Source organism: Rhodosalinus sp. 5P4, assembly GCF_041365695.1.
Lineage (GTDB): Bacteria > Pseudomonadota > Alphaproteobacteria > Rhodobacterales > Rhodobacteraceae > Rhodosalinus.
In genome coordinates this window covers 1-51,114 of sequence record NZ_JBGFSJ010000010.1, presented here as the reverse complement: position 1 = coordinate 51,114, position 51,114 = coordinate 1, and the positions used below count along the sequence as shown (strand labels likewise).

Sequence of the window (51,114 nt, the reverse complement as noted above, 5' to 3'; positions counted from 1 at the left end):
CTTCTGGGGCATTCCTTCGTCCTCCATCTGGCTCGAAAGCCTACTTCAGGGAGGACCACTTTTCAGGGGGCAGGCCACTGTACTTCGGGATCCTCACCTCTGCGATGCACATGGGCTGGATGCGAACGGTCGGCGGGCGTCTGAAAAGCGACTACAGCTACTCGCCATCGATCTACAACTCGTTCCCTTGGCCGGAAATGACGCCCGCGAAGGTGCAGCAGATCGAGAGCCTGGCACAGGCGGTTCTCGATGCCCGAGCAGGTTTCCCGAACCTGACGCTCGAGGACCTTTACGATCGCGACTCGATGCCACCTTTGCTGCGCCGGGCGCACGAAGCCCTCGATCGCGCGGTTGATCGTCTCTACCGTCGATCCGGCTTCCGGTTCGAGCGAGAACGCGTGGAGCACCTGTTCCAGATCTTCGAAAAGGACGCTGCGCCGCTCGATGCCACACTGGCAGCGCGGCCGCGGCGGCGGCGCCAGGCGGCGGCCGAGTGAGGCTCGGCCAGAATCTTGAGTCATGCTTGAATCAAACAAAAAGGCCCCGGCGAAGCGCGCGGGGCCTTTTCGTAAGTCTTTGGACTTGAGTCAGAATTTGGTTGCGGGGGCTCGATCTGGACAGGATTTGCCCGCCGAAGATGACTCCGGCGGGCAAATGAAGCTGGTTGCGGGAGGGCGCCTTGGACTTTGTTTGCCGTTTGCAGCCTATTTTCTAAGCCCGACCCTCACCGAGCCGCCGGGCTCTGCCGCTGGCTGAATAGCCACGCCCAAGGCTCTGCGTCGGCGTAAACGGACTTCCAGATTGTATAGCCAGCGCCCTTCCTTAGAACAAACGCCGCGTAAAGACCGCGGGAAACTAAGGTTCGGTTTCTGGATTGAGAATGACTGCCAGGTTGCCGAGGGGAAGGGCGTAAGACTCGCCTGGATATATCCGCGAAATTTCTTCGGCTTCAGTTCTCAGTAGCGACGCGATATCGGCAATCGTGGCGCGCGGATTCTCGTAGCGTACCCGCATCAGATGGTTCCAGTCGGCCCACACGGCGCGATCGTCGCGAGACGAGAACCCGCTAAAGAACGCATTGTAGCGGGCCACAACGAATAGATCGGCTTTGGTATCGGCACCGATCGGGAGGCCTGCTCTTCGACCGAATTCCGCCAACCCGTTGCGATCCAGCCAACCTGTCACGCGCTCTACCCAGTCATTTCCCTGGGAAACGAGGTTCTTGCCCGCACTACGGCGTGCGCGATTGTCCATACCGACGGGATGTTGCCACTTGAGCTGAAAGATCGCGAGCTGGTCGTGTTCCCTATCGTAGGCGATATAGTCGATGTCGGTAACGGTCTTCCCGCCCTCGCGGAGTTTGAGGTTCTGGTCATTGATCTGCCATCTGTTTCCCGCGAATAGATGATTCAGGTCCGTTAGCCATCGCTGCTCCCTGTTGTTCGCGGCCCGAAACCAGTCCTTTTGGAAGCGGGCCTGCAAGTCCCTCAGCAAGAACAGGAAAGGATTGATTTCAAGCCCGTACAGCGGAAGAATGTAATGGCGGTCAGAAGAACGGATGATCGGTGCCCACGTCATATCACCCGAAACTGTGTGAACGTCGCGATTGTCGGGACCGAGCACGAGAGGACGAAGCAATTTTTCGATCTGCGAGGTTTCGGCGTCCAGGTGTGCGGCAAGCCCTTCTACAAGGTCGGTACACGGCGCAAATGTCGTCAGCAAATTCCGAAGCTTAAGGTCCGGATGTCGCCTTTTCAGGATTGAGGCATAGCAAAGGTGTTTCTGCGCGCGCCCCGCGACTGCCGCGAGCACACCGAGATAGTTGCCGAACGGTTCACCGCCGATTTGGTCGTCGGTCCCGAGGAGGTCTTGGCTCCACATGCGCCTGAGATACAGTCGACCGATATCCAGAAAATGATTGTCGATCTCGTCGGTCGTCGTGTAGCCGATCCCCCAGCCACCGAAACAGCTGACCGAACGTTCGAGTTGGCTCTCCAACGCTGTATGGCGTTGCTGAAGTTCTCGTTCTAACGGTCCGTCATGTTCTACCGTCAGATCGCTTATCCAGCTCCGGTGCGTCCGAGCAACGACCTCGCCAAACATGGATGGGTGTTCGGACTTCAGAACGAGGATTTTTTCCGTCCCTGAAGGTAACGCGTCACGAAGATGGTCGATACGAGCGCCAAGCAACCCCTCGCGCAACCATCCTTCAAGAGTTTCGGCCCGCTGGAGGATACCGGCTTGAAGCAGGAATTCATCGGCTTGAGCCTGCGGTTGTCCGGACCCGTCGAAAAGGCGGAACGGCCCGTCGGGCAGCGCTTCGGGAACCATCAGGGAAAGGGCCATGTTCACTCCCCATGTAGACAGAGTGTATTGCGGTTTGGGCGTTCGTTCCGGCGCCCCCTCTTCATAAAACAATTCTTCACAAAACAGATTGTCCAGCGTGCGAACCGTTTGGAAGAGGAGCGGCTCGGCGGGCTGGCGCCAGTGTTCGAGATAGCGCCTTTGTTCCTCGATTTTCTCCCCGAGTAGCGACAGTGCCTCTTCACTCATCGATAAGCGGCGTCCAGCCCAATGCCCTCTCGATTTCACGCCGATAGGCAGTTGCGATCTGGATCGGCGTCCTGCGAATATATTCTTTGGCGCGTCTCTCTTGATCGCCCGTCAACCCTTCGAGATACTCAATGACCTGAGCGGCTGTCGGCGCGATGTATTCTGACCCGAACTTGGGTTTCAAAGCCGTCCAGACGACTCCGCGATGCCCGTATCCGTCTGCCCATTCGCCGATCAAATCCGTGTCACGATGGTCGCTCGCCGCGTCCGGAGACCAAAAACCGATCGAGCGATGGGCGAACTTGTCCGGCACACCCTCCCTTTTGGCGAGCCGATCCTTGGCGTCTTCGACCGACGAAACGTCGAGTTTTGCCCAACGCACTTGGATCGGAGTGGCGCCTTGCGTGAGCACGAGCGTAATGCGGCCATCGTTCGATTGCCGCGCGAATTCCACCGGCAGCGAGGGCCCGTCTGTCCTCCACTCCGAACTAACAGGCAATGCGCGCGGGTCCCAGATCAATGAGCCCCAACCGAGGCAGACGATCGTCATGAATTCCCCGTTTTCTTCGGAAATGAACCCGGTAAATGTCCTTCGATCACTCCGACTTCATTCTCGGAGTGAAGCCAATGGAAGACAGACGCGACGACATCTTCGAGCGGCCATGCGGTCTTACCTTTGAGCGCGCACTCCCAAACGGTCATAACGCGCCAATGGCGTTCTCTCAATTCCGCTTCGTTGCGGGCATCACGTGCGCGATTGGCAGCGAATTTGTCCCGCCAGAAGTCCTCGCGCGTTTTTGGAACGGTCGAGCGGTAGCATCCGTGGCTATGCCAATAGCATCCATGGACAAAGATCACCGCCCCGAATTTGGGAAGGACGAGGTCAGGTCGTCCCGGAAGCTCTCTTCCATGAAGGCGATAGCGAATTCCGGCCCGATGCAGAGCGCATCGTAGGGTCAGTTCGGCGCCGGTGTTCTTCTGGCCAACACTGGCCATGATGCGTGAACGGGTTTCGGAACCGACGCGATCCATGTCACACCCTTTCGATAACGCCGGTTACCGCTAGTGCGTCGAGGTGGCGGTGCAGATTTTGCGGAACGGTGCCTCCTGAAACGAGAATTCCGGCCTCCATGTTCTTTTCCATGGCATGGCCGGTGAGGTTGGCACTGGAAATGAAGCAACGTCGTTCGTCCGCAACCGCAACCTTCGCGTGGACTTTTCCACCCACAAAAGCGTCCGGTCGCTCACGCCATGAATACACACGTACCTCGGGGAGTGCCTTCTTCATCGCAGCGATTCCATCGATCGAAACGCCCCCACCGTGATCTTCGCTGGCTTCGAGGAGAATGGAGACGGCCACACCACACGCAAGGGCGGCTTCCAGAGCTTCTATGATCGAGTTCAGTTTGTACGCGACGAAACTCGTCATGAAGAGCTTTGTTTCGGCTGCACGAATGACTTCCAGTAGCGCCTGCTCCGTTTTCCGCGTCGCGATCATTTCGCTTGACGGTCCGGTCCACACGAGTTCGACGGTCTCTTCGGCTTTCGCCTCGCCGTAGGCGTATGCCGCCCCGGCGAGCATCCCCGCCAGCTCTGGCGCCGGGATATCTGTGCGGTTCCAGGCATCGATCAGCGCGGCAGCACGGCGTTTGCCGGCAGGTGTTACGGCCCACGCATCGAGCTTGCGCCGATCTAGGGGCTTCGGTTCGCTTTTGATCAATTCGGCAAGATGCGTCACCCTTTTGGGCGGCGTATTGGAAACGATATCGGTGATGGCGTTCAAAAGCTCGTTCATGCCGCTCCTCAATCGAAGAAGGCGGCACCGGTCTCGTCCAGGGTCGGGACGACCAGAGCGCGGTCGATATATCGGTTGCCGAACTCGCAAGAGGTCTCGGCGACAAAGGAGCAGGCATGGCAAGCGGCGGCGTGCAGAGACCTGTCTTTCTCCGGCCTGTGCTCCGCACAGAGCGGATCGGACGAACAGACCTGGGACCGCGCGAGGGCCTGCCTTAGAAGGCGACCCAGATTTTCAGGGTGACCGAGATCCACCAGTCCGCCGAGCGTGCCGTCGGAATCTGCGGCGGCCGTGTAGATCAGGATGCCGGCCTGGTCTTCCTTGCCGGATGTGTCGGCGTAGATGCGTTCCCGGATGCTGGCGGCATTGTAACCGCATTCCAGGGCGAGTTCTCGGATCAACAGATGGGCGACGGTATGGAGCATAGCGTAGCGGATTCCGGGATAGTGCTCCTCCGGATCGAGCCGTCGGGCGGCGCGCCATCCACGATGTCCGCCGGTCAGGTGACGGTCGCGAGTGATCACGGCGTCACGCTTCTCCCAGTCTTCTATGGCCGCCAAGTCGAAACGGATGAAAATACCTTCGCCATGCACTTCCGACGCCGGCACCCATTCCGGCGCGCCTTTACACAAGGCGGCGCGCGCCGGTCTTTCTTCCGGCGCCCCACCTTCCTCCGGCGCTTCGACACGAGTGAAGCCGAGAAGCGCGTTCACTTCACGCAAGCGTTCGAGAAGCAGCACTGACGAGATGCCCTTCTCGAAGCTCTTCGGTGCCGCGACGGGCTTACTCAGGAAATGTGGCCAATCGGTCGGCGGATGTGGATTTGTCAGAACCTTCCATTCCGGCCCCTTGATATCCGCGGCATCGACAGCGGATTCACCTTCGCCGGACCTTTTCGCTTTGATAGCGCTCCAGATTTCGTCGAGCGTGAAGTCGTCGAGGCCGGGTATCGCTTCCCTCTTTTTCAAGGCCTTGAGAATACCCTTGAGTTCCGCCTTGTCCTCGACGTCTTCGAAGTCGTCCCAGAGCGCGTCGACAATGTCACGCGCCGAGCCGACGGCGACCGGAATGGCGAGCGCCGAGAGCGTAATCGGAAACCAGCTGTTTGTCGCCCCGAGCAGGACGGCGCGCGCCTGCTCCTCGCAACGTTCGCCGTATTCGTCGAGATGGGGGTGACGACCGCGACACGCCGGAAGATTGTCTTTGCCGGCTTTGCCGAACGCATGAGCCATGCTGCGAGATGCCCCGCAAGTATCGCATTTTACCCAGAGGTTTTCGGTCTGTAGCGAAGCCCCGCTTTCGAAGAAGCGCAGTGTCCCTTTGCAGCCCGACGGTCCGCTATGCACGAAGTAGTGCCACGGAAAGTCATCGAGATGTCCGTCGCGACATGCCAGCAAGAAACGGGCGGGAACGGCATCGGCGTCTTTGGCCTTCTGGTCGCCCTTCGAGCCAGTACAGTCCTTATGGACAAAACGTGTGCGTTCGGGTTTGAAATGCTCTTTGCATTCGAAAAGTCCAAGATCGTACTCGGACAGGAGTCCGCATTTCACGCAGCGTAGCCAGCGTGGAAACGGGCGAACAGGGACGCCGATGAGCGATTCCGCCGAATATCGTTCGACATTCTCTTCCCGTGTGAAGGGTGGCACACGAAGCGACTCCACTTGAGGACCGAGTACGCGCTTGACAGCCGCGAGCAGTCTTTGTTCGTCGATCGGTTGGCAACGGCTCTTTTCCCAACGATCCGTCCCAAGCGTCACGACCGAGAGGTTTGGGAGATCGACGAGTGCTCCGGGGCCGTAAGTCCACAAAAGCTGTGAAGGCCGGACCTGGCCGACCGGTGTGCGATCACCGCTCATGAGCCCTCCTCCCCGTCATCGTCGCTTCCGGCAGCCGGCGGCGCCCATTCGGGACCGGCCCCGCCGCGTACCTTGCTCATCACGAGCCGCACGCCGGGCTCGACCTCACGCATGGACATCGGAACTGTAAAATCGTCCCAGGCTCTGATGCCGGGCGTTTTCAGGAGCGCGACCATGGTATCCTTGCCGGACCCTTTCTTTTCATATGCGAGTGTGCGTCCGCCCTTTTTCGCTTCGCTGCACCATTCGTCGATCCGCGATTTGATCTCGGTGTTGGCGAGACTCTTGATCTTGCTTTCCTGCGTGACGTTCCAAGCCCTTTCTACGAGAACGCTTGCGGCATGACCGATTGCGTCATTGTCGGTCCGATCGAGCGCGCCGGCTCCCGTATTCGGGTTGAATTCTTCGTTCGCGAGGCGGGCCACACTGATAAGTGCGCCGGTCAATCCACGATCCATCGCCCGAGGCGAAAATGGCGTTACGGACTGGGCTTCCACATGTTTGTAGAACGTCGAGTGATAGTGCTCGAAGGTTTCATAGTGCGATAGATCGCGAGGGCGCGCCCATGTCAGGACCGTACAAACGAGACCGGGTGAAGCACGTCCGACGCGGCTCGTGGCCTGGATATATTCGGCGGTACCCTTCGGTTGACCGTTGACCACCATCAGCCCGAGACGGTTTACATCGACCCCGACGGACAACATGTTCGTCGCGAGCACGACATCGACAGACCGGTCGTCGTTTTCATCCCATTCGGTAACGTATTTTCCGGCAGCCGGATCGAAACGGGCTTTGAACTTCACTTCCAGTTGGTCGAGCCGCTTCGGGATGTCACGACTGGAAACCCTCGAAGTGAGTTCGCCGATGTTGCTCACACTGCGTTGCGCAAGCCCGGGCCGGTCGACCATGCTCATCTGGACCCTGTAAGATCGGGTCTGCACATCGTCCTCGGCAAGACGCTTCATGCCGCCGAGTTCCCTTAAAGAATTGAAGTATCCGACAGTTGTCATGTACGGGTCGGCGGCTTGCCCGAAGCGGTCGAATAATGCCTGAGAAGCGGTCAAGAAAGCCGTGTAGACACGGATCAGCATAGCTGGACGCGAGCTTCCGGGGGAGCAAATTCCGAGATAGCGGCGGCCGGGTATCTGGTCGATCGGTCTCTGTATCGAGAAAAAATTGTCGCTGATGTCGAGACCGTGCGGCGGGAATACCGCGACCCTACGCATGAAAACGTTGTTGACCTGTTCCGGTGCCTTCCGGACGGTTGCCGTAGAAGCGACGATCTTGGGCCGGACGACGTGATCGCCCGATTTCCAGCCGGATAGTTCGTCTATGGCGGTTTCATAGAGGCCGACCATCGTTCCGAGCGGACCACTGATGAGATGGAATTCGTCCTGAATGATAAGATCGGGGGGCCGGAGCGGTGAGATGGTCTGAACACTTGTCTTCGGAAGTCCCTTGTAAGCTCGGTGGTTTCCTGTGCAATCCGCCTCAGGCCAAAGGAGCCCGTGACGGGGACAGGCCGTTGTCGCCCGACCGAACAAGGTCCGCGCCTCACCACGCCAAGCCATCAATGCGAACTTGTCGACGGTCGCGATCATCATCGACGGCGGCCTGTGATAGATTTCCTCGTCGACCACCACCACCGGAAGTCCGGGATGGACTTCCTGACTGGATTGTCCTTTCGAAAAGGCGCAGCGGCCCTTCTTGTCGCCGCAATACAGGATTGTCCTTTTGCGGGCTTTGTCGACCTCGATATCACGCTTGTCGAAGATTTCGGTTCCGCACCAAGGGCAGCTCGTCAGCTGTGCGGGAGAGCTATTGCCTTCATCGTACTTGTCCGGATCGCGGATATCCTGAATGGCACGGTGGCTATCCTCGGTCGTACCGGGCGTCACTTTGTTTCCGACCCACAAACCGATCGTAAAGGGCGAACGTCCGAGACGCGCATCGCCATTCGCGAGTGCGTCACGCCGGATGACTTCCATGGCGCAAATCAGAGTCGATGCCCGCTGGAATTGCTGCAAGGTCAGAAGGCGCAGAGTGTAGCGCATGATGACTCCGAGCCCCCGCGTGCCGTCATACCCATCGATTTTTCCTTGCAGGCGCCTGATCGCCATCGCGAAGGCGGCGACCCCGAGATAGGCTTCGGTCTTTCCGCCCCCGGTCGGGAACCAGAGCAAGTCAGCAAGCGCTTGATGCGGCTCTGTCCGGTCACGATGTAGTGGATCGGCAAGAGACGGCAGCGATAGCAATACGAACGCGAGTTGGAAGGGGCGCCACGAACGGTTTTTCCGAATCTCGAACTCCGAGAGCGGCTTGTTCTCCCCGCGACGTCGCGACAACGCGAACATGCTGTGAATGCGTTGCCGGGCCATAGCGCGGTTGGCGAACCGGAAAGCTTCCAAAGGTCTGTCGTCACCAGTGTCCGCCAGTACGGCGATTCCTTCCTCAAGCCTTTGCTTGATATCCTTACAGCGGTCGAGCGCCTGAACGGCTTGTGCGTCGTGACCGGTGATTTCTTCACCGATGCGGGCATTCTGTTCGTCGATCCATGCCCCGTAGTCGTCCGCGAGCTTCTGTAGTGCCGCCGTCAGATCGACGCGCTCCATGTCCGCGAGGACTTCCATGTCGAGATGGCCGTCGGCGATCATCTCCTGCATCGCGGAACGGTCTTCCGGCCTGAGGCCCGGCGTTTCGGTCACAGGGACTTCGTATTGCGGCATGACCTCGGTGCGGACGAGCGTGGCCCGTTCGGAATCGCCCGCGCGCGTGTCGGCATGAACAGCAACGCCGTGCCCGACGGCAAACTCGACCTGGCGCCGATAGACCATCTCCAGTGCGTCACGTTCCGGATCGTCGCCGTCGGTCGGCACCGCCAAACGGCGCCGGAATATCGCGTTGTCCTGCGCAGCCTCATGTGCGGTCGCGATCACCTCGGGCTGGAAGAGCCAAGCGCTGTCCCTGTTTTCTTCGGGCTCCTCCTGTCCGTTGACCAGAAACAGCGTCACGAGACGATCGCCGTTGGCGTTCTTGCCACGGACGGTTCCCTGCAAGCGCACATCGGGATTCTCGTCGTCGGGCTTGCGCGAACTCAACGGGCCTTCGGTCAGCGGGAGGGTGATAGTGCCTCCGCATGGGACACGCTGCCAGACCCGAGCCTTTACCTCCTCCTGCCGCGTTTCGAGGACGTTGCCCTCTCCGTCACGGATTTTCCGGTTCACGGATTTGGTATGGTCATGGTCGTGGACCCGGACATACTTGCCCCACCGGGCCTCGACATCGATGGACTCGACATCGCCGTCGACACAGAACGTGAAGCCGATACTCGACGGTACGAGGGACTGGTTGCTGGCGGCGTCGATGTCTTCCGTAGCCTCTGCCTCGGCATCAACACGCCCTGTCGTGGTTTCGAACTCGGCGCCCGTTTCGTGTCGCCCCGTATGGACCTGAAGGTCCTCGGGCTCCTCTTCGTCGCCCTCTACATCAAGAGGGCCTTCGAGGCCTTCCAGCCCGCCAGTCGCAGCACTTCCGGGCTGTCTCGGCGCGAGCTTGCCGACCAGATAGCGGTCCCGGACACCCATATCGACGATCTGCTCGTGAGGTCCGTTCGCGGGGCCTAGCAAGTCGTCGGTGACGGCGAGTTGCAAGAGATCACGAATGTATTCTTGTGCTTCGATTTGAGGCAGGTCTTCAAACGGCAAACCGGTGAGGACGGGCACTGCGGCCGCGAAGTCGTCCCATTGGAGGCGTGTGATCGCTCCCTTCGACGGAATTGAAAGCCCGGCTTTTTCGAGGTCCGCCCCATCAGCACAAGCAGCCTGCCGATCGAAAAACACTGTAGTCGCATCGGCGCCTTCGCGTATTCGCAACACCGTACCGATGCGCAATGGCTTGCCGGAATCGTCGACAACTAAGATACTGTCTTTCTCGGCTACACCCTTCTTCAGCGTACCGACCCGCGCCAAAGCTACAGAATATTCGTCGTATGCGTGCGCGCCGGTCTTCGCTTCAGACCCGATCACCAACCATGCATTCGAAGTGTTCGTCATGGCCCGCCCCTACAATCTCTCGACAATTTTTTCGAGCCGGTCGAGTTCCTTGCTCTTTTTCAGATAGCCGTCGTAGGACGTTTGTGCGCCGGCAATGAGAGAGTCGTAGTGAACGATCCGGCTCCCCGGCGAAATCGCCTCCATCGAGGACTTCACACGGTTTGGATTGTTCGTTTCCTCATCGACGGGTTTGCCGACAACGAAGATCACTTCGATGTTCGGTGAAGCGTCGCCTTGGGCGGCAAGTATTTTTCGCAATTTGTCGACATAAGTCTGCCCTTGCTCCTGTAGCTCCAGAAGCTTCATTTTCCTCCCGGCTTTCTTGAGTTCGACGATGATGTGCTTTCCGGCATTCGTCCGGTAGGCGATATCGACACGGCCGAGTTTCTCCTTCTCTGTCAGGTCATCGACGATCACGCCTTCAGTGGCGAGACGCGACTCCATGATCTGGCTATCGGTGGCGCGTTCCCACGCAGGATCGAGAAGCCACAGGTGATCGAACAAGTACTGTTGAAGCACTTTTTCCTTCGCGTCTTCGTCGACGATCTCCTGAAAATCCTTGATCGCGTCGAGACGCGATTTGACGATATCGCGGTAGAGGGAAGCTTCGAGTGCGTCGCGGTCGGCCAGTACCGAAAGAAGCTTGTCTACATCATGGACACTCTCGACGAACTCGTCCGCCGATCCCCGGATTCTCATGCGTTCGAATGCGAGGATTCCATGCCGGTACAATAGCTTACGGTCGTCATCCTCATCGACCGGCAGCGCACTCAGCTTTGCGATCAGCGTCTCCGCGCTTTTTCTGAAACCCTCGGGCAGGCTATCGAACCACTCCTTGAGCGCGGGCGATGTCTCTTGCGCATCCTGGACTTCGTGCTTGCGGCGCCATTCGGTCCAGCGCCGTTCGACTTGACTCAGGCGCGATCGCAGGAACGCGATCAGCTGGGCGTACCGCGGATCGTCCTCCTGCACACGTTGGCGGTCGCTGGTCGCGATATCGGGTTCGTCGTCGTCATCAAGGAAATCCGCCTCGATCTGACCGGTGAGATACTTGGTGTAGAGGCGGCCGTCATTGACTTTGTCGAGTATGTTCTCGTGAAACAGGCGACCGCGGGCGAAGACAACGATGCCGTTTAAGTTGCCCGTATCCTCGCTGTCGAGCTGTTTCGGCTTGCGGGCCGTCCCGATCCACCCTTTGACGTTCCAGTCCTCATCCCAACCGTCAAATCGACTGGGTAGCTTCTCATGTTCCTTGACCTGGGGGATCGATCCAGGTTCGGGCTCGAAATCACCCATGGTCCATAGGAACTGGACGATCGGCAAATCGCCCCGCTCTTCCGTCGTGACAGGCTGCCCGTCGATCATGATTTTGAAGTCATACAGCTCGCCGATCACCGAGAAGCGGCGGGCCAGCCGTTTCCGAAGGGCCGCTGCACCGCGACCGAGCCGCTGCCGCTTGATATCGCGTAAAACGATCTTCGTCCCTTTGGTGACATCGATCTCTTCGGCAGGAAGCGCATCTGGAGCGTAGTGGCGCTCTTTACGGTTCACGGACTCCTTGATGCCGTCGACACTCATTCTGAGCCCGTGTGCCTCGCCATCCTTGGAGGATTGTACATCGATCCGGTCCGCGATCGAGAACAGCGACAGCTTCCCGAGGCCTTTACGGCCCATGACCTGACGCCCTTTGGCCGTCGTCCTGCCGTGCGCGGCATCTTCTTCCCGCCTGCGATAGCCGACACGCAGATACTTGTCGTTCATGTCGGCAACGTTCATGCCGATGCCGTCATCGATAATTTCGATCCAGTCGCCGTTCGGGTCGATCGAAATCACAACGTTCTCGGCGTCTGCATCCCAGGCGTTCGCCACCGCCTCTGTAAGCACGGCAGCGATATTGCTGTAGAGATTGATCCCGAGATGATCGAGGACGTTCAGATCGACCGTCATCCGGTAGATGTCGTCGTAACCGGCCTGCCCGTCGCCACTCACGACCTGGTTTTCATTCAAGTCGGTCATCGTCCACCTCCTTGTGCCGAAAACAGATCGTCCGACTGCCCCGTATTGGATGTGGCCGAAGATGCGCGCTTCGCTGCCGGTTTCGGTTTCTTCTCGGCCTCGTGACGCTCTTTGTTCAGCTGCGCTAGGCGGTTGAGAATTTCGATCCTTGCATCTTCTGAAATCGTAAATCTGATGTTGTCAGTCTCTGGGAGATAGGAAACTGCGTGAAACCCATGTCCAAGATCAAGATCGGTCCATCCGTAGGCCGCGAGGACATCATTATCGAGTGTCGCCTGCAGAGTGCGCAATGATAGGTACTCGGGTTCTTCGTTGGCCTTGTTATGGAATCGGCCATAGAACTTAGTTAACCCAAGCGCCTCATCTCTCATGAGGCGTGAGCGTCGCTCATGAAAATCTTCTCCCCGTCTCTTCGCGTCTGTGGTTATTTCCCCCCGATCTGGAAGCGGAAAAGTCTCATATACATCAGTAGGTGTATATCTCATGTCGGATTTAAGCTGAGATGAATGCTTCCAAGCGTAGACGTTGTGAATCGCGGATTGCAGAACCACAAATTCCGAAGCCTCATCAGTTGGAAATACAATCACTTGATCTGAAAACACAGAGTTGTTCTCTACGAAAGCGAAAGCTCCTGTCTTGCTCACTCTCGCGCAGACAAGAACCCTATTTAATGGGACCGTTGAATTCGAAGATGAAGCGCCGAAACACTTACCCCTACCAATGGCCTTGTAAAGGCCGGGCCTATTGTTCCAATGAAGCCACCACATCTTCATAATATTGCGATAGGAGTTCTGCTTCGATTTTTCCAATCTCTCATCATAAACATGTTCTTTCAAATGGAGGTATGGCTCGGGATATTTTCTTGCTCGCTCCTTTGTCCAGTTCCAAAAATTTATCACCCAACGACTGGCTTTTTGCGTTGGGTGCGAGTTTAAGTCTTTGCCGTTTAGATAAGGAAGGACAACGTCAGCATTCGCACTACTTTTGGAGATCATAGAGAGCGCATCATCCTCCGACAAAACAAAGCCCATGCCGAGGACGTATGACCCAATAAACGCACCGCCTGAATTTTCCTTTAGGCGCTTTGGCGTCCATTCGATTTGATCCGACAAGAATGATGATATGCTCGGCACCGACCTGCCCGAAAGCTGGCATTGTGCGAGCCAGTCGCCTTTCTTGACATGTATTCGTGTTGTGATCACAGCAGCCTTGCCGGGCCAAACTTCGTTGGGGAACGCCTTGTAAATGCAGCTTCCGGTATCGTCGGCTATCCTCTCCAGAGACGCTTGCCGTGTTTCACCTTCTGCGATTGAATTTGTGGCGAGTAGACCAAAACATCCACCTTTGCGGAGAAGCATATGCGCTGAATTGAAGAAGTGTGCTACAAGATCGGTTCGACCCTCTGCACCGGGACTCACATTGTTGACAAGGTACTCACGAAAAGCCGCACCCATTGCCGTAGAGATTCTCGTACCGCCAAGAAACGGTGGGTTCCCTACGAAGGCATCAAATCCACCATTATCGCGCCCAAATACTTCCGGGAATTCCAAGGGCCAATGAAAGGGTCTTCTTGCAGGTTTGCCGGTGGCGAGGTCCGTTTTCAATCCATTGGTAGCTCGCTGCCTCAGGAGACCTTCGGCGTCGCTGTCTCCACCAAGAGCTTTGCCCGCTTCGATCGACAATGAGGTCGTGTCGACTGCCTTTTTTCCTGCAGTTAGAGCTTCGGCAACCAATCCGTCCGCCACGAGTTCAGGTAGCCGAAGCTTCCGCCGGGCCGACTTGTCGATGCCCGCCATCGCCTCGACATCACGAATGTCACGGATCGGCCGACTGCGCAGTTCGGTTCGAAGCGCAACGGCTTCAGAAACCGCCTTGTCGATGCCGGCCGCGAACAGCTTGCGCGCGCTGTTCTTTGACGGCTCCATCTCCAGACAGAGCAACTGTTCGAGCCGTCTTATGCCGAGCAGACTGTCTCCCGCCCGAAGATTGTGGTCGAGGAAGCCGAAGGGCCTCCCCTTTGCCAGCGTCACCAGCCAAATCGAAAGCTTGGCCAATTCGACCGCCAGCGGATTGACGTCCACGCCATACAGGCAGCGTTCCGCAATGAGGCGACGAGCAGTCAGTAGCCGTTCTTCCGGATCGTTCCGGAGCGGTTCGTAGCCGTTTTGTCTTTCGACAACGATCCCGTCAGCCGTAACGGCCTGCCCCGCCCCTTCGGCGTCCACCCACGCTTCGACCAACCGTTCGGCGAGCCAACGACAAACCTGCACGAGGAAGGCACCGGAACCCATTGCCGGATCGCAAATCTTCAGATCGAGCAACTCGGCAGGCGATTTCAGTTGCCACTCGTCACGCGACTTTCCCTCCGAAGGCCCCACATAAACGATCGGTTCGAGCGTTTCCTTGACGATCGCCTCGGTCAAGGACTTCGGGGTGTAGTGCGTGCCTGTCTCCCGTCTATCGCTGCCGCTCGTTACCATGAAAGTCCCGACCGGGTAGGCTAGTGGGTATCCCCATCGGTCAGTACGGAGGAAATGGAAATAAGGCTTGATCCTATCCCTTAGGTCAGTGCTTCCGTGACAGGCCGTGAGCAACTTGTCCGCGTCCGATGCATCCACCGCTTTCGAGAGATCGTTTTTGACACGACTGGCCGAACTTCCTGTGCGCTCCTTGAGCAAGCCGGCAACCGCATCGTCACCCTTGGCCGCGGCTTCCTCGACTTCGTCCAATGTCACCCAGGGCTTTTTGGCATTTTTCGTCGCATCGAGATCGAGCGTCACGTGGTCCGCGCGCACGACGGTGCGTTCCAGCAAGCCCTCATAAACATACCCGATTTGCTCTACATCCAGCGCGCGGTACGACAGAGCGCGCCCTTGGAAAAGTTGTACGGCGTCGAGCAGCAGAAGGACCGTTCTATTGTCGATCGGTAGCGGGGTCGCCGCATCCTTCCGCCAATCGGTTCCGCGCGCACGCCCTTCGAGGAATGGATAGCGGTCGGGGTCGAAAAGCGAGCCACCAAGCGCAGGCATCCTCAGGGCTTCGTGCTCTATGCCGCCATAAACGGCACGAAAGATCGCCAGTAATCGTGACCACGCGTCGTTCCGCCGTTCCAATATCTCTTCGGATTCGGCGCGCAATTGCAGGCGAAGAGTCGAAACGGCATAATTGGCCTCGTATCGCTCGTCACCGAGCAACAATAGGCCACGCTCTTCTGCTGAGAGAAGAAACACGATGCGCATCATCACGGTCAGGCCGGCTTCGTAGAGAGCTGATGGTTCGATGCCGGCCAAAAGCTCCCGATTTCTGTCAACGTCGGCGCGATCCAGCGACTGTATCAAAACTTCGACGGCACGTCGGACCTGTTCGCCGAGCGCGTCAGTCACCTCATCCTGTAGCTTAAGAGAAGCGTCCAGCAACGCCGGTAATTGGTCGCCTTTCCCTACAAAGAACCGGCGAACACCGAGCAAATTGACGAAAGCCTGGAGGGTTTTCGGTTCCTGGCTCCAGAGGCGAGCGTACCAGCTCGCGAATGTCGTCACGGCTCCAACCGGCGCGTCAACGAGCATCCAGCGCTCACCGTTCGTGACTAGACCCAACCGCGTTCCCGTCGCCCGGCATAACTCTACCATGCGTTCGGCCGGTGAGGTCGCCCACCCGTCTCCCCGAACGGGTTCGTCCAGAGGACGATCGGGGTCCCAAACCGAGATAAGCATAAGTGGCTCGTTCGCCTCACGGTCATCGACGACCGCATAGTCCGGCACTAGTGTGAGATCATGCTCCGGTACGCGATGGCACAGACCATCAGCGAGTTCACCCCTGGATTTGAGGATATCTCCGGCACCGTCTTCGTCGAGTTCGAGGCCTTGGCGTAATACGAGGTCGATCCAGGCTTGGTGCAACTCGGAAAGGTCCGCGTCTTCCAGTTCTTTCGCTTCCCGCCATTCGTCATAGGCTTGTCGGAGTAATCTTCGTTTGTCTGACGCAACGTCTTCCAGACCTTGGGGGAACGCATCTTTCAGGACCGGTTCGGCCAGAAAAGGCCCGGATATTTCGAGAAGTGCCAGCCACTCTCCGTGCATGCTCATTTCGGTCATAGCGCGCCTCCATGAGCCATCGATTCAGGCATCAGCAATATAACGGCAACGGGAAATGTCCGGGCGGTGAACCCGTCATAACGAGCTTCGATCGCAGCGATCTCTCTTTCTTTTTCTTCTGGTATGCCCGCAAGTCGGGCCTTTAGGGCATCGATGTCGCGGCGTACTTGAGTGCGTTCGTCTTCATGAAGCTGGCTGATCCAGTCCAGCTGTTCAGGGCGGGAATCTTTCGATATCTCGTTCTCGATCGCTGAACTCAGATCGTCGAGTACCGCTCCTATGTTTCTGATCTCCTGGTCTTTACGGGTGCCAAGAGTGTTCTCCAGGTTTCGCAGCCTATCACGTGAACGTGCCTCGACAGTCTGCATGATCGATTCCTTGAACTTCGTGAAGCGCTCGGCCAATGCCTCGAAGGTATCGGTTGGTGGCTTCGCGGACGAGGCTCTCTCCAGCCACTCGTTCACCTGTGTGACCCGTTGCTCCCGCGCGAACGTTTCCTTGCGGAGATAGCCCCCCGCTACAGTGAGTTCTTCATGAAGCCTGTGATGATTACCTCCCGTAATGACGAGCCGGGAGACGACAGCGGCAGCGGGGGTTTCCAACAATTCGTCTGGGATCACGCGGACATCGACGCGATGGAGTCTCTTCACGTCGTCTTGCGCCCAAATCTCGGCGCGCATCAGCCGCAAGCACATCTGCACGAGCCGATGGTTGAGATGAACGAGAACGACGTCGTCCCGTCCCTTCGCCACCTCATGATCGAACGTGATCGGTCTTATCGTTCCAGTATGCGGGTGGCGAAGCCCCTCCATGCATCGAGACCACGATCCCGTCAAAGCCGGCATATTGAAGACAGTCCCGGCCGGCGCACCGTCTAGGTGCACTGGTTCGAGAGCGGGCCTCTCCGCGAGGGCCAAACCGGTTTTCACCGCCGCGCAAATCCTGTCTGGCGTGAGATGAAAGTCCTTTCTGGTTTCCATTAGGCGGTCGTGCAGTTTCGCGATCCTGTCTTTGAGTTCACGCTCGGCACGCACGAATTTTTTCGCTTTTGCCGCGCGTGCCTCAGCGACGCGGGTATCAAGCTCCTTGCGCGTCCCTTCGATCAGCCCCGCCATCTGTGGCGCGATGACCGGATTGACGCTACCCATGTCTTCGCGCATCGACTCCAGCTTGGTCAGTGCACGAATGATGTCTTGCTCGTGACCGCCAAGAGTGTCTCCTTCGGCTGCACCGCCATCGACGGGATGCCAAATCAGTACCTCCCCGTACTTCTGGCCGTGCCGATCTATCCGGCCGTTTCTCTGCTCCATGACGTTGGGGTTGTAGGGAATCTCTACATGGATCAGGCAGTTACAGTAATTCTGCAGGTCGATTCCTTCTGCAGCGGCGTCGGTCGCCAGCAAGATGCGGACGTCCGAGTCCTTGGGATTGGTCTGGAACGCGGCCTTGACCTTCTCGCGCTCTTCCTGGTCCATTCCGCCATGTATTATCGCGAGACGGTCACCTCCAAAGTCATGCGACGCCAGAATACGCTGGAGCCATTGATGTGTTGACCGGTACTCCGTGAAGAGAATGACGCGCCGCTCGTTCCACTCCCCGTTTTCTCTAAGATTTTCTTCGATCCACGACAGAATTGCCTTGGACTTCGAATCTGGCTTGTTCGCGGCCCTCTGGGCCCAATCGCGCATCCTGTCTACCAGCGCGTGCTGTTCGTCCGTTAGCGGCGCACTGCGTTTGCTGGCCTCTTGTACGGCCTCATCTTGCGCTGCTTCTGCTTGCCGATCGTCTGCATAATCCTCCTCGGCTTTCATGATCGCTCTTCGCAGAATGCGGTCGCCGAGCACATTGGCGTCCCGTGAGCGGGCACCGGATGTCACCGTTTGGATATGCTTCTCCAAGGTCGACGCAAAAGCCGCTGGTGAAGAGAACAATCTCTTCTTCAGCAACGTGTTTACGAACTTGGTGCCGGTATGGCTTTTCTCGTCAGTCGAACTCTCTCGACTCTTGCAGTATCGGTCCAACGTCGCGTGTATCGAACGCTCGTCGTCCGTGAACGGCACCGACAGCGCCTTGAGGCACCTCCGAGGGTACAGAGGATTGCCGTCGCTATCGATCAGATCGGTTTTTAGCCGTCTGATCATCACCTGCGAAAGCTGCCTCCCGTCGGGCATGATGTTGCGAGAGAAGCGCTGGTTATCGAGCAGCTCAAGCAATGAAGTGAATGACTCGGTATACCCGTTGTGGGGGGTGGCTGTCAGGAAAAGCCGATGCTGAAAATGAGGGGCGATCCTTCTGATCAAGCGCGTTCTCTGGCTTTCGACAACGTAGTTTGCCGAACCCGCAGGAGCGACATTGTGAGCTTCGTCGACAACGAGAATATCGAATTTACGCGGATATGTCGGATGAACTGGCAAGACATCCCGCATCATTCGTAGAGGATCACCCGCCTTTAGCCAGTCGACCGAGGTGATCAAGCGAGGATAGGATGTCCAGGGGTTCGCGTGGATTCCCCGGTCCCGCCGAAGTTGTTTGATGTAGTCGGTATTGACGATCCGGAACTCGAGACCGAATTTCTCCAGCATCTCGACACGCCACTTCTCTTGAAGAGATGCAGGACATACGACGAGTGCCGTCCGCGCACGATGGCGCAGCAACAGCTCTTGTATGACGAGCCCGGCCTCTATGGTCTTGCCCAAACCGACATCGTCCGCGATCAAAAGATTGGCCCTCGCCATTTCGATCGCACGAACCATCGGGTCGAGCTGAAAATCTTCGATGCTCACGCCGCTTCTGAATGGGGCCTGCAGGAAGCCACGGTCAGCATTAGTGGCCGCGCCCCATCGCACCGCATCCAGAAATGCTTCCAGTTCGGCAGTGTCGTCCTGCCCGGTGATCGATGGCAGACCTGCCTTTTCAATGACGTGCGCGCCGGGTTCGAGCTCCCACACGACTTCGATCTCTTCACCGAGATTGTCATCGTCAATCGAGGAAAGAGTCAGCAAATGCTGTGGTATTGTCCCGCCGCCTGTCAGGGTCGAGCCGATAACATCCGCGACGACCCATTGGCGCCGACGAACCTCGACCAACTGGCCAGGTTCGGGAACGGCAATAACGGGATGATCTTCGGGAACTGCTGCTGCCGACGTCTGGGTACTCACGCAGCCTCCGCTTCGCCAGCCTTGATGGCCTCGACGTGCTGAATGATGCTCTTGCCGATGGCACGTCCGAGATTGACGGGAACGGCGTTACCGATCAGGCGACCGATATGCTTCGTGTGAATCGGGGCTCCTTTAGGTACGAACTTGTACCCTTTCGGAAAACTTTGGAGCACTGCCCCCTCCCTGAGCGAGATCGCACGATCCTGCTCGGGATGACCGAACCGGCCGTTTCCGAACCCGAAATACTGTGTGGTCATCGTCGGGGCGGGAGCATCCCAAACCATGCGCCCGTACACGCTTGCGTAGGTCTTGCCTGTATCTTTGCGATGGCATGCAGCGACCAGGTCCTCGTCCCAATCCCTCCAGCTGCCACCGGGCTTCGAGGCGCGGATGCGCAACAGATTCAATTCCGAAAGCCTCGACGAATGGTGCAACGGGTCTTTGTCATGACGCTGCCCCGCTTCTATGGGCGGAAGCTTTCCGATCGCGTCGCGGACCGTCTTTCTTTTGCCTTCCGGAGTAGTCGGTGGACACAAGCGCAGCTCCCCCAACTTTGACGCCAACAACACAAGCCGATTACGCTGCTGAGGGACACCATAGTCTGCGCAATTGACGACGGCGTGTGATACGTGAAACCCGGAGTCCTCCAAAAGGCAAACGAACTCGGAAAAAACTTCCTGCTCTGCGAGACGAGGTACGTTTTCCATCGTCACGAGATCGGGGTTTACCTCTCGGACCAAGCGGCCGAATTCCATCAGAAGATTCCATCGCTCGTCCGATGGCCCGATCTTACCCTGCTGATATGTGGAAAACGGCTGACACGGAGCACATCCGGCCAGTAATTTATATTCCGCACCTTCGAAAGCTTTGTTCAGTTCGGCTGCATTGACGTCGGATACCGATTTCTCGAGAAAACGGGCGCTGTTGTTTTCTTCGTAAGGAAACTTGCACTCGGCATCGAGATCGACGCCCAGCCTGACCTCCAGACCAGCTTTTTCCAATCCACGAGTAAGCCCACCCGCGCCGCAAAACAGATCGACGCCACAAATACCAAAGCCACGCTTTTGCTCTTTTCCCTTTGCCCCTTTTCTCATTGCTCTCTTTTTTCTCTGCTCGTGTTTTCTTTATGCCGCACTTCGCTCAGAGTATTGTGATTCTGGACGTATTGCCGCATGAACTCCCTAAGGACCTGCGCTGCAGACTTATCCTCCGCCTTACAAGCTTCCTGGAAGCTTTGTCTCAACTCACGTTGGACACGGATGCGCAGCCCTGCATCTTTCATCGGAGAGAAGTGTACCCAATGGATACACATTTGTGTAGTATTTTCATTGTTTTCCCAGAACATATTCCTGTCAGCATAGCGCCACGGGCGTACTTACAGGGTCGTAATGGGACATTTTTAGGAGCGCTCCGGGCCGGCCGCCGCCGGAACTGCACCAACAGACCGAACCACGGTGCAACCTGTCACTATGCATCGTCGGACAAGTCCGGCTACTCGTCGCCAAGTCAAGTATCCTGCTCATAGCCGCACTCTAGTGGTTGTTGGTCCGTCTAGATAGAGACATTTCACCTGTACCAAGGCCTATCGCCCTGCTTCGCCGGAGCCGTCCGTCACCCCTCACTTGCTGATGGGGGTGCGGCGGCGCAGACGATGCAGGGCACCGGCACCCGCCCTGCTTTGCTGGAGGGCTCCCGAGCCTTGTGGCGGCAGCGCTTTACCATTTGACGCTTTTGTCTATCCAGGACGGACCAAAAGCTCTTTTCTCAAAGAAGAAGGTGACATGCTCTTTGAAAACATGATAATATGTCCATCATGAGTGGACAAGAACATGACAACATAAAGAGCCTGCTTGAGTCTGTTCCCGCAGGCTTCCTCGTGGACTCTGCCTGGCTGGAGCGCCATGGTATAGGGCGCCGCTCCGCCTATGGCTACGTCAAGCGCGGCTGGCTGGAACGCGTCCATCGCGGCGTCTTCCGCCGCCCCGCGCCCAACGCCGGCAAGGCCAACACCCTCGACTGGAAGACCTGCCTGCTCTCGATGCAGCATATCATGGGCTACGACGTCCATGTGGGCGGCACGACCGCGCTCAGCCAGCAAGGCTATGACCACTATCTGCGCCTTGGCAGCAACGCCCCTGTCTGGGTCTATGGCGAGGCCATACCGAACTGGCTGGCCAAACTGCCGCTGAACGCACCGATAGAAACCCGCAAAACCTCACTGTTCGCGGATTCGTCCCTCGGCCTCACCAAAGACGACACAGGCACAAAAGATACCCTGCCATGGGACTGGCAACTGAAGATGTCAGCGCCCGAGCGGGCAGTCATGGAAGCCATGGATGAACTGCCGGTCCATGAAAGCTTCCATAACCTCGACATGGTCTTCGAAAGCCTGACGACGCTGCGCCCGCGCATGCTCTCGGCGCTGCTGCACAGCTGCAAGAAGATCAAGGTCAAACGCCTGTTCTTCGTCTTCGCCGATCGCCACGATCACCCTTGGCGCAAGCGGCTCGATCCGGAGGAATTCAACCTCGGCAGCGGCGACCGCGCACTCGTCAAAGGCGGCCGGATACATCCGCGTTACCGCATCGTGGTGCCGGAAGAATTCGTGAAGGCGGAGGCGAGCGATGGCGCGTGAATCCTATGAAGCCCAGGTCGCGCTGCTCGTCCGCATACTCCCGTATGTCGCGAGCGAAACTATCTTCGCACTGAAGGGCGGCACGGCAATCAACCTGTTCTACCGTGATCTGCCGCGCCTGTCGGTCGATATCGACCTGACCTACCTGCCGATAAAAGACCGCGATGAAAGCCTCGCTGAAATCAACGACGCGATGGATCGCATCGCAGCATCCATCGAAGGCGGCATCGCGGGCGCCAAGACCCAACGCATCAAAGGCGGTGGCGGCGGCGCCACCCGCCTGCTTGCCCGCCTGAAGGGCGCCGAGATCAAGATCGAGACCTCCCCCGTCACACGCGGCGCCGTTCACGAACCGGAATCCCGCGCGGTCACGGAGGCCGTCGAAGAGGAATTCGGGTACGCGGAGATGCAGATCGTCGCCTTCGAAGACCTATTCGGCGGAAAGCTCCATGCCGCCCTCGATCGCCAGCACCCGCGCGACCTGTACGACGTCAAACTCCTCTATGAAAACGAAGGGCTGACAAACGATCTGTTCCGCACCTTCCTGATCTATGTCGCCAGTTCGCCGCGCCCGACGCACGAGCTTCTCAACCCGAACCTGATCGATCTCAACCAGCCCTATGCGCAACAATTCGAGGGCATGACCAAGACGCCGATCGCGCTCGATGATCTCCTGAAAACCCGAGAGCAACTGATTGCCGACGTGCAGTCCCGCTTCGACGCGAACACAAAGCGCTTCCTGCTCAGCCTGCACGATGGCGTGCCAGAATTCGAGGCCATCGATCGCCCGCAGGCGACCAAGCTACCCGCCGTGCGATGGAAGCTCATGAACGTCGAGAAGCTGATGGCTGAAAACGCCGGTAAACACGCGGCGCAGCGCGCCGAACTTGAGAAGTTGTTTGTCTGACGTTGCACATTGCAACGCAAAACCAAAGCGGGGCGTTGCGGGGTGCCCCCGCTGGAAGGGGTAGTGGAAAGCCGCCAGAGGCGGGTTGCAGCGAGGGGAAGGCTTTCCCCTTATAAATCCTCCAGCGCAACCTCGACCATGCGCTCGATATATTCCGTGGCGGACACGAAGCCTGCCATCTCCCCCATCGGACCACGCGGGTTCTTCGCCTGCCTTTCGGCCTTCTCATAGGCTTTCCGGCTCAACGTGATCGTCACGGTCACTGCATCTTCGTTATGGTTCATACGTCTGCCCTCGCCTCACGACAATTTTGCCAACTTGGCGTTGCAATAATCAATCCCCGCCGCGCTTCATACCGTAGCCGCGCCCACGGCCGCGACGGTGGCCTTTTTCCTGCGCGCGCTGCTTCCAGCTTTTGCGCCGGCTGCGGCCGTCTTCGCCCTCCCCTTCATCGGTACTGTTATGACGCCGGGCCTGCGCCGCTTCGTCAAATTCCTCCCGCAGCGCGTCATCTTCGAGCAGCTGCGGATCGGTGCGATGCGGGCGTTTATCCTGCTTCTGGGCCTTGTCCCAACTCTTGCGCAGCGGCCGGTCTTCGCCTTCGGTCTCACCGTCGCCACGAGCCGCACGGACATCTTGCGCCTTGTCATTGAACGCTACGCCCAGCCCGTCTTCCTGTAGCAGGCGCGGGTCGGTGCGCGCCACCTTCTCGTCCTGCTTCGGCGCTGCAGCTGCACGCCGCACCGGTGCGGCGCGGGCCGCCAGAGCCTCGCGCTTGAGGTCGCGTTCGAGCGCCATGCGTTCGCGCCGGTCGATCTTGTCGAGCGCCTTTTTCCGGCCTTCGAGCGCGATCTTCTCCCGCTCGTGCCGCCGGTCGAGCGCCTCGTTTTCCAGCTTATGACGCTCGCGCGGATCGAGGCCGGCCCGGCCCGCAATATGCCCGATGACCGATTGCAGCGCCGGCGTACCGGCAACAAGATCGGCCACTTTCGCGCGCATGCGGAACACCACACCCGATGCTTCCGTTTGCTGCGCAGCATGGAGCGCCATGCGTTCTTGTTGCTGCGTCAAAAACAGCGCCTGTTCCATCTGTCTTAGCGCCAGCCAACGCGCGGCCCGGGCGCGCTCCATCGCGGCGCGTTTTTCGGCGGAGCGGCGTTTGACAGTCTCCTCCTGAGCGGCGCGCTCTTCACGGGCGCGTTCGGCGCTGGCTTTTTGCTGCGCACTGACCTGCTCCTTGGCCTGCTCGACCGATGGCAAGGATGACGGATCGAGGGATTTCATCCGAGCCCGCATCTCCTTGCGAGGAACGTCCTTGAGATAGCGGGACAGGGAATGCACGTCACCAAATCGGTCCACGACGGCGAAGGCGCGGCGATCGCCACGTGCCAGGATATAGCCGCGCGCCTCCAGCGCATGACGGAACGCGCTGGCGCTGTCCGCCTCGCAATAGGCGGCGGTGATGTCTTCGCGGCGCTGCTCGGGCGTGATGCCGGATTTTTTCTGCTGGGCGTTCTCGGCAAGCGTGGCTTCGAGCTTGTCCTTTTTGAACTGCTCGCGCTGCTTCCACGCCTTCAGCCCTTCCGGCAACTCGTGTCCATATTGCTCGGCAAGATGAACGGCCATGTCGCAGAGCTTGCGGCGATCATGTGCCATGTGGATCGCCTTCATCTCGGCTCCGTCAATGCGCGACCAGACGACGTGGCAATGTTCACGGCCGTCCTTGATGTGAAAGACCATGGCACGTGGCTGACCGGTCAATCCCAGCCTGGACTCGATGGCCTCTACGGCCTCGATGTACTGCTCCCGCGTGAGTGGCTCGGAGGGATTGACGGACAGGCTGTAGAGCGGCTTTTGCGCCTTCGTGCCGCTGGCCACCGCCTCGAATTCAGCGAAGGCGCCGTGCAAATCATCGGCGATCGTGCCGCGAATATCGGCAAGCTCGACGCGCTCGTTATCGTAAGCGTTGAGGAGATGGGTGGCGAGATCGGAACCGCCGGACCGGGCGCTGCCTTTGAGGATCATGACAGCCCCCTCACGGTTCCCGGCCGAGCGACGAAAACAGCACCGTGCGCATCTCAGACAGGTCGCGCTGCGCGGCGATGATCGTCTCGGACAGAAGCTCAAGATCGCCAGATGCATGCGCTTGCCGCAGCGCACAAGCGATGGGACCAAGGGCGGCGATCATGCGTGCGGCCAGTTCCCGATCCATCGGCGGCGTGCGGGTCGAACGGAGCGGTGTCTGACCGAGAACGGCGTAGCGAATGAGACCTGCAACAGGCACACCGGCGGCATCCGCCTGCGATTTCACGAGCGCGGCTTCCTGCTCGTTAAAGCGCGCCTTGAGTGTGATCTGGCGCTGTCTGGTTTCGCTTCCGCTGCCAGCCATGGTTCGATCCTTTCCACCCTCCTCACACCGGCTGCACGGCCGCCCCGTGCTCATGGTCCAGCGCCGAATTCGCTGGTCGCCGTCCAGGGCGCGAACGCCTTGGTCGATGGGTTTCCAAAGGGAGAGCCGAAGTCTCCCTATGGTCGACGCCGGTGCCGAAACACCGGTCGTGGTCCAGGGTGCGAAAACCCTGGCCGTGGGATCGAAGGGGCGCGGAAGCCCCTCGTCTGGTTTCCAAAGGGCACGAAGGCTCTTTGGTCGTGGTGCAGCGCCGAAACGCTGACTGCGGAAACACCGGGGCCGGAATCGGTCTCTATGGTGCTTTCCGCACAAGCCGGGGATGGAACGGGGGCGGCAATTGAGCCCCCTTCCCAAGATGGCGCGGGGACCCCGCGCACATCTTGTACTCCGTGCTAACGACCTATGAGTTCAGGATACGGCTACAAGTTTAGCAAAATCTTAACGCCTGCTCCCTATCCCGCGTAGAGCCTGCGATCCTGTTGATTTACTTTCACTTTTACGCCGAATTTTCTGACGCGACAAGGATTGGACACGGCGTATGGCTGCCGAGAGACCGATGACTCAAGCGGACTGAAAGAGGGCGCTGCGGACTCGAACGGGTTGTCGAGGAGACTATGGCGTCTCGCGTTCGAGGAACACTGCTTCGGCCTCAACGATATAGTCCAGAAGCGCAACATCTGTCCTGCACTCTGCGGCGACCGTCGTCGGCCATCGTCCGAACGCATCCGGTCCGAAAGGCGCAGAAAATTCCTCGACAAGGAGTCTCGCGAGTTCCAGGTTGTTCGATCCTACCGCGATATGCAGCGGCGTCAGACCCGTCTTTTCATGGCGGGCATCGACCTGCGCACCGGCTCTCAGGACGGCCAGGGCGTCGTCATTGCGGCCTTGGAACGCGGCACGGATCAGGCTTTGTGCCTGCTCCGCTGCACCGTCTTCCGTCTGGCCCTTTGGAATGCGTTCCCGCGGTGGTCTGGCCATGGCGCTTACCCTTTTTCCGCATCGCGCTCGACCCGGGCAAAGAGCCGTATGGGCGACACGTACCTGTCCTCTTCACCGTCCGGGTTCTGGGGCGCAATCACAAGAAGATACGCTCCGGAATAGTTGTCATTTTTCTCAAGCGTCCAGATGGTCGAGCGTGGGCGGCGCGTTAGGCTGTCCCGCCCGATCCAGAGCAGATAGCGGTCCTCCACAGGGACAGCGATACCCTCGGTCGCCAGACGCACCGCCGCAGCCGTCTTCTGATCGGGGAATGGATTATGGATGGTTTCGCTCGTGCGGAAAAAAGGTCCGTCCTGCCGGCGCTCCAGAACGAGCGTCGAGTATGGCATCAGGTCGGAAAAACTTGCTCCCTTCCTGACCATCGACAAACCTTCCCCCGTATGCATGGCCGACGAGTAGCGGACATCGAGTGCGATCCGGTCCCTGCGAAGCCAGTCGGAGTCTACATGCGGCGTGGCGGTGAAATTCCCGAGCGCAGCGCCCAGACTGGACACGTGCTGCTCGGCGGAAAAATACGGCAGCGCCCTCGCAAATTCGTAGCACATAGACACATTGAGGTCTTGCGTCTGGTGCGCGTGCGCGAGGAAGCGCTGCAAGGTGCGCATCGACATTTCCCGCCGGAGCGGATCATGCCGGCAAATCTCGTCATACAAGGTGGGCGCACCGATTCCGCGTTCCGACATATAGCGCAGCAAGGCATCGCGGACGTCCGCGCGTTCGGCGATCGTAAAGTCCCGCTTGATGTCGGTCTCGGTATCCAATGTTGCAGCAGCTCCGGACGCTTGCTTTAGCGAACGGTAACAAACCGCCACTCCGCCGCCAAGGCCGGCAACTCGTCGGCGGCGGTCATCTGCGGCGAACAATTAGAACAGGTTCAATTGCCGGGCCGCGGCCTCGCGGGCTTTCCACGCGTCTGACAGAGACTCCACGTCCAGCCACTTGCGGGCGTAGGCGACGGGGCCGCCTTCGGTCTCGACGGCTTCGCGGCTCGTGAAGTGCGAGCGATAGCCGGTCTCGGTCATCGGCAACGGCACGCGCTCGTCGCTGACGAGTTCGAGATGCGCGACCTGATGACCGTCGAGATCGATACCGAGCCATTGCGGCGTCCAACGGACCGAGAGGGCGATGCCCTCCCAGTCGATACGGTAGGTTTCGGTGACGCGCGTCATGATGCACCTTCCGCCGGGACGCCGTCATGGTCGGTCAGCGCCATATCGGGCGTGACGCTCACGAATAGCGGCGTGATCCGGTATTCGCCGGCGTCTTCGGTCACGGCCACGATGGCCGCGGCGGGCGCGCCGTTCACATGGCAGGACAGCAGCGCGAAATTGCTGTATTCGCCGGATGTCAGCGCCTCGAAGGCGCTGACGTGATCGCTTGTGATATGCGTGCTCATGTGACGATCCTCCCGTTCTCACGGGCGACGGCGGCATAGGCGCCAAGGCTTCGGTCGGCCCTGAAGGACCTGTCGCGTTCTGCCGGAAGCCCGAAGGCGCCGCGGACGCTCTCGATTTCGGAAATCCGCACGCTGCCGAGTTCGGCGCAACCGAGTCCGAGATCACATAGCCCGAAGGCGATGTCCGGTTCGTCCGGATCGAGTTCGGCGATCAGCCAGGTGCAGTTCGCATCGGGCGTGAACAGCTTCACGACAGGTTTGTGATCGGGCGGCTCCTGCCCTTCGGCGAAGGCCGCGGCAGTCGCGCGGCCTTGCTCGATGAGTTTCCGGTATTCGTTAGCGGGGATCAGTTTCATCGGACTTCTCCTCGCTGTGCGGGTTAAACGTAGCCGGCAGGATCACCAGACGGCCCTCGGTCGCGGCGATCGGTGTGCGCAGGTTGCCTTTGAAGCCCTTGCCGGATTTTGTCGGCCAGAGGCCCGACAGTTCGGTCCAGTGGGGCTCGCCTTCCGGCGTGTCCTGTACCAGCCAGGCCCGGAATTTCGGGCGAGTGCCGGACGGCTTGTCCTGCGGTTGGGTTTGCGTTGCGTCAGTCATTTTCAGTCTCCTTTTCGTTGCGGGCTGGCCCCATGCCAACCGATGCCGACGCGTCCGGCGCATGCGCCGGGGCGGCTGCAACGCATTGTTGGGGGACCGTCGCGCCGAAGCCTTGGCGAAGGCGGATGGGGGAGCCGACAAAGCAAGTTGCAGCGCTGAGCCCCGCGTCTTGCGCTAGCTTCGCGCACGGTCTGGCAATGCGGGTTGCCCTTGCAGAAAGGCGGGAGACGAAGATGTTGGAACGCCATCCGATCGCGGATCAAAACGCCATGCGCCTGTTTTTCCGAAATTTCGGAAGGACAATCTGCCGGTGCGGATTTGCGCCTGTGAACGTGACCGCCGCCGACAGGTCGCCTGCGGCACGCGAAACCTGCACAAACGCCGATGCTCTGCTAATATGCCGCCATGCGCATCCTGTTCGTCTGCACCGCCAACAAGTTGAGGAGTCCGACCGCAGAAGATGTCTTCCGCGACACGCCCGGAATTGAAGTCATCTCGGCAGGGACAGATTCAGAAGCGCCGCGCCCATTGTCGAAGGAGTTGGTGGCCTCGGCCGACATGATCTTCGCGATGGAAGCCCACCACCGTGAACGTATCCGCAAGAAGTTCAAGCAACGCCCGCCGGACAACCGGATCGTCACGCTGCATATCCCGGATGAGTACGAGCGCGGCGATCCCGCGCTTGTGGCATTACAGAGGGAAAAGGTCGGCACGCGGCTTTTGGCGCTAAACGGCAGCCGTCCTTAGATGCAAGACGGCAAAGGCGCATGGATACGAGGCTGATTGGGTTTATGAAGTTTCCTGGACGAGCTACTCGAATGTCCGCTCGCGCCCACCGCCGAGATCGCATTTTGGTCTCATCGCGCGACGTTCTCTGCGCATACGAATAGCCTCCAGGCGGGATTCTTCTGTTCCTGTCTTTTCAAGTTGGCGAATTGTTTCGTTGAAAAATGCATCACTTTCTTTTAGCGCGTGAATGCTCTCGGTAACAGCGGCATACCCAGCTGCAATTTTGGCGGCTTTATCACCAGAATATTGTGCGGATTTGTTAAAATGCCGATCCAGTCTTTCTTGCATCTCTTCTAGTCGCTTTATGTCGTCAAATATCTTTGCCATCAATGTCTCCAGACCGTTAAAATAAGTCAGCCTTTATGACATAAATAAATGTTATTCTGCAAGAAATTGCTTGAACGTAACAGTGGCTAATCCCCGCGCGAGGGATCGTTACCTTCAGGCCAAGACAACAGGCTTGCAGCGCGTAAGCGCCTAGAGCCCGGTCCGGCTCATGCCGGGCGCGCCCTTCCACAACCACCGTGTCCAACCCGTGTCGTCGTCTTCAGACTGGCCGGTCCCCAAATTCATCCTTGAGAGAAAGGATGAGAAACCGGGATGCTCGGGATTGTTTTGGGATCAGCGGCGGTGGGTGCGACGGGATATGTCGCCTTGCGCTGTCGTTTCAAACAGGATGCGACAACCTACGGGTCCGCGTCCCGTTTATCCCTGTGGAGCGCCCTCCAACATGGCTTGTTCCGCCGGAAAGGCATGATCGTCGGCGATTGGTCGTTCGCCGATCTACCGGTCTATTACGAGGACACGCACGCGATCACCTTCGGCCCGTCCGGCAGCGGCAAGGGAACGGCGGCAATTCTGCCGGCCATTCTGGATGCCCGCTTTGTATTCATCAACGACCCGGGCGGCGAGAACGCGGCGATCGCGATCAGGGAATGGCGTGCCAAAGGCTACAAGGTCACCGTTATCAATCCGTTCGGGATGCATCCGGAAAAGCCGTGGGCGCTGCCGCGGCACGGCTTCAACCCGATGGATATTCTCGATCCCAAGGACCCGCAATTTCCCGCGCATGCCGAGCTCCTGGCGGAGATGCTCACGCCGCGTAGCGGCCGTGAAGCAGGCTCCTCGCAGTTCTTCAAGGATAGCGGCCAGACCTTCAAGCAAGCGCTGAACATTCATACCCGTACGGCACGGCCGAAGGATCAGCACCATCTCGGAACGCTCTATGAGATGGTGAATCTATCAGCTGAGGGCTGGGGCAAGCTGCTCAAAGAGATGCAGGCCAACCCGGCCGCCGACGGACTCGTGGCGGCCGAGGCCAACGCCATGGAGCGTCGCGAAGAACAAGCGCCCGAAGAGTTCTCGGCCATCATGTCCACGATCCAGCAGGATTTGCGTTGGCTCGCCGACCCGATCGTACGGCAGAACCTGAAGCGCAGCGATGTAGATTTCACGGCCCTCAAGGGAACGGACCGAAACGGCCGGCCCGTGAAGGGCTGTATCATCGTCGTTGTTCTGCCTCTGGAATACAGCGAAACCCATGCCGCCATTCCGCGCCTGGCTATGGGCTGCGCGATCTGGACTATGCAGCGCGCCCCGCTCGCCCGCGAGAAGGTGCTATTCGTCATCGACGAAGCGGCAGCGCTGCGGAAGATATCACGGTTTCCGAACTGGCTCGCGACGCTGCGCAAATACCGCGTCGTGCTCTGGCCCATCTTTCAGAATATCGGGCAGGTCAAGGCGCTCTACGGTCAGGAATGGCAGGGATTCATTGCAAATTGCGGTCTGCGGCAGTTTCTCGGCGCCGCCGATCTGGAGACGGCGGAGTATATCCACCGGCTCGTCGGCGAACGCACTGCGGAAAGCCGGTCGGTCAATGCCGAAGGTAAGGCTTCGACGTCGGAGACACGGCGCCCGCTTCTGACCGTCGATGAAATCCTGCACTTCGACGGTGACAAGCAGATCGCCTTCATCCGCAATCTCAAGCCGGCGATCCTGCGTAAGACGCGCTACTGGGAGCGCGCGTCGCTACGAGGGCGGTTCAACCGCAACCCGTATCAATCGGGCCGCAGGCCGCCTGCCTTTGGGGCGCTGGCAAGGCGGCTCTGGGGAAAGGCGCTCTATAGCGCGGCCTTTTTGCTCGCGCCGCATCCGGCTGCAGCCCTGATCTACCTGGCCGGCCTTGGCTATGGCCTGTTCCGTCTTTGGGAGTTTGCCAGTCATGTCCTTTGAACGCTGGATCATCGACCTTCTGCCACCCTGGGTGATTGACGAGGGTTGGCTGCCGCATCTGGCGCTGTTTGCCTTTCTGATCGGGCTGCGGCTGCTACCGATCATGATCGCCGGGCTGTGCCAGCTGCTCGGCGTTTTCGCGAAGCTGTTCTTTGCCGCCTTTCTAGCAATCCTGCCAGCGGCGGCGATCGGGCTCGGAAGCGTCTTCGCGTTCGCATTGACGGGCGCCGGGCGGCTCGCGCTGCTCATCTGGTTCATCGCGCTCGAAGCCCGCAGCAGCGACGCGCACGGCGACGGCGATGGTGATAATCGAGCCGGACCGGACACAGCGGCGGGATCATCCGGAATCGCCGAAGCCTGTGCCCTGCTCGGCCTGCCCGAGAACGGGTTCACGCCAGATGATCTCAAGCGCGCCTATCACCGCGCCATCAAGCGCGCGCATCCCGACCAGGGCGGCACTGCGGCGGACACCATGGCGATCCTGAGCGCCCGTGACCGCATCAGTGAACATTTTGGATGGAGCTAGGAGAACGATAATGAAGTTCAGACTGCCAGACTTGACGGCAACAGGCGGCGCGATCCGGCGCGCAAAATCGCGGCTGCGCGCCTTCGACGACGCGCGTGCGGACCGCCAATATCTTGCCTGCCGCTGCGCCAGGACAGACACGCCGTTCGAGGCGGTATTTATCCGCCAGCGCGGCAAGCCGTGCTACGCGTTGGAATCTGTGCGCAAGCCGGAGCCGCAGATCAACCAAGGTGCCGCCAGTTCTGCTCCGACGACGCAGTACGACATCCGGCATTTCGCGCTGGACGCAGTGGTCTGCCCGCATTGCGGAGAGCTCCAGTTCACCAAATGCGGCCGCTGCGGCGCCTTCGTCTGTGATGGGCGCTCCAAACGGCGGCGCAGCGGCTTCTATTTTCGCTGCGCGCCCTCCTGCGGCAACGAAGGGACGATCGGCACGCTTGAGACCATCGAAATGACAGCGCCACCGCGCGCGCTGCAGATCACGCTGGACAATGCGCCGCTGCGCCTCCTGAAACCCAAACCCTGAACGGAAAGACCATGATGGAACATGACGAAACAATAACCGGGCAGCGCGCCCCGCGCAGGACGCCGGATGATATCGAGCGCGATCTCACCCAGGCCAGCGACGAGGAGCTGCGGCTCGTGATCAAGGTCGCGAGCAATCAACTGACGCTGCGTGATGCCGAGCGCAAACGCGAGGCGATGGCGAAGATCAGGATGCTGGCCAAAGAGCACGGTCTCAACGTGGCCATCGATCGCCCGCCGCGTAAACGCGGCCGGCCCGCCAAGAAGGAGTAAGAAGATGACATTCCTTAAGAACTTTGGTGCCGCAATACTTGGGCATCCGCGAATCCACCGTGAGGGCGACATCGTCCGTCTGCGGGGCGACTACCCTAACCCCGAGTCCGGACGCTGGATCGGCTATAGTGCGCTTTTCGTCATGCTTGTAGTGATCATTGCCGCACCCGCTTTCTATTACGGCCCGCGAGAGCCAGAAATCAAGGATATCGGAGACCTTATGGCGGCGATCATTCGGGGTCTTCCGGCTGCCGTTGCGCCACTGCTCGATCTCGTGAAGGACTGGCGACCGGGGATGCCCCTGCCAGACCTGCGGGGCTGGGCAAACGGCCTCGCCGTCCTTCCCGCCATGATATTGGTCACCGGTTTCGCCTGGCATATCTGGCGCTTCGCTTTCGACCGGCCGTTCCTGCTCGTGACCTGCGACGGCAACACCATGGCCGTCCAGCGCGGTCGCCTCGGGACGCCTAAGCAAATCGATGTTTCCGGGATCGACGCCGTGCTCGTTGGACGCCGCGTATCAGGAGCGCACGAGGTGCTGCTCCAGCACAGCGGCGACCTGACCCGGCTGGCTGTGGTCAAGGGCGAGGAACGCCGCGCCCTGCTTCTCAAGGCAAAGCTGGAAATGATGCTCTCGGGAGGGTCCGGATCATGACGGAGCAAGAAATCAAAGAGTTGCGCCTGAGATTGGCACGGGAAGTCGAGCGATATGCCGAACGTGACGACTACATCACCGGTGCATGGGTGAAGATCGGCGAAACCAATGCCCTCGCTCTGACCAGCGAGGCGGAAATGCTGGTCTTCGACATCGCGCCGGAACAGGTCGCATCGCTTCAGACGGCATATGCGGGCTACCTCGTTCTTGAAGACCTTATCGTGCCCTCGCTGTTTGACGATCGCACGACCGAACTCATCGAAAAGGCCCGCGACCTGGTCCCGCCGCTGAAGAGCTTCGGGCGGAACATCCCCTTTGCGACCGGGATGATGGATGAACGATTCTTCGCCTGGTTTGCACGGGAATTCTTCGGGATTTCGCGACGCCAAGCTTACGCGATCTACGCGAAACACGACTTCAACGTTCACGCGAGCGTGGTCTTTTCGGACGAGTGAATGACGAGGGATACCTACCGGAAAAGGAGGCCAAGAATGGCATATGACGACAAACTAAGGGACTTTTACGACGGGCTAAATCACGGCTACGCTTCCGGCGTGTATGGTGCTCTGGGGAATTCCCTGAGACAGGCAGGCCAAGCGCCTGTGACGCCGCCGCAACCTGCGCCAAAGCCGGTGTGTGTAGTGCCATCAAGCGCGATCCCGGCACGGAGCGGGAATCGGCAGTTTTTCGACCCGGCGTGGGCGCGGAAATCAAACGGCCAATCTCAACCAAAGGCTCCCCAGACGCGCCGGAGAGTAAAACGGCAGTCGGGATCTTGCGCAAAAGGCCGCGGTTTTTGGGCTCGTATTTTGCGAGGCCTGTGCGCGGTTTTTCTCTAGTGTATCGGGGTCGCCTCCAAGGGCGACCCCGACCTTTCAGTCTTGGCGACAATGCTCGCGTTCGCACTGGTAAAAGACATCGTCGCCGGCCGGGCCGCAGTCACGCCAGCGTTCATCATTGAGCGGAATGCTTTTCGCAGCCTCTTCGGCGGCATTCTCGTCGTCGGCCTCGATGATAATGTTGTGCACGATGTATTCGCCGCGTGAGATGATGAATTTGGTCATGGTTCGATCCTTTCATTGTATCGGTTCGGTTGATGGAAGAGAGGCCGCCTATGCGGCGGCCTCGTCGACGTCTTCGACCACAGGCTGCAAGCCGTGGAGGAAATCGGTGGCGCGCTGCGCGTATGCGGCGGCTGTGAATATGGCGCGCTTGTCGTCCTTCAGGACTTTGAGCCAGCTGCCGATATAGGCGGCGTGGTCTTCGCGATCTTCGAGGGTGAGCCCGAGATCGGCGCAGAGGAACGCAGCCCCAAGCTCGGCCACGAGCTCTTCGCGGGCGTAGCCTTCGTCACCGAAACGCTTGCGCCCGAAGTCACGATCGAGGCGGCTCTTGTGCCGCGTCCAGTGAGTGCATTCATGTGCGAGCGTGGCGTAGTAGCTTTCGGCGTCGCGGAAGCTTTCAAAGACGGGCATCTGGACGTAGTCCTCAGGCGGGCAGTAGTAGGCACTGCTGCCGCCGTGGCGGATATCGGCGCCGGTATCGGCGAAAAACGCATCCGCGGCCTCGATCCGCTGATCGGGATTTAGCTGTGACTTGGCGGGCGCGTAGTAATGCGCCGGAAGCCCCTCGATTTGCTCGATATTGAAGACCGTGTAGCCCTTCATGAAGGGGATCATCTGATCGATCTCCTCGCCGGTCTTTTCATCGGTTTCGGTGCGCGTGAGCGTGTTGGCATAGACGACGGGCGAGCCCTTTTCACCTTTCCGGACATGGCCGCCGAGTTCGCGGGCCTGCTTGAAGGTCATCCAGATCGGGGCGCCGAAGTGCCGTTCCACTGATGAAGCCCAGAGCGTCAGGATATTGATGCCGCTATAGGGCTGTCCGTTGTGGCGCAGCGGGCGGGAGACGGGCCCGGCGGCATGCGCGGCGTTCCAGGGCTGTGTCCAGGGTTTGATGCCCTGCTCCAGGGCGGTGACGATCTGGTTGGTGATGCGGGTGTAGATGTCTGCGCGGTTCGTTTCGGTCTTGCTGGTCATGTCTTTCTCCTTCCGTTTGGCGTTTCCTCAAGACGCGTCACGGAAGGACGGGCGCATAAGACGGCTGGTCATCGCGCCTTCAGGCGCGTGTACGGCCAACACGGTCCGGTGGAGCCGAAGGCGGATACGGATGGTGCGGGCAGGTCGTTGACCGGACGGCGCGCTCGGCCAATGATGCGTCTGAAACTTGAGGAACGCCTTTACGGAAGGCGACATGACCGTGCCGGAACGTTACCGAGCATCGGCAACCAGGCATTGTTCACCGAACGGGATCACCGTCCGGCAGGACAATTCTCCCGATGGCACACCGCGATCAAGTGCACCCCCGCCCCGCGCATCCTAAGCCCGCTGGAAACAGGATAGACCGCGCGCGAAATTGTGGCGCGTTGTGGCAAATAACCAGAATGGAACCGGCAGGGGCCCAGATGATGACCATAGCTGTCCGCGTGAACGTCGTGCGCTGACCGCCGAAAACGGATCACGAGCGCTTCAGAATTTGCCACAAACTTGCCACAAGCCGAAAGAGACCGAAAAAGAGAATGGCGGATTCATGCGGGTTACGGCGGGGCGCTATTTGTGGCAAAAATTGAGGAAATCTAGTGGTTTCTTTACAGAATACGCCGCTAAGTCATTGATTTAATTATGGTAGCGGAGGAGGGACTTGAACCCCCGACACAAGGATTATGATGCCTTTAAAAATGCAGCCGTGCCGAGGCTTAGAGGTCACTCGCCACAAATTCGCCACAAGTCTTCTTGCTCGTTATCGAGGATATAAGACGGGTTTGCTCGTCTTGCTCCCATTCGACACGCTCAACAACGTGCCCGTAGATGTTCAGGGTCGTTTGGATGTCGGAGTGTCCCATCAGTTTTTGAATGCGCTTCAGATTGACGCGGTTTTCGATAAGCATGGATGCATAGAAATGTCTCAAGTCGTATGGCTTATATTTCGGCACTTCGACGGAGTCGCCTTCGCTGTGATCGATAGTGACGAGACCTGCTTCGATGCAGGCCGCCTGAAATCCTCTGCGGCGCCAATTATTGCTGCTCAGCCAGCGTCCATTTGAGGTCGGAAAGGCGAGATCGAAATCGTTCGGCGCGGCGTCGTTTTGCGCGTAATGCCTGACCATGTCGAGCGTTTCCGGGCTGAGATCGACGAACCGGCGCCCGGATGCCGTTTTGGTCGTAGAAATCTTCTGGCCACCGGCATCAAGCGCCCGCTCGACCATGACACCACGTTCATTGAAACTGGACCTGGCAATGACGAGATATTCCTGCGGCCGCATACCGCTATCGACCGCAAGATAGAGCATCGGACGGTAACGTTCCCACGTTCTGGCGATCTGAAGATTTTTCGAGTTGGCAAGGCGGTCCGCCGCCCGCAGCAAGGCATGGATGTCGCTCTCTGACGGGATCGTCACCGGCTCATCATAACGTGACGTGGCTGCAACCCGTACACCGGCAGCAAAATCATGTTGCAGGAAACCGCGGTTGACAAGTTCGAGCACCATGGAATGAAAGTAGGAAAGGACCTTGCGCGCCTGATCTCGGCTATGGTTCCGCAGCAGCCAGGAACGAAACTCGACTACATCGGGCGCGCTGAGCTCGCTCAGTGGTTTGGGCCACTCATAGTCGTTGATGATGCCGGCGCGGTAGCGGTACGTCTTCAGCGTATATGGCGTTACGGGATCGCGGCCACCCCGCCCCTCCTTTTCACAAACATCAAGCCATGTTCGCACACCCTCCTCGACACTGAGGTGCCGGTTTGGGGTTGCGCCCGCCTTGAAGGCGTCGCCGCTTTCAAGGAACGCACGGGCTTCCTTCAGCGTGTCGAACGTTTTGTATGCGTATCCGGTCTTTGCTGCTCTGCTTGCGTATCTGACCTGATAGGTAACGCCCCTTTTTCCAGTCCTTTTTCTAATATCACTCATTACTGCTCAATAAATTATCGAAAAACTCCTGAATGTATCACTCTCTAAGATTATTTTCAGCATCTATTTGCGCTTCGCGATAGATGTTCACAAGCGTGCCCTTTTCAATCTTGAGCCTTCCATCAATCGGATCAACAAAGAATGGCAGCTTGCGGCGGCCATATACATCGGTTTCGGCGGCGCGCTTTATCTGCCTGTCACTGAGTTCGACCCCCATCTCCGCGAGCAACGATCGGGCTTCATCCATTCCAATATAGCTAGGGAGCTTCATCTATTCTTTCCTGTAGCTTCAACTCAAATCATAATCCCAGCACGCCGGCCGGTTGTATTGCGTATGAAGCCGATAAATTGGCTTGCCGTCATACCGCCCCCGTAGTGGGGTGTATTCTCCAAACGCATCAGTCAAACCAAGCTTTAGCTTTGGCTTGGTGATGTATTTCACGTTGTGTTCGTCCTTGAGAATCTGGATGTCAGTCCAGAGGGCCTGCTTGAACTCCTCAATGGTCATGACACCTATCTTGGAGTAATCGATCGTCAGGCCGGGTTTTTCATTGCTGTTGTTCTTCTTTCTGCTCATGGCGGTTCCGTTATTTTGTTATTCCTATTTTACCGTTATGGCCTTTAACGTTCTGTTAATTTTTTCGGGCATTTTATCTTTGCTGCGCCCGCGAAACGCGCTGTGGGCGGCAGATAAGAGCGAGCGCTTGATCTGAACATTGCACGCAGTTCGGGTTTACTGAACCTGCCATTTCGGCGAGTGAATATCCCTCCGGCACCTTTTCCATTCTCTGTTCTCCACCCGTCCATGAGGGCCTTCTGTGGCCGATGATGATGACGGGGGACGGCGAAAGGCCTCGATGGTCGGGGCTCTCGAACAGAGAAGGAGTCGCCGTTATGACTGAGATATTCACCCGCGCCGCACTGGCGCAGCAAACCCTCGCGGAACTTCATGTCCTGTTCCGCCAGGCACAAGCGCAGCTGGCAAGTTGCGAGCTAGGCTCTCACGAGCACTTCGCGCATGCCGCAAACCTGCAAAATGTCAGACGCGAGATCGCGATCCGCACAATTCCTACACCGCGCCCCTAGCGCGGTCACCGGCCGGCCGCACAGGCCGGTCGGCACGTGTGTTCCGTTGCGGTGTCCAATCCGTGTCCACGAAAAATGACGGCCATGAACCTAACTAATAGCGTGAGACGGATCGCAAGCTACGCGCGGGACATTAACGGCCATGGCCCTAAAGCGGGAGAAAAGCACGAAGATAGCGCAACCCGTAGAGCCGGTGGCGGTTGACGAGGCGCTATGTGCGCTCGTCAGGGCTATTGCCAAAATGGCGGCCGCCGAGGATTATGAGGCAAGCAAAACCCAAACCTCTTCGCGACCGAAGGGCTCATCCTCATGAGCGCCGCCATGATTCCAGCCGTCATATACGCCCGCTATTCGACCGACATGCAATCAGCCTCTTCGGTCGAGGATCAGATCAGGCTGTGCGCCGAGCGCGCGGCCCGCGAGGGCATGGCGGTGACGCAGCACTATGCCGATCACGGCATATCCGGCGCGAGCCTGATGCGTCCCGGCATCCAGCAGCTCTTGCAGGATGCCATGGCGGGCAAGTTTCAGGTGGTGATCGCCGAGGCGCTGGACCGAATTTCCCGCGATCAGGAAGATATCGCCGGTGTCTACAAGCGGCTGAGCTTTGCAGGCGTCCAGATCATCACACTTAGCGAAGGCGCAATCAGCGAGCTGCATATCGGCCTGAAGGGCACAATGAACGCGCTCTTTCTCAAGGACCTGTCGGATAAGACACGGCGCGGTCTGCGCGGTCGTGTCGAGGCAGGCAAGTCCGGCGGCGGCAATTCCTACGGATATGATGTTGTCCGCAAGGTCAACGCGGCGGGCGAGCCTGAACGCGGGGATCGCAAGATCAACGAAGATCAGGCCGATATCGTGCGCCGCATCTTCAACGAGTATGCTGCGGGCACGTCCCCGCGTGTGATCGCGAAGACGCTGAATGGCGAGCATGTGCCAGGGCCGACCGGCAAGACTTGGGGGCCGTCCACGATCCACGGCAACAAGGATCGCGGCACCGGCATCCTGAACAATGAGCTCTATATTGGGCGGCTGGTCTGGAACCGCCTGCGCTACGTCAAGGACCCCGAGACCGGCAAGCGTCTGTCGCGTCTCAATCCGGCCGATCAGTGGATCGTGCAGGACGTGCCGCATCTGCGGATCATCGATGATGATCTATGGCAGAGGGTAAAAGCGCGGCAGGACGCCACGGCGCTCGGCAAGCATGACAAATCCAAAGCTGAAGGGTTCTGGGATCGGCGCCGCCCGCGCTTCCTGCTTTCCGGCCTGATCAAATGCGGGTGCTGCGGCAGCACGTTCGTAAAGATCAGTCAGCAACATTTCGGCTGCGCCAGCGCGCGCAACAAAGGCACCTGCGAGAACAAGCGCACGATCCGCCGCGATGTCCTCGAAGGTTCGGTGCTCAACGGCCTTCAGCATCGGCTAATGGATGACAAGCTTCTGGCGGTGTTCTGCGAAGAATACACCCGGCACATGAATGCACTGCGCACGGCCGAGAGTGGCAACCGCGCGAAGGATGAGGCGCGGCTCCAGAAGGTCATCCGGGAGCTTGACCGGATGATCGATGCCATCTGCGACGGCGTGCCTGCCGAGCGCGTGAAGGATCGCATGATCGCGCTGGAAGCCGAACGCGCCGAGATCGAGAAGCGGTTGGAGGCCGAGCCCAAGGAGGAAAAGCCGTTGCTGCATCCTTCGATGGGGGAGCGCTACCGCCAGGGCGTGATGCGACTGCGTGAGTCACTCGCCGATCAAAACGCGCAGCATGAAGCGGTGGAGATTCTGCGCGGCCTGATCGACCGGATCGTACTACACCCCTCTTCCGAGGAGGCCAGCGGCTTCGTCATGGATATCGAGGGTGATCTTGCCGGCATTCTAAGCCTCTGCCAGACAAGCAAAAAGGCCGCCGGGCTTTCGCCGGACGACCTCATGCAAATGAAGCTGGTTGCGGGGGTAGGATTTGAACCTACGACCTTCAGGTTATGAGTCGTTTCGAACGAACCATGAACAATCACTCGGAACCGCGCTATACTTCGTGTTTCCCGTCGCTTGCAGCCCCATGCCACGCATCGTCCCTACGCCAGATTTCGCAAGAAACCGCCATCAACCTCTCCCTCTTGCTTCCACTGTGCTTCCACAGGGCAAATGTGGATGTTCCGGTAGCATGAAATCATCACCGCCTTTGCTCACGCCCGGTCCTTCAAGCCGATCAGTACTAGGCAAGGCTTCCCCTAAAGCGGTAGCTCGGGCCCGGCGCAACCAGGGACCGAGGCCAGCCCCTTGATGCCGGTTGTGATGAAGCCTTATCCTCTTTGCGCCATCGTCAAACGGGGCGGAATCGGTCGTCCGCTGCAGTCTGGACGAATGTCCGAGAAGCATGGTGGATTGTGTTGAAAAGCTCTCCTTGTAAGTCGGCGCTCGGGTCAAGGACGGGCGGCTTCCCTTTCTCCGGAAACCAGACCGTCATTTCGGCGCTCTCAGAGCAGGCGAAAGACCGCCATGCGCGCGCTCGACCGCCGTATCGAGATTGTTCGACGCGTTTCCGAAGTCCTCCATGTAAGCCTCTTCGAGCCGACCGGTCGAGGTGTCCTGCGTGACGGCCTGGCCTATGATCGCCTCGCCGGCGGTGCCGATGCGGTAGCGCAGGCGGGTAGTGGCCGCGCGCGCCTCACCATAGCCCGGATCGCACGGGCCGGGCGCCGCCCGGTCTGCAGGGAGGGGACGACCGTCGGCGTCAAGCCAGATCTCTACCTCGACGGTGCGGGCGCTGTCGCCGTCGCCGCTGGTCATGTCGGGGCCGAGGCTGGTTGACAGGTAGGGACGGACAGCTTCGGCGCTCATGCCCAGATCGGCGGCGACCTGCCGCGCAACGGCGTCGGTGACCGCCTCTGGCGGCAATTGCGCTTCGGGCGATTCAGTCGGCAGGCGCGGGACCTCGGGCTCTTCCTCGACCAGCGGGATCACGCGGTAGCCATGCCGGGTCAGAATGCTTGCGCCGTCGACATCGCCGCGCTGCCGGCCGTAGCCGGAATAGCTGCCATCGGACCGTTCGAACATTGCGTAGTCGAATTCGATCCCGTCGACGACGAACTCGCCGCGCCACCCGGTGCGGTTGCCAGCGCCGATATCCCCGGCTGAAAGACCCGGTATACCTTCGGCGATGCCGGTGAAATCGGTATCTTCCGCGCAGTAACGGCGAAGTTCCAGATCCGTGCCGCTGGCCTGGCTCAATGTCATGCGCGTGCCGCCCAGATGGCGGGTCAGCGTGCCCTGCATGGCAGGATGCTGGAAGGGCTGTGTGAACGCCTGCCCCGAATACGTCATCTGCACAGTCCCTTCCGTGTACTCGATACGGACAGGAATCGCGCGCTCCGTCTCGTCGATGATCGTGCCGGTGACCTGCGAAGGCTCGAACGTCGCCGTGCCGGAGCCCATATGCATTAGCTCAATCGGAAAGGTCTCGGTTTGCTCGGGCACGTCGTCGGCCATCAGGCCGATGGCCAGCGACGCCTCGGTCGTTCCCGGCGGGAAGCGGGCGACCTTGTGCCATGGCTCGAAATCGAGGCCGGGTGTGGCGCTGCCGGCGCCGGGGCTGACGATAACCACCTCGTCGGTTTCGCTGTCGTACTCTTGCCTGATCGTCAGAATCGCCGCGCCCCCCTCGGGTCCCGGCTGGGCAGATACCGAGAACTCGTTGTCGTCGTCGATCACTGTGAGCGGGATCGCGGCCGCGCCGTTGATGACGCTCAGCACGGTTCCGGGCTCGAGCGGCATCACGCTGTCCACCGAGGCGATGAAGGTTTCGCGGTATGGCTCGTCGACGGGATCGTCGATGATATTGACGACCGCGCGCTTTCGCACCTCGTTTTCGAGAAACGTGACCGGGATCACGGGCGGCGCGAAGTCCACGCCACCGGTGGCGTCCACGCCGGTCAGCTGGATCTGGGCCATGAACGGGAACTCTGCCGGTTGGTCGAGTATCAGCCGAAGCTCGATGCGCTGTCCTTCGCCGGCCTCGGTGGAGACGGCCTCCATTGTCAGCACCTGGGCCATCGAGGCGGCCGGAGCAGCCGCGAGAAGCACGCCCGCCAAGGACGAGTGAGAGAGCCATGGTCGTAGACGGGGCATCATTGCACCTCCAAGATCTCGATCCGGTCGAATTCGGCGACGGTCTGTTCCGACCCCAGCGTTCCGGCGAAAAGCGCCGGATCACCGGTCGTGCGCAGGACCTGGATCGGATCGGTCTCGATCACCTCGGGGCCACCCTCCTGCATGGTCCAGCCGTTCATCGTCAGCCGGCCGACGTAGTCGCGCCCGCGCTTCGAGATGGTCAGACGGGCGCCCTTGTCCTCGAAATCACGCAGGATCTGCGCCAGGTCGTAGCCGCGCACATCTCCGGCGATCTCGACCTCAGCGCGGCTTTCAGTGCCGCCGGACATGGCCCGCAGCCGCAGCCACAAGTCGTCGTTGGAATTGCCCTGCCGGTATACATAAACCGAGATTGTGTTGTCGACATCAGCATGGCGTCCGACCTGGACGATGGCGCGCCGGCCGCCCAGCGACTGGACCTGGCCCATTCGGGCGGTAAAATCGGCGCTCAGGTCCCAATCACCGTCGGGAAAACCGGCGCCCGTCCAGCGGAACACATTCGGCTGGTCCGCGGCATCGCCCATGTAGCCGGGTTCGACGGTCATCGTCACCAGCGCGCCTTTGTCGACAATGAAGCCGGAAGGATCAGGGTTGTCGACCGTCCAGTCGGGGCCAAGTTCGGCGCGGTCGAACTCGTCGACGTGAAGCGGCCCCGTCGGCGCGGGTTCGGGCGCGCTGACCTGCTGAAGCGCGCCGGTCAGGGACGCAGCATCGGAGGCGGGGATGTAGCGCCCGCCCGTCGCCTCGGCGAGGCAGGCCAACTGTCCGCCCGCGTCGTCGACGTCGAAGCCGATGACATGCGCGGTAAAGCCTGCGCCGGCTTCCGCCAGTTCCTCACCCAGCGCACAAAGATCGGCGCCGCAATTCTCCAGTCCGTCGGTCACGACAACGACGGACCCGTTCTGCCCGACCAAACCGGCGGCAGCGCGGACCGATGCGCCCACCGGCGTCTTGCCACGCGGCGTGACGTCTTCGAGCGCGGTCTCGACCGCGGTGCGATCAAGTGGACCCGGGCTCAGAATCGTCTCGATGTCGTCACAATCTCCCTCGCGCCGATGCCCGTATGCCATCAGGCCGAGCGCCCGATCCTCGGGCCAGTCCGCCAGCATCCGCCCGATCGCGCCGCGCGCGATCTCGATCTTGGCGGTGCCGTCGATCTGGCCCCACATGCTGCCCGACCCGTCGAGAACCATCATCGTCGCGCCATTTTCCTGCGCCGCGGCGATCGCGGGCGCACCAACCAACCCGCCCGCGAGTGCCATCCAGCAAAGCCTGCTTGCGATCTGTTTCATGGTGTCAATCTCCCCATATGTGGTCCGCTTGGTGCAGCAGGCGCTGTCGTTCCTGGCCGGCATAATGTTGTCATCCGCGCAGCCCATGCCCTAGCCAGCCTGCCGGTTCCGCTTCCGCCCAACAACCCCCAGGCCGAAGCCGAGCACCTATGCGGCGATCAGCCCGCCAATCATACGAAAGTCCCATTCGGCGCTGTTGGCTCTCGGCGTGACGCCTGCGGCCTCGACATCGACCCGGCTGGACGGTGAAATCTCGGCTCGCAGCAGATAGCCGGCCTCGCGCGGCACCTCAAAGGTGCCCAGATTGACGTTGTGACCTCGGGTGCCGCAGGCTCCGTCCGGCTGCTTTCCGCACCCGTTACGCCCACCGCCCTATGCCGACGCAGCGGCTGCCACGCACGGCACCCCAATTCCGGCAGGCAATTAAAGTCACCTTTCATCAACGCTCGACCAGAAACCATATTTCCGCCCGTGCTGCTCCTTCAGTCGCGCCGAATAAACGTCATGCGTCTCGAACGCACCGAAGTCCGGGATGTCCCGCGCGAGCCGGGCGCAGGAGACCAGGTGCTCGGCGGCATAGCGATACCGCTTCGCCCGGGATCTGATGAGCGTGAAGTCGATCATCGCGCGGAGCACCAGCGTCGCGGCCAGCGGATGACGCGCTGACAGGGCCTCCGCCGCGGGGGCGAGATACTCGTAGTGATCCCCGTCGATCTCGTCATGCCGGGCCACGAGGAGGTCTGCGGCGCGATCCAGCGCCGGCCAGTCAAGGAAAAACTGCAGGGCATGGAGAAGGCTTGGATAAGCTAGGGCGTGCGCCATCGCCCGCTCTTCGGCCTCGATATCGTCGAAATCGGGAAGCCGCTTGAGATAGGCCCGGAGGTAGCCGTCGGAGAGCGTGCGCTCGAAGCAGTCCCACCGGAACGTCTGCGCCTCCTCGCCGCGACCCAGCGCCTCCAGCGTCTGCAGGCGAATGTCCTGCCACGCCAGCGGAACCCGCAACCCGTCGCCGAGCTCCGCGCGCTCGAGGAACCCCAGCGCCTCGCCTGCCCTGTCAGCCGCGAGCAGACGCTGCGCGATCTCCGCCGCGATCTGCGGCACCTTGCGGGTCTTGGGATCGTACTGGCTTATGAAGCCGTCGACGTCGCCCTGCGCGTCCGCGATGTCCTTGAGAGCCATGGCGACCGTGCTCGTGCGCTCACGCGCCCGCATCTCGTGCTCGTAGGTGGTGCCACCCGGGCCCCAGCCCACCGCCGTCCATTGGTCTTTCGGCGGCACCGACACTGGCGAGCGACCGAGGTCCTCGGCCATCGATTTCAGGGCCGCTAGCCCCTCTTCGCCGAGCGCCGGCGCGATTATGCCGATCAGGCCGTCGTACTGGCCATAGCCGTTGTCCTGCAGCGCATCGAGAACAGTGCTGGCGAGCGCCTGCGGGTCCGGCCGGACCTTCGCGGCGAGCTGCCCCAGATCGGCACAGGCCTGGTGGAAGATGCCGATGACGGTCCCGCTGGAGTCGTCGCAGCGCTCGAACACCGGCGAGGCGAGCGCCATGAACCGCCACATGAGCGCCAGCGCCTCGTCCGGATCGGCGGGCGCGATCTGCTCGACGATGGCGCGCCGCTGGGTTTCGAGATCCGTGACCAGCGCCTTGCGGTTCTTCCAGGTGATGAAGCTGCGGGCGCGGGCGATGCTTGTCAGCCGTTTGGTGATCTCCCGCGCGGCCTCCCTCGGGCTCTGGGCGCCCGCCAGCGCAAGCCGGAGCTTGCGCTTGGCCGCTGCGTTGCCGGTGCTGACCTCGATTAGCAATCGCGCCAGGCGCTCGGCGCCCAGCGCTTCGAGGTTCTTCGCATTGAGGGTGGTCTTGGAAGCCATTGGATCGCCAGTTCTTTTCCCCGACCCTATCAGCGGTCCGCGGGCGCCGGAACCTGCGTTCTGATTCGCTTAGCTCGTCGATTTCCCGCATCAGCGCGCCGAAACGCCTTGCGCGGAAACGCGAGGCATTTCCTTTTTCTTCGCGATTTCAACGTGTTCGTTGACTGTCGCCCGCGCTTCAGCACTGTGAAACGGCGAAAGAACCACCGAAGGCCGCCATGCCCAAGATCACCAAACGCCTCGTCGACGCCGCGGAAGCCCGCCCCGCCGAATACTTCGTCTGGGACAGCGAGATCCCCGGCTTTGGGCTGCGCGTTCTACCGAGCGGGCGCAAGGGCTACGTGGTCCAGTATCGCGCCGGACGCCGGTCGCGGCGGATCAGCCTCGGTCCCAGCACGGTCCTGACCTGCGAGCAGGCGCGCAACCGCGCCATCGCCATCGTCGCCGCCGCGCGCAATGGTGCGGACCCCGCCGCCGAGCGGGACGCGGGGCGCAGGGCGATCACGGTGAAGGAACTGGCGGAGCGTTTCGACAGGGAACACATCGCGATCCGCGTCAAGGCGAGCACGGCCAAGGAGTATCGCCGGAACTTGAGGCGCTTCATCCTGCCCGCGCTCGGGCAGCTCACGGTCACGGGCATCACGCGGGCGGACGTGGCGAAGTTCCATCACGACCTCCGCCACATCCCCTATCAGGCGAACCGCTGCCTCGAAGTGGTCTCGAAGATGTTCAGCCTCGCCGAGATGTGGGGCCTGCGTCCGGACGGCACCAATCCCCGAAAGCACATCCGGAAGTATCCCGAGGAGAAGCGCGAGCGTTTCCTCAGCGCAGCGGAACTGCGCCGGATCGGCGAGGTGCTGCGCGAGATGGAGGCGGAGGGGATCGAACTGCCGTCGGCCATCCTCGCCGCCCGCCTGCTGATCCTGACTGGCTGTCGGCTGAACGAGATCATGACGCTGAAATGGGAATATGTCGATCTGGCCGAGCGCGTCCTGCGCCTGCCGGATTCCAAGTCCGGCGCCAAGGTCGTCCATCTCGGACAGCCCGTCGTCGATCTGCTCCGCGACGCTCAGCGCATCGACGAGAACCAGTGGGTCATCACCGGCACCCTGCCGGGCAAGCGCCTGAGCGATCTCCAGCCCTTCTGGCAGCGCGTTCGCGCCCGCGCCGGGGTGAAGGACGTCCGCATACACGACCTGCGCCACACCTTCGCGTCGACCGCCGTCGCCTCGGGTCAGGGACTGCCGATGATTGGCAAGCTCCTCGGCCACACGCAGGTCCAGACCACGGCGCGCTACGCCCACCTCGCCGCCGAGCCGGTGAGGACCGCAGCAGATGCGGTGGCGCAGAACCTGCGGCACTCCTTGGGATAATCGCGCGCCAGTGCGCCCATTTTCGATTGATTACGCGGCTCCCCGCGGCTACCTTTCGAGAAAGCCCAGAAATTGGACGCGCACAATTCGCGTGCGCGCAGGGCCGGGCGGGAGCGCAACGTGGACAGGGACAAGGGCGGACTACGCTGGGGGGTCGAGCAGCGCCTCGAGTTCATCGAGTTCCGCCTGTTCTGGGAGGGGCACGTCAATCGCATCGATGTGATGCAGCAGTTCGGCGTCTCCGTGAACCAGGCATCCTCGGACCTGAACCGCTACATCGCGCTGGCACCGGACAACATGGTCTACGACAAGAGCGCGCGCACCTATGTCCGTGGCCCGGGCTTCGACTGCAAATTCCGCCCGCCAGACGCCGCGCACTATCTCTCGCAGCTCCGCCTGGTTGCCGACGACGTGCTGGAGCGCGAGGATTGCTGGATCCCTGACCTGCCACCCTACGCATCCGCCCCGACGCCGGTTCGCGGCGTTGAGCCGGTGACACTTCGCTCGGTCGTCGGCGCCATCCGCCGGTCCGAGGCGATCGAGGTGAAGTACCAGTCCCTGTCTAGCCCCGAGCCGCGCTGGCGCTGGATCGCGCCTCACGCCATCGCGTTCGACGGGTTCCGCTGGCACACCCGGGCGCTCTGCCTGACCGATGACTGCTTCAAGGACTTCCTGCTCTCACGGATCCTCGACATCCGCGGATCGCGGGAGAGCGAAACGTCAGCCGACGAAGATCGCGACTGGCATTCCGAGGTCACCCTGGAGGTCGGACCCCATCCAGAACTCTCGGAGACGCAGGCGAAGGTTATTGCACTCGACTACGGCATGCGGGGCGGCAAGGCGAAGATCAAGGTGAGGCGCGCGCTCCTCTACTACGCGCTCAGGCGGCTTGGGCTTGACACAGATCCGGCGGCGCGGAAGCCGCAGGACCAGCAGATCGTACTATTAAACTGCGAAGCGATGCGGAATGAGAGTATTTGATTATGAAATTGCTCGATCTTTTAGAATCGTACCGATCCGCCGCCAACAATGAGCGCGAAAAGGGCGACTACTTTGAGAAGCTTGTCAGGGTGTTCCTTGAGCGCGATGATACACAGCGTCAGTTTTATTCCAAGGTTATGCGGTATGTGGATTGGGCCGCCGAGCAAGGTTGGAGCGGCGCCGACACCGGCATTGATCTCGTAGCTGAACTTACAGATGGCGGCGGATACGCGGCTATTCAGTGCAAATTCTATGCACCGGAGCATGTGATCCAAAAGCCGGATATTGATAGCTTCATTTCCGCGGCATCCAACGAGCTTTTCACACGCCTCATCATCGCAGACACGACCCAGAAAGACTTTGGTCGAAACACTAAGGAGACACTCGACAAGCTCTCCAAAGACTGGAACCGGATCGGAATCAACGAACTTGAGGCCAGTCGTATCGATTGGTCTCGGTTCCTGAACACCGGCGAAGTGGTCCTTGCTCCGAAAAAGGAACTGCGTGACGATCAGCGGCAGGCCGTAGCCGCCGTTCTGGAGGGGCTCGAGAAGGACGACCGGGGCAAGCTGATCATGGCTTGCGGCACTGGAAAGACCTTCACCGCGCTTCGGATCGCCGAGACCATGGGTGGCCCTGGAAAGCGCGTCCTGTTCATGGTGCCCTCGCTTGCGCTCATGTCTCAGACGGTGCGCGAATGGAAGGCAGATAGCCAGACCGACTTCACGGGGTTTGCTGCCTGCTCGGACAAGCGGGTTGGACGCAAAGACAATGCAGACAGTCTTGATCTGAACGTCCATGACCTCGCATTTCCGGCAACCACCGATGCTTCGAAGCTCGCCCATCAGGTGGCGAATGCCAGCGTGGAGCGGATGACGGTCGTATTCTCGACCTATCATTCGATCGACGTACTGACGCGGGCGCAGCGCGATCACGGCCTGCCGGAGTTCGATCTGGTGATCTGCGACGAGGCACACCGCACCACTGGCGTCACTCTGAAGGACGAGGACGATAGCAATTTCGTCCGCGTCCACAGTGACGAATATCTGGCAGCCAAGAAGCGGCTCTACATGACCGCGACCCCGCGGATCTTCGGAGACGCCGCACGGCGGAAGGCAGATGACCATGACGCCGAGCTGGCCTCGATGGATGATGAGGCGAAATTCGGCAAGGACCTGTTCCACCGTGGGTTCGGCTGGGCGGTGGAGCGGGGACTTCTGACTGATTACAAGGTCGTCGTGCTGGCCGTGGACGAGGGACTGATCTCGAAGACCATCCAGAGCCGTCTCAAGCAGGGTGCGGAACTGACCCTGGATGACGCGACCAAGATCGTCGGCTGCTACAAGGCCCTGACCAAGAGCGATATCAAGGCCGATCTCGAAGCCGATCCGAATCCGATGAAACGTGCGCTGGCCTTCTGCCAGAGCATCGCCAAGTCGCGGATCATCGAGGATGAGTTCGCCAAGGTCGTGCAGGAATACACCGGCAGCGATCTCATCGAAGACACCCCGCATCTCAACGCCGAGGTTCGGCATATCGACGGCAGCTACAATGCGAGCGCCCGGGAAGAGATGCTGAACTGGCTCAAGGGCGACGCGGGGGACGACACCTGCCGCATCCTCACCAATGCGAAGGTCCTGTCCGAGGGCGTCGACGTGCCGGCCCTCGACGCCATCATGTTCATGCATCCGCGCAAGAGCCAGATCGACGTGGTTCAGTCGGTGGGGCGCGTGATGCGGCGGGACCCGAGCGGCGTCAAGAAGCTGGGCTACGTGATCCTGCCGGTCGCCATCCCGCCCGACACCCAGCCGGAGGACGCGCTCAACGACAACGAACGCTATCAGGTCGTCTGGCAGATCCTGAACGCCCTGCGCGCGCATGACGAGCGCCTCGACGCACGCATTAACCAGGCCGAGCTGGGCGAGGATATCAGCGACAAGGTGGATTTCGTCCGCATCTCCTCCGAAACGGAGCTGAAGGAGCTGACCGCCGTGGTGGACGACTTCGCCACCACGAAGACCAAGGCGGAGAAGGCCGGCGCCGGCATTGGCCAGGATGGCCCCGAGGGCCGCGACACCGGCGACGCGGAAACCCAGGGCGAGCTCGCTCTCGACGAGTTCACCCGCGCCATCATCGCCAAGATCGTCCAGAAGTGCGGGACGCGCGAGTACTGGGATACCTGGGCCAAGGACATCGCCAAGATCGCGCAGGCCCACATCACCCGCATCACCACCATCGTGGGCCAGGAGGGGCCGGAGCGCACCACCTTCCTCGCCTTCCTCGACGAGCTGCAGGATGACCTCAACCCCGAGATCACCGAGGCAGAGGCGATCGAGATGCTGGCCCAGCACCTCATCACGCGCCCCGTCTTCGACGCGCTGTTCAAGGGTAGCCAGTTCACCAACGCCAACCCCGTCTCCCGCGCGATGGAGACGGTGCTCGGGCAGCTCCACGAGCACAACCTCGCCAAGGAATCCGAGAGCCTGTCAAAGTTCTACGCCAGCGTGGAGCGGCGCGCGGCCGACGTGGTCACCGCCAACGGACGGCAGGAACTGATCTACAAGCTCTACGACAGCTTTTTCAAAGGCGCCTTCCCGGTCCTGACCCAGCGCCTCGGCATCGTCTACACGCCGGTCGAGGTGGTGGATTTCATCATCCACTCGGTGAATGACGTGCTGAAGGCGCAGTTCGGCCAGACCCTCGGGTCGGAGGGCGTGCACATCCTCGACCCCTTCACCGGCACCGGCACCTTCATCACGCGCCTTCTGCAAAGCGGCCTGATTGCGCCTGACGAGCTGGCGCGCAAATATCGCGAGGAAATCCACGCCAACGAGATCGTACTGCTGGCCTATTGGCCTGCCCCCTGAAAAGTGGTCCTCCCTGAAGTAGGCTTTCGAGCCAGATGGAGGACGAAGGAATGCCCCAGAAG

44 protein-coding genes are annotated in these 51,114 nt (G+C 60.1%); 15 read left to right on the top strand and 29 right to left on the bottom strand.

Translation table 11 applies throughout. The features are described 5' to 3' along the window. The coding region (locus tag AB6A69_RS16050; RefSeq protein ID WP_371061543.1) for a type IIL restriction-modification enzyme MmeI at positions 1–497 on the top strand (497 nt) is incomplete at its 5' end. A gap of 358 nt (positions 498–855) precedes the next feature. On the opposite strand, the gene AB6A69_RS16045 is transcribed toward AB6A69_RS16050, so the two are convergent. Genes AB6A69_RS16045 through AB6A69_RS15995 form a run of 11 tightly spaced genes read right to left on the bottom strand, consistent with a single transcriptional unit; the run spans position 856 to position 20,806 of the window. Next, complete coding sequence (locus AB6A69_RS16045) at positions 856–2,553, bottom strand: hypothetical protein (protein ID WP_371061542.1); 1,698 nt, start codon at positions 2,551–2,553, stop codon at positions 856–858. Further along, entirely contained in the window at positions 2,546–3,103 is a 558-nt protein-coding gene (locus AB6A69_RS16040) for a hypothetical protein (RefSeq protein ID WP_371061541.1), read from the bottom strand. Before AB6A69_RS16040 ends, AB6A69_RS16045 begins: the two co-directional genes overlap by 8 nt. Beyond that, positions 3,100–3,585 (bottom strand): very short patch repair endonuclease, encoded by a 486-nt coding sequence (locus AB6A69_RS16035; RefSeq protein WP_371061540.1) that lies wholly within the window; start codon positions 3,583–3,585, stop codon positions 3,100–3,102. The genes AB6A69_RS16040 and AB6A69_RS16035 overlap by 4 nt, the downstream gene beginning before the upstream one ends. Before the next feature lies 1 nt (position 3,586). Further along, positions 3,587–4,348 (bottom strand): DISARM system phospholipase D-like protein DrmC, encoded by a 762-nt coding sequence (gene drmC / locus AB6A69_RS16030; RefSeq protein WP_371061539.1) that lies wholly within the window; start codon positions 4,346–4,348, stop codon positions 3,587–3,589. Positions 4,349–4,356: 8 nt separating this feature from the next. After that, positions 4,357–6,204, bottom strand: a complete 1,848-nt coding sequence (gene drmB, locus AB6A69_RS16025; RefSeq protein WP_371061538.1) for a DrmB family protein — start codon at positions 6,202–6,204, stop codon at positions 4,357–4,359. After that, positions 6,201–10,256, bottom strand: a complete 4,056-nt coding sequence (drmA, locus tag AB6A69_RS16020) for a DISARM system helicase DrmA (protein ID WP_371061537.1) — start codon at positions 10,254–10,256, stop codon at positions 6,201–6,203. Before drmA ends, drmB begins: the two co-directional genes overlap by 4 nt. A gap of 9 nt (positions 10,257–10,265) precedes the next feature. Beyond that, positions 10,266–12,272 carry an ATP-binding protein gene (locus tag AB6A69_RS16015; protein ID WP_371061536.1) on the bottom strand — a complete coding sequence of 669 codons (2,007 nt, stop codon included), beginning with the start codon at positions 12,270–12,272 and terminating at the stop codon, positions 10,266–10,268. Further along, complete coding sequence (locus AB6A69_RS16010; RefSeq protein ID WP_371061535.1) at positions 12,269–16,366, bottom strand: Eco57I restriction-modification methylase domain-containing protein; 4,098 nt, start codon at positions 16,364–16,366, stop codon at positions 12,269–12,271. Before AB6A69_RS16010 ends, AB6A69_RS16015 begins: the two co-directional genes overlap by 4 nt. Further along, positions 16,363–19,524, bottom strand: coding sequence for a DISARM system SNF2-like helicase DrmD (gene drmD / locus AB6A69_RS16005; RefSeq protein WP_371061534.1), 3,162 nt, complete (start codon positions 19,522–19,524; stop codon positions 16,363–16,365). Before drmD ends, AB6A69_RS16010 begins: the two co-directional genes overlap by 4 nt. Further along, a complete protein-coding gene (locus tag AB6A69_RS16000) occupies positions 19,521–20,618 on the bottom strand; it encodes a DNA cytosine methyltransferase (RefSeq protein WP_371061533.1) in 1,098 nt (365 codons plus the stop codon). Before AB6A69_RS16000 ends, drmD begins: the two co-directional genes overlap by 4 nt. After that, complete coding sequence (locus tag AB6A69_RS15995; RefSeq protein WP_371061545.1) at positions 20,615–20,806, bottom strand: hypothetical protein; 192 nt, start codon at positions 20,804–20,806, stop codon at positions 20,615–20,617. Before AB6A69_RS15995 ends, AB6A69_RS16000 begins: the two co-directional genes overlap by 4 nt. A 531-nt stretch (positions 20,807–21,337) precedes the next feature. On the opposite strand from AB6A69_RS15995, the gene AB6A69_RS15990 reads away from it, so the two are divergent. Next, positions 21,338–22,159, top strand: a complete 822-nt coding sequence (locus tag AB6A69_RS15990; protein WP_371061544.1) for a type IV toxin-antitoxin system AbiEi family antitoxin domain-containing protein — start codon at positions 21,338–21,340, stop codon at positions 22,157–22,159. Beyond that, positions 22,149–23,066 (top strand): nucleotidyl transferase AbiEii/AbiGii toxin family protein, encoded by a 918-nt coding sequence (locus AB6A69_RS15985; RefSeq protein ID WP_371061532.1) that lies wholly within the window; start codon positions 22,149–22,151, stop codon positions 23,064–23,066. The genes AB6A69_RS15990 and AB6A69_RS15985 overlap by 11 nt, the downstream gene beginning before the upstream one ends. Positions 23,067–23,176: 110 nt before the next feature. On the opposite strand, the gene AB6A69_RS15980 is transcribed toward AB6A69_RS15985, so the two are convergent. The 9 genes from AB6A69_RS15980 to AB6A69_RS15940 all read right to left on the bottom strand — a co-directional run bounded on the left by AB6A69_RS15980 (position 23,177) and on the right by AB6A69_RS15940 (position 28,468). Next, complete coding sequence (locus AB6A69_RS15980) at positions 23,177–23,329, bottom strand: hypothetical protein (RefSeq protein WP_371061531.1); 153 nt, start codon at positions 23,327–23,329, stop codon at positions 23,177–23,179. A 70-nt stretch (positions 23,330–23,399) separates the two neighbouring features. Then, complete coding sequence (locus AB6A69_RS15975; RefSeq protein ID WP_371061530.1) at positions 23,400–25,091, bottom strand: relaxase/mobilization nuclease domain-containing protein; 1,692 nt, start codon at positions 25,089–25,091, stop codon at positions 23,400–23,402. Positions 25,092–25,101: 10 nt separating this feature from the next. Continuing rightward, complete coding sequence (locus tag AB6A69_RS15970; RefSeq protein WP_371061529.1) at positions 25,102–25,455, bottom strand: hypothetical protein; 354 nt, start codon at positions 25,453–25,455, stop codon at positions 25,102–25,104. Between the two features lie 633 nt (positions 25,456–26,088). Beyond that, a complete protein-coding gene (locus AB6A69_RS15965; protein WP_371061528.1) occupies positions 26,089–26,454 on the bottom strand; it encodes an ankyrin repeat domain-containing protein in 366 nt (121 codons plus the stop codon). Positions 26,455–26,459: 5 nt separating this feature from the next. Further along, the gene (locus tag AB6A69_RS15960; RefSeq protein WP_371061527.1) at positions 26,460–27,236 is read right to left on the bottom strand and encodes a hypothetical protein; all 777 of its coding nucleotides are present in this window, start codon (positions 27,234–27,236) and stop codon (positions 26,460–26,462) included. A 102-nt stretch (positions 27,237–27,338) separates the two neighbouring features. Further along, a complete protein-coding gene (locus AB6A69_RS15955) occupies positions 27,339–27,644 on the bottom strand; it encodes a hypothetical protein (protein ID WP_371061526.1) in 306 nt (101 codons plus the stop codon). Next, on the bottom strand, positions 27,641–27,871 hold the full coding sequence (locus AB6A69_RS15950) for a hypothetical protein (RefSeq protein WP_371061525.1): 231 nt from the start codon (positions 27,869–27,871) through the stop codon (positions 27,641–27,643). Before AB6A69_RS15950 ends, AB6A69_RS15955 begins: the two co-directional genes overlap by 4 nt. Next, complete coding sequence (locus AB6A69_RS15945) at positions 27,868–28,227, bottom strand: DUF2958 domain-containing protein (protein WP_371061524.1); 360 nt, start codon at positions 28,225–28,227, stop codon at positions 27,868–27,870. Before AB6A69_RS15945 ends, AB6A69_RS15950 begins: the two co-directional genes overlap by 4 nt. Further along, the gene (locus tag AB6A69_RS15940) at positions 28,208–28,468 is read right to left on the bottom strand and encodes a hypothetical protein (RefSeq protein ID WP_371061523.1); all 261 of its coding nucleotides are present in this window, start codon (positions 28,466–28,468) and stop codon (positions 28,208–28,210) included. The genes AB6A69_RS15945 and AB6A69_RS15940 overlap by 20 nt, the downstream gene beginning before the upstream one ends. 405 nt (positions 28,469–28,873) lie before the next feature. Here AB6A69_RS15940 and AB6A69_RS15935 point away from each other — a divergent pair, with 405 nt between their 5' ends. Then, on the top strand, positions 28,874–29,215 hold the full coding sequence (locus AB6A69_RS15935; protein ID WP_371061522.1) for a hypothetical protein: 342 nt from the start codon (positions 28,874–28,876) through the stop codon (positions 29,213–29,215). 63 nt (positions 29,216–29,278) lie between these two features. Here the strand turns inward: AB6A69_RS15935 and AB6A69_RS15930 are convergent, their stop codons facing one another. Next, positions 29,279–29,584, bottom strand: a complete 306-nt coding sequence (locus AB6A69_RS15930; protein ID WP_371061521.1) for a hypothetical protein — start codon at positions 29,582–29,584, stop codon at positions 29,279–29,281. A gap of 426 nt (positions 29,585–30,010) precedes the next feature. Between AB6A69_RS15930 and AB6A69_RS15925 the strand changes: the two genes are divergently transcribed. The 6 genes from AB6A69_RS15925 to AB6A69_RS15900 are packed head-to-tail and all read left to right on the top strand — an operon-like array spanning position 30,011 to position 33,923. Next, positions 30,011–31,489: a type IV secretory system conjugative DNA transfer family protein gene (locus tag AB6A69_RS15925; RefSeq protein WP_371061520.1), complete on the top strand. Its 1,479-nt coding sequence runs from the start codon at positions 30,011–30,013 to the stop codon at positions 31,487–31,489. After that, positions 31,479–32,015 carry a hypothetical protein gene (locus AB6A69_RS15920; RefSeq protein ID WP_371061519.1) on the top strand — a complete coding sequence of 179 codons (537 nt, stop codon included), beginning with the start codon at positions 31,479–31,481 and terminating at the stop codon, positions 32,013–32,015. Before AB6A69_RS15925 ends, AB6A69_RS15920 begins: the two co-directional genes overlap by 11 nt. 10 nt (positions 32,016–32,025) lie before the next feature. After that, the gene (locus AB6A69_RS15915; protein ID WP_371061518.1) at positions 32,026–32,541 is read left to right on the top strand and encodes a hypothetical protein; all 516 of its coding nucleotides are present in this window, start codon (positions 32,026–32,028) and stop codon (positions 32,539–32,541) included. Between the two features lie 11 nt (positions 32,542–32,552). Further along, positions 32,553–32,813: a hypothetical protein gene (locus AB6A69_RS15910; RefSeq protein ID WP_371061517.1), complete on the top strand. Its 261-nt coding sequence runs from the start codon at positions 32,553–32,555 to the stop codon at positions 32,811–32,813. A 4-nt stretch (positions 32,814–32,817) separates the two neighbouring features. Beyond that, entirely contained in the window at positions 32,818–33,468 is a 651-nt protein-coding gene (locus AB6A69_RS15905; RefSeq protein WP_371061516.1) for a hypothetical protein, read from the top strand. Further along, on the top strand, positions 33,465–33,923 hold the full coding sequence (locus tag AB6A69_RS15900; RefSeq protein ID WP_371061515.1) for a hypothetical protein: 459 nt from the start codon (positions 33,465–33,467) through the stop codon (positions 33,921–33,923). Before AB6A69_RS15905 ends, AB6A69_RS15900 begins: the two co-directional genes overlap by 4 nt. Before the next feature lie 420 nt (positions 33,924–34,343). Here AB6A69_RS15900 and AB6A69_RS15895 read toward each other — a convergent pair whose 3' ends face one another. The 5 genes from AB6A69_RS15895 to AB6A69_RS15875 all read right to left on the bottom strand — a co-directional run bounded on the left by AB6A69_RS15895 (position 34,344) and on the right by AB6A69_RS15875 (position 38,012). Then, positions 34,344–34,532, bottom strand: coding sequence for a hypothetical protein (locus AB6A69_RS15895; RefSeq protein ID WP_371061514.1), 189 nt, complete (start codon positions 34,530–34,532; stop codon positions 34,344–34,346). A gap of 48 nt (positions 34,533–34,580) precedes the next feature. Beyond that, positions 34,581–35,507, bottom strand: a complete 927-nt coding sequence (locus tag AB6A69_RS15890; protein WP_371061513.1) for an ArdC family protein — start codon at positions 35,505–35,507, stop codon at positions 34,581–34,583. A gap of 716 nt (positions 35,508–36,223) precedes the next feature. Beyond that, positions 36,224–37,435, bottom strand: a complete 1,212-nt coding sequence (locus tag AB6A69_RS15885) for a tyrosine-type recombinase/integrase (RefSeq protein ID WP_371061512.1) — start codon at positions 37,433–37,435, stop codon at positions 36,224–36,226. Between the two features lie 37 nt (positions 37,436–37,472). Next, the gene (locus AB6A69_RS15880) at positions 37,473–37,706 is read right to left on the bottom strand and encodes a hypothetical protein (RefSeq protein ID WP_371061511.1); all 234 of its coding nucleotides are present in this window, start codon (positions 37,704–37,706) and stop codon (positions 37,473–37,475) included. Between the two features lie 18 nt (positions 37,707–37,724). Beyond that, on the bottom strand, positions 37,725–38,012 hold the full coding sequence (locus AB6A69_RS15875) for a hypothetical protein (protein WP_371061510.1): 288 nt from the start codon (positions 38,010–38,012) through the stop codon (positions 37,725–37,727). Positions 38,013–38,329: 317 nt separating this feature from the next. On the opposite strand from AB6A69_RS15875, the gene AB6A69_RS15870 reads away from it, so the two are divergent. Further along, positions 38,330–38,521 (top strand): hypothetical protein, encoded by a 192-nt coding sequence (locus tag AB6A69_RS15870; protein ID WP_371061509.1) that lies wholly within the window; start codon positions 38,330–38,332, stop codon positions 38,519–38,521. Between the two features lie 309 nt (positions 38,522–38,830). Further along, positions 38,831–40,504 (top strand): recombinase family protein, encoded by a 1,674-nt coding sequence (locus tag AB6A69_RS15865; RefSeq protein ID WP_371061508.1) that lies wholly within the window; start codon positions 38,831–38,833, stop codon positions 40,502–40,504. A gap of 477 nt (positions 40,505–40,981) precedes the next feature. On the opposite strand, the gene AB6A69_RS15860 is transcribed toward AB6A69_RS15865, so the two are convergent. The 3 genes from AB6A69_RS15860 to AB6A69_RS15850 all read right to left on the bottom strand — a co-directional run bounded on the left by AB6A69_RS15860 (position 40,982) and on the right by AB6A69_RS15850 (position 45,831). Then, positions 40,982–42,571, bottom strand: coding sequence for a Calx-beta domain-containing protein (locus tag AB6A69_RS15860; protein WP_371061507.1), 1,590 nt, complete (start codon positions 42,569–42,571; stop codon positions 40,982–40,984). A 74-nt stretch (positions 42,572–42,645) separates the two neighbouring features. Next, positions 42,646–43,959: a VWA domain-containing protein gene (locus AB6A69_RS15855; RefSeq protein WP_371061506.1), complete on the bottom strand. Its 1,314-nt coding sequence runs from the start codon at positions 43,957–43,959 to the stop codon at positions 42,646–42,648. 429 nt (positions 43,960–44,388) lie between these two features. After that, positions 44,389–45,831 (bottom strand): DUF6880 family protein, encoded by a 1,443-nt coding sequence (locus AB6A69_RS15850; protein WP_371061505.1) that lies wholly within the window; start codon positions 45,829–45,831, stop codon positions 44,389–44,391. 218 nt (positions 45,832–46,049) lie between these two features. On the opposite strand from AB6A69_RS15850, the gene AB6A69_RS15845 reads away from it, so the two are divergent. The 3 genes from AB6A69_RS15845 (at position 46,050) to AB6A69_RS15835 (ending at position 51,052) form a co-directional block, all read left to right on the top strand. Then, positions 46,050–47,204 carry a tyrosine-type recombinase/integrase gene (locus AB6A69_RS15845; protein ID WP_371061504.1) on the top strand — a complete coding sequence of 385 codons (1,155 nt, stop codon included), beginning with the start codon at positions 46,050–46,052 and terminating at the stop codon, positions 47,202–47,204. A gap of 120 nt (positions 47,205–47,324) precedes the next feature. After that, on the top strand, positions 47,325–48,185 hold the full coding sequence (locus AB6A69_RS15840; RefSeq protein ID WP_371061503.1) for a WYL domain-containing protein: 861 nt from the start codon (positions 47,325–47,327) through the stop codon (positions 48,183–48,185). A 2-nt stretch (positions 48,186–48,187) separates the two neighbouring features. Continuing rightward, entirely contained in the window at positions 48,188–51,052 is a 2,865-nt protein-coding gene (locus AB6A69_RS15835; protein WP_371061502.1) for a DEAD/DEAH box helicase family protein, read from the top strand. The last annotated feature ends 62 nt before the right edge of the window (positions 51,053–51,114 follow it).

Excerpts from the sequence above, each read along its gene's own strand:
- AB6A69_RS15935 (WP_371061522.1), top strand. The coding sequence starts at position 28,874 with ATGCGCATCCTGTTCGTCTGCACCGCCAACAAGTTGAGGAGTCCGACC.
- AB6A69_RS15995 (WP_371061545.1), bottom strand. The coding sequence starts at position 20,806 with ATGAAAGATGCAGGGCTGCGCATCCGTGTCCAACGTGAGTTGAGACAA.
- AB6A69_RS15990 (WP_371061544.1), top strand. The coding sequence starts at position 21,338 with ATGAGTGGACAAGAACATGACAACATAAAGAGCCTGCTTGAGTCTGTT.
- AB6A69_RS15955 (WP_371061526.1), bottom strand. The coding sequence starts at position 27,644 with ATGACGCGCGTCACCGAAACCTACCGTATCGACTGGGAGGGCATCGCC.
- AB6A69_RS15835 (WP_371061502.1), top strand. The coding sequence starts at position 48,188 with ATGAAATTGCTCGATCTTTTAGAATCGTACCGATCCGCCGCCAACAAT.
- AB6A69_RS15985 (WP_371061532.1), top strand. The coding sequence starts at position 22,149 with ATGGCGCGTGAATCCTATGAAGCCCAGGTCGCGCTGCTCGTCCGCATA.
- AB6A69_RS15870 (WP_371061509.1), top strand. The coding sequence starts at position 38,330 with ATGACTGAGATATTCACCCGCGCCGCACTGGCGCAGCAAACCCTCGCG.
- AB6A69_RS15975 (WP_371061530.1), bottom strand. The coding sequence starts at position 25,091 with ATGATCCTCAAAGGCAGCGCCCGGTCCGGCGGTTCCGATCTCGCCACC.
- AB6A69_RS15940 (WP_371061523.1), bottom strand. The coding sequence starts at position 28,468 with ATGACTGACGCAACGCAAACCCAACCGCAGGACAAGCCGTCCGGCACT.
- AB6A69_RS15925 (WP_371061520.1), top strand. The coding sequence starts at position 30,011 with ATGATCGTCGGCGATTGGTCGTTCGCCGATCTACCGGTCTATTACGAG.
- AB6A69_RS15865 (WP_371061508.1), top strand. The coding sequence starts at position 38,831 with ATGAGCGCCGCCATGATTCCAGCCGTCATATACGCCCGCTATTCGACC.
- AB6A69_RS15845 (WP_371061504.1), top strand. The coding sequence starts at position 46,050 with ATGCCCAAGATCACCAAACGCCTCGTCGACGCCGCGGAAGCCCGCCCC.
- AB6A69_RS15945 (WP_371061524.1), bottom strand. The coding sequence starts at position 28,227 with ATGAAACTGATCCCCGCTAACGAATACCGGAAACTCATCGAGCAAGGC.
- AB6A69_RS15965 (WP_371061528.1), bottom strand. The coding sequence starts at position 26,454 with ATGGCCAGACCACCGCGGGAACGCATTCCAAAGGGCCAGACGGAAGAC.
- AB6A69_RS16040 (WP_371061541.1), bottom strand. The coding sequence starts at position 3,103 with ATGACGATCGTCTGCCTCGGTTGGGGCTCATTGATCTGGGACCCGCGC.
- AB6A69_RS15915 (WP_371061518.1), top strand. The coding sequence starts at position 32,026 with ATGAAGTTCAGACTGCCAGACTTGACGGCAACAGGCGGCGCGATCCGG.
- AB6A69_RS15875 (WP_371061510.1), bottom strand. The coding sequence starts at position 38,012 with ATGAGCAGAAAGAAGAACAACAGCAATGAAAAACCCGGCCTGACGATC.
- AB6A69_RS15920 (WP_371061519.1), top strand. The coding sequence starts at position 31,479 with ATGTCCTTTGAACGCTGGATCATCGACCTTCTGCCACCCTGGGTGATT.
- AB6A69_RS16000 (WP_371061533.1), bottom strand. The coding sequence starts at position 20,618 with ATGAGAAAAGGGGCAAAGGGAAAAGAGCAAAAGCGTGGCTTTGGTATT.
- AB6A69_RS15970 (WP_371061529.1), bottom strand. The coding sequence starts at position 25,455 with ATGGCTGGCAGCGGAAGCGAAACCAGACAGCGCCAGATCACACTCAAG.
- AB6A69_RS15900 (WP_371061515.1), top strand. The coding sequence starts at position 33,465 with ATGACGGAGCAAGAAATCAAAGAGTTGCGCCTGAGATTGGCACGGGAA.
- AB6A69_RS15880 (WP_371061511.1), bottom strand. The coding sequence starts at position 37,706 with ATGAAGCTCCCTAGCTATATTGGAATGGATGAAGCCCGATCGTTGCTC.
- AB6A69_RS16045 (WP_371061542.1), bottom strand. The coding sequence starts at position 2,553 with ATGAGTGAAGAGGCACTGTCGCTACTCGGGGAGAAAATCGAGGAACAA.
- AB6A69_RS15895 (WP_371061514.1), bottom strand. The coding sequence starts at position 34,532 with ATGACCAAATTCATCATCTCACGCGGCGAATACATCGTGCACAACATT.
- drmA (WP_371061537.1), bottom strand. The coding sequence starts at position 10,256 with ATGACGAACACTTCGAATGCATGGTTGGTGATCGGGTCTGAAGCGAAG.
- AB6A69_RS16035 (WP_371061540.1), bottom strand. The coding sequence starts at position 3,585 with ATGGATCGCGTCGGTTCCGAAACCCGTTCACGCATCATGGCCAGTGTT.
- drmB (WP_371061538.1), bottom strand. The coding sequence starts at position 6,204 with ATGAGCGGTGATCGCACACCGGTCGGCCAGGTCCGGCCTTCACAGCTT.
- AB6A69_RS15930 (WP_371061521.1), bottom strand. The coding sequence starts at position 29,584 with ATGGCAAAGATATTTGACGACATAAAGCGACTAGAAGAGATGCAAGAA.
- AB6A69_RS16015 (WP_371061536.1), bottom strand. The coding sequence starts at position 12,272 with ATGACCGACTTGAATGAAAACCAGGTCGTGAGTGGCGACGGGCAGGCC.
- AB6A69_RS15850 (WP_371061505.1), bottom strand. The coding sequence starts at position 45,831 with ATGGCTTCCAAGACCACCCTCAATGCGAAGAACCTCGAAGCGCTGGGC.
- AB6A69_RS15855 (WP_371061506.1), bottom strand. The coding sequence starts at position 43,959 with ATGAAACAGATCGCAAGCAGGCTTTGCTGGATGGCACTCGCGGGCGGG.
- AB6A69_RS15910 (WP_371061517.1), top strand. The coding sequence starts at position 32,553 with ATGATGGAACATGACGAAACAATAACCGGGCAGCGCGCCCCGCGCAGG.
- AB6A69_RS16010 (WP_371061535.1), bottom strand. The coding sequence starts at position 16,366 with ATGACCGAAATGAGCATGCACGGAGAGTGGCTGGCACTTCTCGAAATA.
- AB6A69_RS15860 (WP_371061507.1), bottom strand. The coding sequence starts at position 42,571 with ATGGCCCAGGTGCTGACAATGGAGGCCGTCTCCACCGAGGCCGGCGAA.
- AB6A69_RS15890 (WP_371061513.1), bottom strand. The coding sequence starts at position 35,507 with ATGACCAGCAAGACCGAAACGAACCGCGCAGACATCTACACCCGCATC.
- AB6A69_RS15905 (WP_371061516.1), top strand. The coding sequence starts at position 32,818 with ATGACATTCCTTAAGAACTTTGGTGCCGCAATACTTGGGCATCCGCGA.
- AB6A69_RS15885 (WP_371061512.1), bottom strand. The coding sequence starts at position 37,435 with ATGAGTGATATTAGAAAAAGGACTGGAAAAAGGGGCGTTACCTATCAG.
- drmC (WP_371061539.1), bottom strand. The coding sequence starts at position 4,348 with ATGAACGAGCTTTTGAACGCCATCACCGATATCGTTTCCAATACGCCG.
- AB6A69_RS15950 (WP_371061525.1), bottom strand. The coding sequence starts at position 27,871 with ATGAGCACGCATATCACAAGCGATCACGTCAGCGCCTTCGAGGCGCTG.